Here is a 42,298-nt window from a genome sequence, read left to right as displayed (position 1 = left end):
GGCTTGACCCGAGGATCCATCCACGCCCGCTGAGTTTGCCGCTTGGATCCTCGGGTCAAGCCCGAGGATGACGAAGGAGAGCGAGGTGGAGGGAGCCAGTAGGAGAGCGCTGAGGAGCTCTACGCGTCCAAGCCACCCAAAACAAAAAGGGCGCGCCATCGGCACGCCCTTTCTTTTTGCGCCTTGCAGCTGCTTACGTGCGCGGCTTGAGGTTTTCGGGGTCGTAAAGCGGCTTGTAGCCGATGCTGACCACCTCGACCGGGTAGATCTCGTCGAAATAGGAGATGTTGAGCTTGCGGCCTTCCTGGCAATAGGCGTGCGGCAGGTAGGCCAGCGCGATGTTCTTGCCGATGGTCGGGCCGAAGGCGATGGAGGTCGTGTAGGAGCGGCGGCCGAGGTCGTCGATGAGGACTTCGCCGGTTGCCGGATCCATGACCGGCAGGTTGCCGAGCGGGTAGCGCTTCACGCCGTTCCTGTCCGTATTCTCCGTCATGACCAGCGTGCAGAGCATGGCGGGCTGATGGGGCCGCGCCTTGTATTCCAGATGCTTGGCCTTGCCGCGGAAGTCGGCTTCCTTGACCTTCGGACGGGCAAGGTCGGCCTCGATGAGGTTGTACTGGGTGAGCAGGTCGGCATTCTGCAGGCGCAGGCTCTTTTCCATGCGGCGCGAGTTGGCATAGGTCTCGACGCCGACGGCCATGGCGCCGGTGGACCGCAGCGCATCCCAGACGGCCAGGCCGTCCTCGTACTTCATGTGCAGTTCCCAGCCCTGCTCGCCGACATAGGAGATGCGGAAGGCGGTCACGGACTTGCCCGCGATCTCGATCTGCTTGATCGCGGCGAAGGCGAAGTTCCCCTGGTCGAGACCGGCGGGATCCGCGACCACCTTCTTCAGGTTTTCGCGGGCGTTCGGCCCCCAGATGCCGATGGTGATGTACTTTTCCGACGTGTCGGTGATGGTGACGTCAAGGCCACGATCCTCGGCAACGCGCTTCATATAGTGGAAGTCGCGCGGGCCGGCGTCGGCGCCGTTCACGAGGCGGCAGCGGTCGGCCATGCGGAAGACCGTGAAGTCGGCGCGCACCATGCCTTCGTCGTCGAGGAAGTGGGTGTAGATGCCCTTGCCGATATTGCCGTCGCCGCCGATCTTTGCTGCGCAGAGCCATTCCAGCAGCTCGACATGATCAGGGCCTTCGATGTCGACCATGTGGAAGTGCGAGAGGTTGATGATGCCGACATCCTCGCTGAGCGCCAGGTGCTCGGCGTTGGAAACGCGCCAGAAATGGCGGCTGTCCCATTCGTTCTCGCGAACCGGAACGCGGTCGCCGTACTTTTCCAGGAGGTGCTCGTTGGCCGCGTAGCCATGCGCACGCTCCCAGCCGCCGAGTTCCATGAAGTAGCCGCCGAGTTCCTTTTCGCGCTCATGGAAGGGTGAGCGCTTGGCGCCGCGGCCCAAGGCATAGGGTTCGCGGTTGTGCACGGCCGGAAAGTAGATTTTTTGGGCGGCCTCGTACGAGCGGCCTTCGATGAATTCTTCCGTCAGCTGGTGCGGGTAGAAGCGCGCATAGTCGATCGAGTTGTGGTCGATCTCGGTGCGGCCGTCCGTCATCCAGTCGGCGATCAGCTTGCCATAGCCGGGACCGTCCTTGACCCAGATGGCGACGCAATACCACAGGCCGCGCACCTTCTGGCTCTCGCCGCAGGACGGGCCGCCGGCGGCGGAAACCTGCAAGAGGCCGTTGAAGGAATGGCCTTCGTTATAACCGAGCTCGCCGAGGATCGGCGTCAGTTCCATGGCCTTTTCGAGCGGCTCGAGGATCTGCTCCATGTCGAGGTCGCGCTGCGAGGGCGACAGGCGTGCCTCGTGCTTTTCGAGAATGTCGCGCGGGTGGCAGAGGCGCGGATTGGTCTGTTCGTAATAGCCCCACTCGATCTGGCCGCCTTCGGTGGTCTTCGGGTCGCCCGTGTCGCGCATATAGGCGGAGTTGCCCTGGTCGCGCAGAAGCGGGAATCCGATTTCCTTGCCGGTGCCTTCGAATTCGTTGTACGGGCCGAAGAAGGTCAAAGGGTGATCGACCGGCATGACCGGCAGGTCTTCGCCGACCATTTCGGCGATCAGGCGGCCCCAGATGCCGGCGCAGACGATGACGTGGTCAGCCATGATCGTGCCGCGATGGGTGACGACGCCCTTGATGCGGCCGCCTTCGACGATCAGCGACTGGGCCGGCGTGTTGCCGTAAACCTGCAGCTTGCCAGACTTCTCGGCGGCATCGACCAGCTTGCCCGCAACCGTCTGCGAGCGCGGAACGACGAGGCCGGCATCCGGATCGAACAGGCCGCCCATGACCTGATCTTCCTCGATCAGCGGGAACATCTGCTTGATTTCGGATGGCGAGACATAGTGGGCGCGAGTGCCGAACGCCTTGGCGGAGGAAAGCTTTCGCTTGATCTCTTCCATCCAGGTGTCGTCACCGGTGCGCGCGACTTCCAGGCCGCCGATACGGGCGTAGTGACCCATCTTCTCGTAGAAATCGATCGAGTACTGGGTCGTCCAGACCGAGAGGTAGTCGTGGCTCGTCGTGTAGCAGAAGTCCGAGGCATGTGCCGTCGAACCGATGTCGGTCGGAATGCCCGACTTGTCGATGCCTACGATATCGTCCCATCCGCGCTCGATGAGATGATGGGCGATCGACGCGCCGACGATACCACCCAAACCGATGATAACGACCTTCGCCTTTTGCGGAAACTCTGCCATGTGCTGGACCCCGATGAAATATTGCGGCCGATCTTAGGGCCTGTGTTTGCGCCATTAAAGCCTGTCTGCGACGGGGCTGCGACCAGTTCCGACAGTGCTCGTCCGGTCGGGCGACCCTAGCGGATCGTCCTGCCTGCGCAATGGCTTTCGTGAGATGCGTTTTGCGCGCGGCACTGCGACTTTGGAAGCCCATGCCGGGCATCGCCTGTCACATTTGCTATATATCGACGGGGTAGAGCGCAGGGCGCATCGGCGAGGGGAGGGGATTTGGTGAACGACACGGCGGTACAGGCTGATCTGCCTTCTCCTCAACCGGCCCATGGGGTCTCCTTCGGCGAGGCGCTCAAGGTCTGGGCGCGCGTCGCGGCGCTCAGTTTCGGTGGGCCGGCGGGGCAGATCGCGGTCATGCACCGCATCGTCGTCGATGAGAAACGCTGGATCGGCGAGGGCCGCTTCCTCCATGCGCTCAACTATTGCATGCTCTTGCCTGGCCCGGAGGCGCAGCAGCTCGCCGTCTATATCGGCTGGCTGATGCACAGGACGCTGGGCGGCCTCGTCGCCGGCCTGCTCTTCATCCTGCCCGGTTTCCTGTCGATCCTCGCGTTGAGCTATGTCTATGTCATCTTCGGCGATGCGAGTGTGGTGGAAGGCCTGTTCTTCGGGCTGAAGGCGGCGGTGCTGGCCGTCGTCGTGCAGGCGGTCTTCCGCATCGGCAGCCGCGCGCTCACCAATCCGGCCATGCTCGCCATTGCCGCCATTGCCTTCATCGCTATCTTCGCCTTCAGGGTGCCGTTCCCGCTCATCGTGCTTCTGGCCGGCGTCATCGGCTATCTCGGCTCGAAATCCGGCTCGCGCCTGTTTCGCACCGCCGGCGGCCATGCCGGGGCGAAAGGCGCGATCGTGCAGGATCGCGATTCGCTGCTCGGTGAGGCGATGCCCGCCCATGCGCGGCCCGGTCTCGGCTGGTCGCTGAAAATCTCGGGCACGCTGCTCTGTCTCTGGCTGCTGCCGGTTGGGCTCATCTGGTTCGTCGCCGGCGGCAACAGCGTCTTCGCGCAGATCGGCTTCTTCTTCAGCAAGATGGCGGTCGTCACCTTCGGCGGCGCCTATGCGGTGCTCGCCTATGTCGCGCAGGAGGCGGTGCAGCACTATGGCTGGCTGAAGCCCGGCGAAATGCTCGACGGGCTCGGCATGGCCGAGACGACGCCCGGGCCGCTGATTATGGTGCTGCAATTCGTCGGTTTCCTCGGCGCATACCGCGATCCCGGCAGCCTCGGCCCCATGACGGCGGCGACGCTGGCCGCGGTCCTCACCACCTGGGTCACCTTCGTGCCCTGTTTCCTGTGGATTTTCCTCGGCGCCCCCTTCATCGAGCGGCTGCGCGGCAATGCGGCCCTTTCGGGCGCGCTCTCGGCGATCACCGCCGCCGTCGTCGGCGTCATCCTCAATCTGGCCGTCTGGTTTGCCGTGCACACGCTGTTCAGCGAAGTGACGGTGCTGGCCGCCGGGCCATTTCGCCTCGAATTGCCGGTGCCGGCCACGATCAACCTGCCATCGGCGCTGCTTGCAGTGGCCGCCGCCGTCGCGCTCTTCCGGTTCAGGATGTCCGTGCTGCTGACACTCGGCCTCTCGGCCCTTGCCGGCATGATCTGGACATTGCTTTAAGCGATCACATTGCGCACGAAGCGCACCACGCTCTCGCCGGCATTGAGATAGGCATAGGGCTGGTCGGTGTCGTAAACGGCGAAGCTGCCCGCCGGTAAATCCTTCGCGAGGCCGGACAGTTCCAGCCGCAGCGTGCCTTCGGTGACGAAGATCATCTCATGCCAGCCGGCCGGGTCCGGCTCGGCGTCGTAGCGCTCGCCCGGACCGAGCGACCAGTGCCACATCTGCGCCTCGGTCGTCGCAGGCGCGGAGCCGAGCAGCACGGCGGCGCTGTCCTCGTTTGCGCCGCGCCACGTCACCTCGTTGATCTCGGCCGATGGCGGGCGGGCCGGATCGCGCACCAGATCGACGAAACCGACGCCGATGGCGGCGGCGAGCTTGTCCAGGCTCGACAGGCTGATATTCGCGTCACCCCCCTCGACCGCCACGATCATGCGCCGGCTGATGCCGGAGGCCTCGGCAAGGGCGGCCTGGCTGAGGCCTGCCTTCTGGCGCAGACGCCGCAAATTGCCGGATACATGGGCGAGGACGTCACTGCGTTCTTGACTGTGCAATATACTGCTCATATCGTTTGTTTGAAAAGCGGCGCAGCCGCACGACACCTTTTAACCCGAAAGGAGCCCGCCATGAAGATACGTGATTTCGGCGTCGAAATCTGGATGAACCGCTATGAGAACCATTGCGAGCTGAACCTTGCGGAAACCTGCGTGGAATCGCTGACGGTGGAAGAGCTGCTCGACATGGCCGGCAAGAAGGAGGCGATCCTTGCCGAACTGCTGCCGATGAAGCTGACCTATGGCGCCATCGAAGGCAGCGAGCGGCTGCGCACGCTGATCGCCGGCCTCTATGAAAAGCAGGCCCTGGAAAACGTCGTCGTCACCCATGGCGCAATCGGCGCCAATGCGCTGGTGCATGAAACGCTGGTGGAGCCGGGCGACCGCGTCATCTCGGTCCTGCCGACCTACCAGCAGCATTATTCCATCCCGGAAAGTTTCGGCGCCGACGTGCAGATCCTCAAGCTGACGGCCGAGCATGGCTTCCTGCCGGATCTCGAAGAGCTGCGCCGTCTCGCGACGCCGGGCACCAAGCTGATCTGCCTCAACAACCCGAACAACCCGACCGGTTCGCTGATGGACCGCGATTTCCTGCTTCAGGTCGTAGACATCGCCCGCGCCGCCGGCGCCTGGATCCTTTGCGACGAGGTCTATCGCGGCACGGACCAGGACGGCGACGGCATGACCGCCTCGATTGCCGATCTCTACGAGAAAGGCATTTCGACCGGCAGCATGTCCAAGACCTATTCGCTGGCCGGCCTGCGCCTCGGCTGGATCGTCGGCCCGAAGGACCTGCTGCACGCCGTCTCCATCCACCGCGACTACAACACGATCAGCGTCGGTATGCTGGACGATCATTTCGCGGCAATCGCACTGGAAAACCGCGACAAGATTCTTGCGCGCAGCCACGCCATCACCCGCACCAACCTCGCCATCCTCGCCGCATGGGTGGAGGGCGAGCCGCTGATCTCCTGGGTGAAGCCGAAATCCGGCACGACGGCGCTTTTGAAATTCGACCTGCCGATGACCTCGGAAGCCTTCTGCACCAAGCTGCTGGAGGCGACCGGCGTGATGCTCACACCCGGCAGTGCCATGGACATGGAGGGGCACCTGCGCATCGGCTATACCAATGGCGAGGCCGTGCTGCACGAGGGTCTCCAGCGAATCTCCGCTTTCCTCAGGCAGGAGCAGGCATCGCAGGCCGCCTGAATGCATCCTTAACGAAGGCTTACAACACCCATGCGCAAGTTGCATGGGTGTTCTGCTATCTCAGCGCTATTCCGCATTGCAACATGGGGCTATAAACGGGCCATCGAAAGACGCGGCGCCACGGACCGGTGCCGAACAGAGAGCCTCCGGAAAGGGGATCATCATGAACATGGCACGTTCCTTCAACAATTGGCGCAAGTATCGTCAGACCGTCAACGAACTCGACCGCATGACCACGCGTGAACTGCGCGATCTCGGTATCGAGCGTTCGGAAATCAAGACCGTCGCCCGCGCTGCCGTCGGTTTCTGATCGATTGCTGCAAAGCATCAGGATTTCGAAAACGCCCGCCCTCCGGCGGGCGTTTTTGCATGTGCGAACAATCTGGCGGCATTCGGGATTGGTTCAGAGGATTGAGATATTCGATCCGCGCATAGCGCATAGCTGCTTTGCAAAACGATGCCTATGAAATGATCAAGAATCGCATATAGTCATATTTATCGAAGCAACGTACCTCCTCCCACGAAGCTTCGATTGTGCAGAAGGCCCACTCCTCCTCCCAGGGCCGACTGCGGGAATGGCGGCACTCCTCCTCCCAGTCGCCATTCGGTTCTATCGGAAAGCCTGCCGCACCTCCTCCCGCGGCAGGCTTTTCCATTTCTGGACCTTGCTTTCCTCACATCACACGATCTTCCCGCATTTGCAGCCCGTATCCGGGCTGGCTGCGATCAGCTCTGTTCGGCCAAACTCTGTTTCCCTATATTTTTGAAAATATAGCGCTGGCCAAGCCGTAAATGCCGATATATTCAATGAGATATCACGCTGCCGGGAAGGCAGGAAAAGGGAGAGCCGGAATGAATCGTCGCCTGATTTTGAAACTCGTCGTCGCCGCCGTTGCGTCGCTGCCGCTTGCCCTGCCGGCCGTTGCCGCCGAAAAGGTCACCGTCTTCGCTGCCGCCAGCCTCAAGAATGCGCTGGATGCCGCCAATGCCGCCTGGTCGAAGGACAGCCGCAACGAGACGACCGTCTCCTATGCCGCAAGCTCGGCGCTCGCCAAGCAGATCGAGGCGGCGGCACCCGCCGATCTCTTCATCTCGGCCGATCTTGCCTGGATGGATTATGTCGCTGAAAAGAAGCTGATCAAGGACGACACCCGCGTCAACCTGCTCGGCAACCGCATCGTGCTCGTCGCGCCGAAGGATAAGGCCTCGACGGTCGAGATCAAGGAAGGTTTCGATCTCGCCGGTCTCGTCGGTGACGGAAAGCTCGCCATGGGCGCGGTCGACAGCGTACCGGCCGGCAAATACGGCAAGGCGGCGCTGGAAAAGCTCGGCGTCTGGTCCTCCGTCGAAGGCAAGGTCGCCGGCGCGGAAAGCGTGCGCGCCGCACTCGCGCTCGTTTCGCGCGGCGAAGCGCCCTACGGTATCGTCTACCAGACGGATGCCGCCGCCGATCCGGGTGTCGCCGTCGTCGGCACCTTCCCGGAAGACAGCCACCCGCCGATCATCTACCCGGTCGCCATCCTCTCGGAATCCAAGAGCGCTGCCGCAGCCGCCTATCTCGACTTCCTGAAGTCCGACAAGGCCGCACCGTTCTTCACCGAACAGGGTTTTACGATCCTGAAGTGAGGCGAGCCTCGCGATAGGTCAAGCCCTGACATGACGGAGGAGGGGGTAAGGTCTTGCCGACGTCTGGTCCCGGTCTTGCTGCCGGGGCTTTCCCTTTTAAAAGGAACCAGAGTGGACTGGCTAACACTCAGCAGCGAGGAATGGACTGCGATTCGGTTGAGCCTTCGGGTCTCGTCGGTGGCCGTGTTCGTCAGCCTGCCGCTCGGCATCCTCGTGGCGCTGGCGCTGGCCCGCGGCCGGTTCTGGGGCAAGGCGCTGCTGAACGGCATCGTGCACCTGCCGCTCATCCTGCCGCCCGTTGTTACCGGCTTCATCCTGCTCATCCTGTTCGGCCGGCGCGGCCCCGTGGGCGCCTTTCTCAACGACTGGTTCGGCATCGTGCTCTCCTTCCGCTGGACGGGCGCGGCCTTGGCCTGCGGGGTGATGGGCTTTCCGCTGATGGTGCGCTCCATCCGCCTCTCCATCGAGGCCGTGGACCGCAAGCTGGAGGAGGCGGCCGGCACGCTGGGTGCGAGCCCCGCCTGGGTCTTCCTCACCGTCACCCTGCCGCTCATCCTGCCCGGCGTCCTCGCCGGCATGATCCTCGCCTTCGCCAAGGCGATGGGCGAGTTCGGCGCGACCATCACCTTCGTCTCCAACATTCCCGGCGAAACGCAGACGCTGTCGGCCGCGATCTATACCTTCACCCAGGTGCCCGGCGGCGATGCCGGGGCGCTGCGCCTCACGCTCGTCGCCATCGCCATTTCCATGGTCGCGCTGCTCGCCTCGGAAATCCTGGCCCAGCGCCTCGGCCGCAAGGTGCACCTCGAATGAGCCTCGTGGTCGAAGCTCGCCACCGGCTCGGCGATTTCTCGCTGGATGCCGGCTTCACCGCGGAGGGCGGCGTGACCGCCCTGTTCGGCCGCTCCGGCTCGGGGAAAACCTCGCTCATCCGCATCATCGCCGGCCTGACGCGGCCGTCGGAAGGCCGCGTGCAGCTTGGCGACGACGTGCTGGTCGATACCAGCCGCCGCCTCTTCGTGCCGCCGCACCGCCGTCGCTTCGGCTATGTCTTTCAGGAAGCCCGCCTTTTCCCGCATCTCACGGTGCGGCAGAACCTGAATTACGGCCGCTGGTTCTCGCCGAAAGGCGCGCGCTCGGAAAATCCCGGCCGCATCATCGATCTGCTCGGCATCGGCGACCTGCTCGATCGCCAGCCGGCAAACCTCTCGGGCGGCGAGAAGCAGCGTGTCGCCATCGGCCGCGCGCTGCTGGCATCGCCGCGCCTGCTGCTGATGGACGAGCCGCTCGCCGCACTGGACGAGGAGCGCAAGGCCGAAATCCTGCCCTATCTTGAACGCCTGCGCGATGAGGCCGGCATTCCCATCGTCTATGTCAGCCATTCCGTCGCGGAGGTCGCGCGTCTCGCCGACAGGGTCGTGTTGATGGCCGGCGGCCGCGTCGAAGCCATCGGCTCGGTTTCCGATGTGCTCGGCGGTCCACGTCTGGCCTCCGCCATCGACCGCCGCGAGGCCGGCAGCGTGCTGGCGGGTCATGTCGAGACGCGCGATGCCGAGCATGGCCTCGCCACCATCCGCCTCGACGGCGGTGCCGCCATTCTCGTGCCCGCAGCCATGGTTTCTCCCGGCGATGCGGTGCGCCTGCGCATCCCCGCCCGCGATGTCATGGTCGCGACCGTGCGCCCAGAAGGCTTGAGCGCTCTCAACATCCTGGAAGGCACGGTGGAGGCCATCGAGCCTGATGGCGAGGGCATAGCGAGCCTGCGCATCGCCTGCGGCGGCGATCACGTGCGCGCCCGCATCACCGCATGGTCGGTCGAACGGCTTGGCCTCACGCCCGGCATGCCCGTTCATGCGGTGATCAAGACGGTCGCGCTGGAGTAGGTTTCAACCCGCGAGATTAGCGACGATCCAGCCGATCTCGTCGGCAAGCGCCGCCCGCGCCTTCTCTTCCATTGCCTGGTAATGCGCGATCAGCGCCTCGCCGAAGGGCGTCAGCACCGCGCCGCCGCCCTGTTTGCCGCCGCGCTGCGATTCCACCACTGGCTCGCGAAACAGCCGGTTCATCTCATCGACCAGCAGCCAGGCCCTGCGATAGGACATGTCCATTGCCCGGCCGCCGGCGGAAATCGAGCCGGTCTCCTTGATATGTGCGAGAAGCTCGATCTTGCCGCGCCCGATGCGTCCCTCCGGATCGAATTGCAGGCGGAAGATGAGTTTTGGTTCGCTTTTGCCGGATGCTGACATGAAAATGGGCCCGTACTGAATACGGGCCCAGATATAACAGCGTTTTGCGCCGTGGGAAGTTTAAGCTGCGCGCTTCAGCGCATCGCCGAGGATCGAGACGATATCCTCGAAGTGCTTCTTTTCGGCGATCAGCGGCGGCGAAAACGCGATGATGTCGCCGGTCACGCGGATGAGCAGGCCCTTCTCGAAGCAATCGACGAAGACGTCATAGGCGCGCGCGCCGACAGCGCCGTCGCGCGGGGCAAGCTCGATGCCGGCGATCAGGCCGATCGTGCGGATGTCGATGACATGCGGCAGGCCCTTCAGCGAATGCATCGCGGTATGCCAGTCGTCCTGCAGCTCGGCGGCACGGGTCAGAAGGCCCTCGTCGCGGTAGATGTCGAGCGTCGCGATGCCGGCGGCGCAGGCAGTCGGATGGCCGGAGTAGGTGTAGCCATGGAAAAGCTCGATGGCGTTTTCCGGGCCATGCATCAGCGCATCGTGCACCTTGCGGCTGGAGAACACCGCGCCCATCGGGATCGCGCCGTTGGTGAGGCCCTTGGCGGTGGTCACGAGATCGGGCGTCACGCCGAAATAATCGGTCGCAAAGGCGGCGCCCAGGCGGCCGAAGCCGGTGATGACTTCATCGAAGATCAGGAGGATGCCGTGCTTGTCGCAGATGGCGCGCAGCTTCTCGAGATAGCCCTTCGGCGGGATCAGCACGCCCGTCGAGCCGGCAACGGGTTCGACGATGCAGGCGGCGATCGTCTCGGCGCCATGCAGCGCGACCAGCCGCTCGAGATCGTCGGCAAGCTCCGCGCCGTGTTCCGGCATGCCCTTCACAAAGGCGTTCTTGGCGAGGTCATGCGTGTGGCGCAGGTGGTCGGAACCGTTCAGCTGCGGGAAGACGCGGCGGTTGTTGAGAATGCCGCCAACCGAGATGCCGCCGAAACCGACGCCGTGATAGCCGCGCTCGCGGCCGATGAGGCGGGTGCGCGTGCCTTGGCCGATGGCGCGCTGATAGGCAATCGCCATCTTCAGCGCGGTGTCGACCGATTCGGAGCCGGAGCCGGTGTAGAACACGCGGTCGAGCTTGGCGCCCTCGGGGCCGGGGGCGATTTCGGCGAGGCGTTCGGCAAAGTCGAAGGCGATCGGGTGGCCCATCTGGAAGGAGGGCGCGAAATCCAACTGCGTCAGCTGGCGCTCGACGGCGGACGCGATCTGGCGGCGGCCGTGGCCGGCATTGACGCACCACAGGCCAGCGGTGCCATCGAGCACCTTTCGGCCGTCGGCGCTGGTGTAATACATGCCTTCGGCGCTCGCGAGCAGGCGCGGGGCTGCCTTGAACTGGCGGTTGGCGGTAAAGGGCATCCAGTAGCTGTCGAGCACCGGTGCATTGGGTTTGTTGTGGGCGTTCATGGCAGATCTCCTCTGGCTGGCGCGATAGACGCCATGATTTGCCATGCCGAACAAGTCCTTTTCTGGTTGACGTCAAGCATTTGAAATTAAAGGATGTGGGGAGAGCGGTTTTCGCTATTTCGAACATCTAGAACAGGAAAAGCCATGTCGGTCGATATCGGGGGCAGGCTGCGCCACCTGCGCATGGCGCACAATCTATCCCAGCGCGAGCTCGCCAAACGGGCCGGCGTCACCAACTCGACGATCTCGCTGATCGAATCGAACGCCTCCAACCCCTCGGTCGGCGCGCTGAAGCGCATCCTCGACGGCATTCCCATCGGCCTTGCCGAGTTCTTCGCCTTCGAGCCCGATCGCCCGAAGAAGGCCTTCTACCGCGCCGATGAACTGGTGGAGATCGGCAAAGGCCCGATTTCCTTCCGCCAGATCGGCGAAAACACCTTCGGCCGCAGCCTGCAGATCCTGAAGGAATGTTATCAACCCGGCGCCGACACCGGCAAGGTGCCGCTGGTGCATGACGGCGAGGAGGGCGGCATCGTGCTGTCCGGCCGCCTGGAAGTCACCGTCGACGACGAGCGCCGCATCCTCGGTCCCGGCGACGCTTACTATTTCGAAAGCCGCCGTCCACACCGCTTCCGCTGCGTCGGCCCGGTGCCCTGCGAGGTCATCAGCGCCTGCACCCCGCCGACTTTCTGACGCCTTGCCTGAAACGCAAAAAGCCCGCCGGAGCGGGCTTTTCAAGAGGCAAGACCGATCAGGCCTGCGGCGTCGTATTGTCTTCGACGGGCGCGCCGGGGCCGTTCTTCTTGATGGAATCGATGGCATTCTGCGCGCTGGCCTTCGAGGAATAGCCTTCCGTCGAGAACATCACTTCGCTGTTGTACTTGAAGCGAACGCGGAATTCGCCAGCCTTGTCCTTATAGATCTCGAACTTGTGCGCCATGGGCCTTTGCCTCCGTGCAAGTGTGAATCACGCAGTCGCAACGTGCCAGCCACCGAGAGCGCTGACAAGAGAGCAAAGGTTTGTTTGCAACGGAGAAAGTTCTGGCGGCGGCGGATTACAGTCTTTAGATCGTAGTCTTTCTGGATCGGTTGAGCAGAGCTTTGTGCCGGATGGTGCGGCCTGGATGCTAAGGTCGTTCGAACCGGTAGAAAAAGTTTGGCTCGGAGACGATGTAAACTGCGCCTTTTGGGTCCAGGGCGACGCCTTCTGCTTGGGGAACCGTCTCATCCAGCCCGTGGCGCCCCTTGTGAAGGGCCAGCATGCCGAGGGTCTTTCCATCCAGCGTGTAGTTCACCAGCATGGACGACGCATGGCTGAGCAGAAACAGGCTGCGGGTCTGTTCGTGGAAGGACACGGAGGACAGGTCGAGCGAGAAGACTTTCGATAAATCGCCCGAAGTCCATTCTTTCACCGTCGGCATCGATGAAACGCCTTCCATCCTGTCGAGAAGTCCCTCGACGACGAGAATGCGCAGCGGAAGTGCTTCCTGAACGATGTAGAGCCGATTGTTGTCCGAATCCCAGGACACCCCCTCGATACCGAGATTCCTGTATGCGCTGAGGTTAAGGACCAGCCGTCGCTCGTCCGTCAGGGTCAACGCGGTCGTTTCGGGCTTGATGTTGACCCAATGGATCGACTGGTCGCCTTCATCCACGATGACGAACAGATCGCCGGCAATATGCGTGATCCCTTCGGGATCCTTGCCGCTGATGATGGGAATGCGCCGGATGAGATCGCCCTCGACCGAAATCTCGGCAACGGCCGGCTTCTTGTTGATCACGGTGAAGAGCGTCTGGGTCGATGACGAGAATGTCAGCCCCGACACGTTGCTTGTCAGCCCCGCGATCACCTTCTTCTGCGTTTTGGCCGCGTAGGCTGACAGATTGATCTGTGGGGCTATGCTATGTGCATGGTCGGTATTGGCGAGGATCCAGTAATATCCGAAACTCAGGATGGCGGATTTCCAGAGCGTGAATGAAACCAACGCCATTCCGGCAAGCCAGAGCAGGCGCCATTTGAAAGCAAACCGGGGTTTGAGCCGCATTTGTGCAGAGGGCATACGCAATACCAGAAAACCGACGACGCAATGAAAGCTATCCGATCCAGTGGCGGCCGGACAGTCACGCTCAGCAAAATTAGCGTGCGAGAAATCCGATAGCGCGACTCACAGAAACGACAACGCCAGAAAAGCCCTACGAGGTGCTTTGACGACCCCATGGCTTTAGGCCCATAGAGGTATGGGGCGCATAAGAATAATTTCAGTGCTTTGGAAGGGAATTGGCTGGGGAACCTGGATTCGAACCAAGATTAACGGAGTCAGAGTCCGTCGTTCTACCGTTGAACTATTCCCCAGCATGGCTGGTTCCGGTATGGCCGGGGGCCTGTGAGGCGGGCTTATAAACAAACGGCGGCGAGATGCAAATGGTTTTTTTGAGAAAATTGCATCGGTTCTGGCAAGGCCGCCTGCGTCGCGGTTTCGTCATAAAAAGAATTTGGCGAACGGGCCGGGCGCTGGTAATGTCGCGCCAACGAAAATCGAGAGAGCGCCTGCTTGCAGCCTCAGGGCTTTGCGCGGCGCCATAGGCAGTAACGTGAACGACCCCGACAGCGGCGAGAAGCCGTCCGTTTCCGGGGCGCGAGTTGCGGACGATACGGGACGACCGAAGCGGTCGCGCCGTCGCAAGGGAAAGCAGAAGGGCGCAAGCCCCGCTGCCGTTTCCCCGTCCGCAGGCCAGGCGACCGGACCATCCGCAGCCGCCGAGCGCCCCCCGTCCGCCCCGAGCGGAACACATGCGCGCAGGAACAAGCGTCGCAAGCACGGCAAGAGCGCCGGCAGCGAAAATGTGCGTCCGCTTGTGCCCGTCGGCCAGCGCGAGGGCGGTCAGCAGGGCCAGCACTCTGCAGACGGCCAGAAAGGCCGGCGCAAGCATCGCGGCCGCAAATCCGCCGCGCGTGCCACGCAGCCCGTTGCCGACGCGGCGATCGTATCGCTCGTTGCGGAAACGGTTTCCGAACAGCGGCCCGGTTCCCACGAACCGCGCCGCGAGGCCGTGCCGCAGCGTGCCATCGAGCGCGAAGGCTATGACGCGCCGCTCTATGCCGCGCTCGATCTCGGCACCAACAATTGCCGCTTGCTCATCGCCCAGCCGACGCGGCCGGGGCAGTTCCGTGTCGTCGATGCCTTTTCGCGCATCGTGCGGCTCGGCGAGGGGCTTGCGGCGAGCGGGCGACTGTCCGACGAAGCGATGGACCGCTCGGTCGAGGCCCTGAAGATCTGCGCGGCGAAGCTGAAGAGCCGCAACATCCGCCGCGCCCGCCTGATTGCCACCGAAGCCTGCCGCGCGGCGACGAACGGCGAGACCTTCCTCGAAAGGGTGAAGCAGGAGACGGGGCTCGATCTCGAAATCATCAACCGCGAGACGGAAGCGCGGCTGGCCGTGTCCGGCTGCTCGTCGCTGGTCGGGCGCGAGGCGAAATCCGTCGTGCTCTTCGATATCGGCGGCGGCTCGTCGGAAATCGCGGTCATCCGCATCGGCGACAACCGCTCCAGCCGGCTGGCCAACCACATCACGCATTGGACCTCGCTGCCGGTCGGCGTCGTCACGCTTTCGGAGCGTCATGGCGGGCGGGACGTGACGCCGGAAGGTTTCCAGGGCATGGTCTCGGAAGTCGAGGGCATGCTGGCGAATTTCGATTGCCCCGGCGAAAGCACCTATGCGCCGGAGGATTTTCACCTCATCGGCACGTCCGGCACGGTCACGACGCTTGCCGGCGTGCATCTCGATCTGCCGCGCTACGATCGTCGCCGCGTCGATGGCGTGTGGCTGTCGGACGACGAGGTCACGGCCATGCAGGCACGGCTTCTGTCCTGGGATTTTTCCGCCCGTGCGGCCAATCCATGCATCGGGCCTGATCGTGCCGATCTCGTGCTGGCCGGCTGCGCCATTCTCGAAGCGATCCGCAAACGCTGGCCCTCGCGCCGCATGCGCGTCGCCGACCGCGGCTTGCGGGAAGGCCTGCTCACCGACATGATGGCCGATGACGGCGTCTGGCGCCGTGGCCGCCACCGCCGCAACCATCGCGGCGCGCACCGCAATCCGGCAAAGCCCGAAGGACAGGCGTCATGACCAAGCCCCCCATCGGCCGCAAGCTCGGCCAGAAGGTCAAGAAGGGCAAGCTGAAGGCCTCCTCCCGCCGCTGGCTGGAGCGCCATATCAACGACCCCTATGTGCAGCGCGCCAAGCTGGAAGGCTATCGCGCCCGCGCGGCCTTCAAGCTTCTGGAAATCGACGAGAAGCACCACATTCTCGACGGCGCCTGGCGCATCATCGACCTGGGGGCCGCTCCGGGAAGCTGGTCGCAGATCGCCGCGAAGGTTACCAATTCGACCGATGCCGATCCGCGCGTCGCGGCCATCGATTTCCTGGAAATCGATCCGCTGCCGGGCGTGCGCATCCTGCAGATGGATTTTCTCGAGCCGGATGCGCCGGAAAAGCTGATCGAGGCTGTCGGCGGCACGCCGAACCTCGTCATATCGGACATGGCGGCACCGACCACCGGCCACCGTCAGACGGACCACATCCGCACGATGCATCTGTGCGAGGTCGCGGCGCATTTTGCGATCGAGGTGCTGGCGGAGGGCGGCCACTTCCTGGCGAAAACCTTCCAGGGCGGCACGGAGCGCGACCTGCTCAATCTGCTCAAGCAGAATTTCAAGCAGGTCATCCATGTGAAGCCGGGCGCCTCGCGCGCCGAATCGGTGGAGATGTTCCTGCTTGCCAAGGGCTTCAAGGGCCGCAAGGCGCGTGACGAGGCGACTGAAGCCGAAGAGGAGGCGTGATGCTTCTCTACACGACTGTCGGCACCAACGATCTCCAGCGCGCCGGCCGCTTCTATGATGCCATCCTGCCGCTCATGGGTTACCGCAGGCAGAAGCAGGCACCCGATGAAATCGGCTATGCGGCGGACGAGGATGTGCGCTGCCGCTTCTGGGTGGTCGAGCCGTTCAACCGCGAGCCCGCCACCTTCGGCAACGGCGTGACCATCGCCTTCGACGCGCCGACCCGCGCCTCCGTCGATGCCTTCCATGCCGCAGCGCTCGCGCAGGGCGGCGCGGATGAGGGGGCGCCGGGCATCCGGCCGTTCCACGCCAATTTCTACGCGGCCTTCGTGCGCGACCACGACGGCAACAAGCTCGTCGCCGTCTGCGAAAAGCCGGAATAGGCCTTTTACTTCACCGCGATCGTTTCTTCTTCTTCGGCCCGCATGCGGTGGCCGGAGACGGAGGCGCCTGCGTTTTTCGCCATGGTGAGGAAGGGCAGTGCTGCGAGCAGGGTGATGGCTGATATCACCATGAAGGCGATCTGGAAGTCGCGCAGCTCAAGCGGCGAGCCGGTCAGCGAGGTCTCGATTTCGAGGATCGCGCCGGCCACCGCCACGCCCATCGCAAGGCTGATCTGCTGAAGCACCGCGCTCATCGAGGTCGCCTTGCTGGCATCCGCATCCGGAATGTCGGCGAAGGAGAGCGCATTCACGCTGGTGAAGAAGAACGAGCGCACGAAGCCTGCGATCAACAGCACGCCCGCGATGAACCAGAAGGGCGTCGTCGGCGCGAAAAGCCCGTTCACGAAGGTGAGTGCGGCGCCGAAGATGCTGGCGGCGATCAGCGTCGTGCGGAAGCCGGCGAAGGTGAGGACGCGCTTGGCGATGACCTTGGTGGTGATGGCGCCGATGGCGCCGGTAAAGGTGACGAGACCGGACTGGAAGGGCGTGAGCCCGAAGCCGACCTGTAGCATCAGCGGCATCAGGAACGGCACCGCGCCAACCGAGATGCGAAACAGGGTGCCGCCGATGGAGGCGGCGCGGAACGCGCTGTCGCGGAAGAGCTTGAGGTCGAGCAGCGGCGTCGGGTGGCGCTTTGCATGGCGCACATAGAGCACGCCGCAGACAAGGCCGACGACGGTCGCGACGACGCCGATGACCGGGGGAAGCGCCGGAAGGCTGATGACGGAGAGGCCGAACATCGTGCCGGAGGCCGCAACTGCGCTGAGGAAGAAGCCCGTCCAGTCGAGCGGCGGCGGGGCGGCGGCGCGGATTTCCGGCAGGTAGATGCCCGAGAGGATGTAGCCGACGATGCCGACCGGCACGTTGATCAGAAAAATCCAGTGCCAGGAGAAATAGGTGGTGATGAAGCCGCCGAGCGGCGGGCCGGCCAGCGGCCCGACAAGGGCGGGGATGGTCAGCAGCGCCATGGCTGAGACGAGTTCCGAGCGCGAGGTGCTGCGCACCAGAACGAGGCGGGCGACCGGCGTCATCATCGCCCCGCCCATGCCCTGCAGGAAGCGTGAGACGACGAAAGAGACGAGGCTGTCGGCGACGGCGCAGAGGATGGAGCCGGCGACGAAGACCAGGATGGCGAAGCGGAAGATGCGCTTGGCGCCGAAGCGGTCCGCCATCCAGCCGGAGAGCGGAATGAAGGTGGCGAGCGACACCATATAGGCGGTCAATGCCAGCTTCAGCGTGATCGGACCCACGCCGAGATCGGCGGCGATGGCCGGCAGCGAGGTGGCGATGACGGTGGAATCCATCTGCTCCATGAAGAGCGCGACGGCGAGAATGAGGGGGACGATACGGTTCATCGGCAAATCGGGGTAGGAGGCCCTCGTGCAGGCCCACCCGTCTTCTGCGCCCCGCATTGCCATCTGTCAAATCCTGGAGATCACAAGCCCGTGATGCGGCGGGACGACAACGTTACAGCGCCCTAGATCGTCGCGTGTCATCCTCATGTCGATGCCGGCTCCTATAACGGCGAAACGATTTTCAGAAGGGAAGATCCATGGCAGACCATTCGACGATCTCGCGCCGGTCCTTGTTTCTCGCCGCGGGCGTGACGACATTGGCCGCACCGCTGCTGTTGAACCGCGCGGGCGCCCTTGCTCAAACCGAAAGCGATGCCACCGATATGCGCGTAAGTCCCCTCGAAGCCCGCAGCTTCAAGCTCGGCAGTTTCCGCGTGCTGGCCATTCGTGATGGCATGCGGGCCTCCGACAAGCCGAACGAGACATTCGGTATCAACCAGTCCGCCGAGGCCGTCGGCGCGCTTCTGGCGGAAAATTTCCTGCCAGCGGACAAATTCGTCAACAGCTTCACGCCGACGCTGGTCGATACCGGTTCGGAGGTCGTGCTGTTCGATACCGGAATGGGCGAGGGTGGGCGCGAGGCCGGCATGGGCCGCCTCGTCGAAGGCCTGAAATATGCCGGCTATACGGCCGACCAGATTTCCGTCGTCGTCCTCACCCACATGCATGGCGATCATATCGGCGGTCTGATGGAGGGCGGCAAGCCGGCCTTCCCGAACGCCCGCTACGTCACCGGCCGCACGGAATATGATTTCTGGGTCAACCCGGAGCGCATGGGCACGCCCGCCGAACAGGGCCATCAGGGCGTTCTCGCCAAGGTGCAGCCGCTCGCGGAGAAACTGACCTTCATCGAGAACGAAGGCCAGGTCGTACCCGGCATTACCGGCCTTGATGCCTTCGGCCACTCACCGGGCCACATGATCTTCCGTGTCGAATCGGAAGGCAAGGCGCTCATCCTGACGGCCGATACCGCCAATCACTATGTGCTCTCCCTCCAGCGCCCGGACTGGGAGGTGCGCTTCGACATGGACAAGGCGCAGGCCGCGGCGACACGTAAGAAGGTTTTCGACATGATCGCGACCGATAAGCTCGCCTTTCTCGGCTACCACATGCCCTTCCCGGCGGCGGGGTTCGTGGAGAAGGCGGGCGAGGGCTATCGTTTCGTGCCGGTCAGTTATCAGTTCGATCTCTGAGCACGCCGCCTGTGCGCAGGATGAAGCCCGGAAGGTATTCCGGGCTTTTTGCTATTTCCAAGCCGTCATGAACGTGTTACCAGCCCTCGCCAACTTCCAAGAATTTCTTGCAAGCGACCGAGGCGGACATCTCCCAATGTTCCCCTTGGTGCGTAAGCTTTACCCTGAAGGAACTTGGCCCCATGGCGCGCATCATTGAAACGGCAACCGGTCTCGAAGCCCTGACCTTCGACGACGTTCTCCTGCAACCCGGTCACTCCGAGGTCATGCCGGGCCAGACGAACATCGCGACCCGCATCGCCCACGATTTCGAACTCAACCTGCCGATCCTCTCTTCCGCCATGGACACGGTGACGGAAAGCCGTCTTGCCATCGCGATGGCGCAGGCCGGCGGCCTCGGCGTCATCCACCGCAACCTGACGCCGGCCGAGCAGGCCGAGGAAGTCCGCCAGGTCAAGAAGTTCGAAAGCGGCATGGTCGTCAATCCCGTGACGATCGGCCCGGATGCCACGCTGGCCGACGCGCTGTCGCTGATGAAGTTCCACGGCATTTCCGGCATTCCGGTCGTCGAAAACGGCGGCAGCGGCAAGGCTGGCCGTCTCGTCGGCATCCTGACGAACCGCGACGTGCGCTTCGCCTCCGACCAGAGCCAGAAGATCTACGAACTGATGACCCGTGAGAACCTCATCACGGTGAAGGAAAGCGTCGACCAGCAGGAGGCCAAGCGCCTTCTGCACACGCACCGCATCGAAAAGCTGCTGGTGGTCGATGGCGACGGCCGCTGCGTCGGCCTCATCACGGTCAAGGACATGGAGAAGTCGCAGCTGAACCCCAACGCGTCGAAGGATGCGCAGGGCCGGCTTCGCGCCGCCGCCGCGATCTCCGTCGGCGATGACGGCTTCGAGCGCGCCGAGCGCCTGATCGATGCCGGCATCGACCTGATCGTCGTCGATACCGCGCACGGCCATTCGCAGCGCGTTCTCGATGCCGTCGCCCGCGTCAAGAAGCTCTCCAACTCCGTGCGCATCATGGCCGGCAACGTCGCTACATCAGATGGCACGAAGGCGCTGATCGATGTCGGTGCTGACGCCGTCAAGGTCGGTATCGGTCCGGGCTCGATCTGCACCACGCGCATCGTCGCCGGCGTCGGCGTGCCGCAGCTTGCGGCCATCATGGCGTCGGTCGAGGCCGCGCAGGCCCAGGGCATTCCCGTTATCGCCGATGGCGGCATCAAGTTCTCCGGCGACCTGGCCAAGGCGATCGCCGCCGGCGCTTCCGCCGTCATGGTCGGCTCGCTGCTTGCCGGTACGGATGAAAGCCCGGGTGAAGTGTTCCTCTACCAGGGCCGCTCCTTCAAGGCCTATCGCGGCATGGGCTCCGTCGGCGCCATGGCGCGCGGCTCGGCAGACCGTTACTTCCAGGCGGAAGTGCGCGACACGCTGAAGCTGGTGCCCGAGGGCATCGAAGGCCAGGTGCCGTACAAGGGCCCGGTCTCGGGCGTGCTGCACCAGCTCGCCGGCGGCCTGAAGGCCTCCATGGGCTATGTCGGCGGCAAGGATCTTAGGGAGTACCAGGAGCGCGCCACCTTCGTGCGCATCTCCGGCGCCGGCCTGCGCGAAAGCCATGCGCACGACGTGACGATCACCCGCGAGAGCCCGAACTATCCGGGCGCCGTCTGATCGCCTCGTCAAAAATGGATGTCTTGAATGCCCGGCTTGCCGGGCATTTTTGTTTTGAAAGGCGCTCCCGCCTGTTCCGTTTTTTCAGGCATGCGCTAGGATCGGCCATCGGCAATTTCGCCGGTTATCTGGGGGATATCATGAAGACGTTTTTGGCTGGTGCCGTTCTGGCCCTGGGGCTGGTTTCGTCCGCGCATGCGCAGACGGTCAACGCCGGCACGTATAATGTCGAGGGCACCAATCTCGACGGTTCGGCTTACACGGGCACCGCGACGATCGAGTTGACCAGCGAGACGACCTGCTCCATCGAGTGGCAGACCGGCGGAACCACCTCGAACGGCATCTGCATGCTCTATGGCGATGCTTTCGCGGCCGGCTACGTGCTGGGCGATGCCGTCGGCCTCGTCGTCTATCACGTCAAGGGCGATGGCGTTCTGGAAGGCGCCTGGACGATCAGCGGCAAGGACGGTTCGGGCACCGAGAACCTGACCCTGCAGCAGTAAGCCTCTCTCCCTCGGCTTGTCGCAAACGGCCGTTTCCGGTTGAGCCTTCGGCCGGAAACCCCTATCAAGGGGCCCGAAACGACAAGCCGAAGGATAACCATGTCTCCCACAGAAGCCACGATCTGGCCTGTCATCGCGCATGTCGCGCTGGTCTTCGCCCTTTATTTCCTGTTGTCGTCACGCCGCATGGGCGCGGTGAAATCCGGGCGTGCAAAGCCTGAGCAGTTCCGCGAGAACCGCGACGAGCCGGCGGAAAGCGTGACCGTCAAAAACGCCATCGCCAACCAGTTCGAGCTGCCCGTTCTGTTTTATGCCGTCAGCATCCTGCTCTATCTCGTCGATGCCGATAATCCCGTGACCGTTGCCGGCGGCTGGCTGTTCGTGGCGCTGCGCTATGCGCACGCCTATGTGCATGTCACCAGCAACCGCCTGCGCTATCGCCGGCCGCTGTTCATCGCCGGCCTTGCGGTCGTCGGCCTCCTGTGGATCTGGCTCGGCGTCTGGCTCGCCTTCACCTGAAACGTCATGGGCGTTGAATAAAGCAAAGCACTGATCCGTTTGAGAAAACGGGGCCGGGTTCTGACGGATCCGGCTCCGTTCTTTTAGGGGCAACAGCACCATCGCAATCCGAAGGCCAAGCAAAATATTGCAGCATCCGGCATGCGGTTTCATCACTCATAACGGGATCATTTTCGTGAAATCTCTCGCGACCAAAACGTTCGCCGCCCTTGCCGCGGCGGCTACGCTCATTTCTGTTCCTGCCGCTTACGCCGCCGGTCAGAAATTCGATATCAAGAACGACTCCGAATATATCATCGACGGTTTCTATACCGGCGAAGGTAACGAATGGAGCGCCAACTGGATGAACTTCAAGCTCAATGGCGGCGAAAGCGCCAACATGGAGTTCAACTACGACGGCCCGTGCGACATCGAATTCTATGTCACCTGGGAAGGCGAGGACGGCTCCAGCATCAAGGGCGACGAGACGACGATCAATATCTGCGAAGCCAACACGATCTATTTCGACGGCAAGCAGGCGACCTACGACTGATCGTATCCGTCGCAGGATAGGATAGAGCGGACCCCGGCATGGCAGCATGCCGGGGTTTTCTATGGCGCGCTGATGTCGAGCCGCATGGCGCAGCGCGTGTCGCGCCGCAGCCCATGGGCTTCCTCAAGGTCGAGCACGTCCCGCATACGCGGCGAAAGCGCATCCTCGTCCAGCACGCGAAACCCGAGCCGCTCATAGAACGGGCAGTTCCAGGGAATGGTGCGGAAGGTCGTGAGCGTGACGGCTTGGAGGCCGCGGGTCGTCGCGATGTCGATGGCGTGCGCAATCAGCTTGCGTCCGATGCCGAACCCCTGATGCAGATGGTCGACGGAGATTTCGCAGATATGCAGGTCCCGGCCGGATATTTCCGCGCTGAGGAAACCGAGCGGATGGTCGCCCTCATCGACGGCCACCCAGTTCGTCCCGGCCTTGATGAGTGCGTGATGCACCTCCGCGCTCTGCACCTCGCCGACCGACAGCCAGGAAAAAGCCTCGATCAGCCGGAAGGCCTGCGCTGCCGAGCGTTCGATCTGGCGCAGCGTTTCCACTTCGTCGTCGCGCACGGGGCGGATCGTCACGCCGGAAGGACCGGTCTTGACGAGGGGAACGCCGTCGAGCGGCAGTTGCGTTACCATCCCGGCAGGATGTTCCCGGTCCGCATGCGCGCCACGCGCGGGAAGACCTTCACGTCCGCTTCCGGCAGGTCATCGGCCGCCGTCAGCGGCGTGATGTTGTCGAGGCAGGCGGTGATGTGGCTGGTGATGGCGTTGGAGAGCGAAGGCGAAAGGCCGGGCCGGCGCATGATGCCGATCTGCACGGGGGCGAGCGGCGGGAAGCCGTCGGCCTGCGTCAGCACCTTCATGCCGGGCCTCAGCGCCGATTCCGGCAGCACCGAGACGGCCATGCCGGCCATGACGGCGGCGGCCACGACGGTGGAGGACCAGCTGGTGAACAGCACCTGATAGTCGCGCCCGACGGAATCGAGCGCCGCACAGGCGATCTGCCGCCACTGGCAATCCCGCCGTCCCACGGCAAGCGGCACCGGCGCGTTTTCCGGCAGCGGATGGTTGGCGGACATGACCCAGCAGAGTGGTTCCGTGCGCACCACGTCCGACTGGCGCTGGCGCGGATTGTGCGTCACGAGCGCGATATCGAGTTCGCCCTTGGCCATCTTCTCCGCAAGGTCCACCGAGGGCTCGCAGACGATGTAGAGCTCGACATTCGGATGGGTCTTGGCAAACCGCATGATGATCTCGGGCATGTAGCGGTCGGCATAATCGTCCGGCGTGCCGATGCGCAGCATGCCTTCGAGGCGGTTGTCGTCGAAGGCGGCGATGGCCTCGTTGTTGAGGCGCAGCATGCGGCGGGCATAGTTGAGCAGGCGCTCGCCCTCGGCCGTCAGCCGGTTGCCGCGGCCGTCCTTCATGAAGAGCTGCTTGCCGATGCGCTCTTCGAGACGGCGCATCTGCATGGAAACGGCCGACTGGGTCTTGAATACCCGCTCGGCCGCGCGCGTGAAACTTCCGGTATCGGCAATCGCGACGAAGGTCTGCAGCTGGTCGATGTCTAAGGGAGCGGACATAGAGACACCCATAAGATTGTTTGATTGATACTATTAGAAACATTCGTTGGACTGATCAATGGGATTCTGCGAAAAAGCAATTGTTGAACGATAGATCGCAAGTTGATCCATCGCTCGACGGGATTTGCCGTTCTGCTCCGACCTCCGCGGGCGGCTCTTCTTCAAACCTGACTTTTGAACCGCCGCTCGATCCCTGTGAGCAGCGAACGATCACGGGCGTCGTGCGAAACCCCATCGAAGGACGATGGATCGCCGAGCCGGAAAGGAGAAATGCCATGCGCATGATCGACCGTAAGATGGAAATCGATATTCTCGCAACGCGCCGTCCGGCCCCGAACCTCTTTGCCCGCGTCAGCAATGCCGCCGCCAAATTTGTCCGTGCATGGCAGAATCGTCGCGTGATCAATCGCCTGAACGAACTCGACGACCACCAGCTCTATGACATGGGGCTGTGCCGGAACGACGTTCAGGACGTCCGCGCCGCATCCTTCTTCACGGATGCCGGCCTGCACCTGACGATCGCCTCGCGCGAACGCGCCCGTCGTCATCTGCGCAGCGGCCGTCTGGATTGATTTTCGATGGTGCCGGCCTGTCTCCCGGTTCGGCACCACAGCATTGACGCAATTCCGGACGCAAAACCGCCGCACGCTTTTGCTGGAATTGCCTGCCTTCCCCGCAGGGTGAGAGCCAATAACCCTGCCGCTTGCCCGACGTGCGACTCCCAAGGTCCGCGTCGGGCTTTTTCATAGGGGGAACGTCGTCAGCCCTTATCGCCGCCGCGCATCGTCTCGAAGATCGATTCGATGTTGCGCTGATAATCCTTCTGCATGTCGAGACCGGTGTCGAACATCGTGTTGACGAGGCTCTTCAGCGAATCCGCCGGTGTGGCTTCCGGCGCGCTTGGCTTTTCGCTCGCCGCCGGCTGGCCGGCCATGCTGCCCATCATGTCCTGAAAGGCCTTGGCGAAAGGATTGTCCGTAAAGGGATTTGCGGGCGCCGCTTCCTTCTTCGTGCCGAAGAATTCCTGCGCAGCCTGCGTGAATGGGTTGTCGGTGAAAGGGTTGGCTGGTTCCTGCTTCTTGGCAAAACCCGTCGCTTCCGCCCATTGCTGCATCATGTCGGCGAAGGGATTGGCCTGCGTCGATGAAGTGCCGGGGAAGAACGGGGCAAGCGACTGCTTGAAGATGCCGCCCATCAGCGCGCTCGCCATCACAGGCAGCATCTGCTTGTAGATTTCCTGGCCGATGCCGGTCATCTGTGCGGCCTGCGCGGCAATCGCCCGCGAGACGTCCTTGTTGCCGAAGAGGTGGCCGAGAATGCCGTTGCCCTCGGCAAGCCCCTGCGGCGTGAAAGTCTTGGAAATGTCCTCGAAATATTGCGCGTGCCCGCCCGTCGTCAGCGCCTTCATGAAGGCGGCCATGTCATAGGGATTGGCGGCGTTGCGCTTGAAACCTTCGGAAAAGGCCGGCATCAGCGCTGCGACGGCCTTTGCGGCCTGTTCCTGCGCAAGGCCGAACTGGCGCGCCATGGTCTCCACGGCATTGCCGTTCTGCGCCTGCATCATCATGTCGTAAAGCGAAAGCATCTTGGCGTCCTTCCCCCGGTACAGGCACAGCATGTGCCTGCACTATAACGGGAATTTCGGCCGCGCAAACCGCTTTTTGGCGTGATGCTCAGTACTGGTAGTCGGTAAAGACCGGCTCGACGGAACCATTCCAGCGGCCGTTATAGAGCGCCAGCATGTCCTCGGCGAGCGTCGCCTTCTTGGCCAGCACCTCGTCGAGCGGGGCGAGGAAGATCGTCTCGTCGACGCCGTCGCCGTTGAGGCGGGCGCGGGCCGCAAGGCCCTGCCGCGAGATCGACACCACTTCGCGGGCGACGTCGAGCAGCGGCTTGCCGCGGAAATCGGCCTTGAGGCCTTGCACCGGTACGGCATTGCGCAGTGCGGAGACCTCCTCGACCGTCCAGTCGCGCGTCAGGCTTTCGGCGGCATCGAGCGCGCCGTCGTCATAGAGCAGGCCGACCCAGAAGGCAGGCAGCGCACAGATGCGGCGCCACGGGCCGCCGTCGGCGCCGCGCATTTCGAGGAAGCGCTTCAGTCGCACATCCGGGAAGAGCGTCGAAAGGTGGTTCGTCCAGTCGCCGATATTGGGCTCGTAGTCGGCGATCTCACCCTTCAGCGCGCCGGCCATGAACTGGCGGAAGGTGACATGGGTGCAGTCATGGTACTTGCCGTCGCGCACGATGAAATACATCGGCACGTCGAGCGCCCATTCGACATAATCCTCGAAGCCGAAATCCGGCTTGAAAGCGAAGGGGATGAGGCCGGCGCGGTTGTTGTCGGTGTCGCGCCAGATATCGCCGCGCCAGGACAAGAGGCCATTCGGCTTGCCGTCGGTGAAGGGCGAGGATGCAAAGAGCGCGGTCGCCATGGATTGCAGCTTCAGCGACACCTGCATCTTGCGGCGCATGTCGACTTCCGAGGAGAAGTCGAGGTTCACCTGGATCGTGCAGGTGCGATACATCATGTCCAGGCCCTGGCTGCCGACCTTCGGCATGTAGCGGGTCATGATGTCGTAGCGGCTTTTCGGCATGCGCGGGGTTTCGGCCAGCGTCCATTTCGGGCTGCCGCCCATGCCGAGGAAACGGATGCCGAGTGGCTCTGCGATCTCGCGCAGCGTGGCGAGGTGCTGGTTGGATTCCTTGCAGGTCTGGTGCAGCGTTTCGAGCGGCGCGCCCGAAAGCTCGAACTGGCCGCCGGGCTCCAGCGAGATCGCGCCCATGCCGGACGGTTCGGCCAGGCCGATAATGTTGCCGGCGTCGACGATCGGCTCCCAGCCGGTCTTTTTCTGCATGCCGTTCAACAGGGCGGAAATGCTGGCATCGCCGAAATAGGGAACGGGACTGTTATCGGCCGTAAAGAAGACGAATTTCTCATGCTCGGTGCCGATGCGGAACCTTTCCTTCGGCTTGTTGCCGTCGGCAAGGTATTCCGCCATGTCCGCGACGGTGCGGATCGGCGTCTGGTCGGTGGTATCACGGGCCATGGGCGTCTTCTTCTGAACGGATGGCGCCCGGCGGAACGTCGGGCATGGGAGGGTGCTTGGACCGGAAATAGATGCGGTGCAAGCGAATTCCTTTCAAGGCAGATTCAAAAAATCCCATTCGACTTTTCAGGAAAAATCTTGCCTGCACGCAGCTGCGCGCGCAAAAGCCTGCCACTCTTGCCTAATGCCAATCGCCGATCGCCGTCTGGATGACCGCCATGGCCGCGACAGCCGCCGTATCGGCGCGCATGATGCGTGGGCCAAGCGGGATGGGCGTCACGAAATCGAGATTGCGGAGCAGCGTGCGCTCCTCGTCGGAAAACCCGCCCTCCGGCCCGACGAGCAGCGCCAGCTTGCGCTCCTTGATGCCTTGCAGCACCGGCAGCGGGTTCTGGCTGCCATGGCCCTCGTCGCAGAAGATGATGCGACGCTCGCGCGGCCAGTCGGCAAGCAGGTCCTCCAGCTTACGCGGCCCTGCAACGGTCGGGATGGCGAGGATGCCGCATTGTTCGGCCGCCTCGGTGGCGTTTGCCTCCAGCCGCTCGATGCTGGTGATCTTGCCCTGGACATGCTGGGTCATGACGGGTTGCAGCACGCCGGCCCCCATCTCGACGGCCTTCTGCACGAGATAATCGAGCCGGCCGACCTTCAGGGGGGCAAAGAGATAGTGCAGGTCCGAGGGGGCCGGCTGCGGCCGGGTCTGCTCGATCGGCGTCAGCAGCAGGCGCTTGCGGGTCGGCAGCGACAGCGTGGCATGCCATTCGCCGTCCCGCCCGTTGAACAGCAGCACCGCATCGCCGTCGCCCATGCGCAGCACATTGGTGAGGTAGTGGAAATGGTCCTTCGAGGCTTCGAAGGCCTGGCCCTCGGCAAGGGCGTCGCCGACGAACAGGCGCTGCATCCGGTAATTGGCGCGCATGATGTTGATCTCAGGTGAAGAGCGCGTTGAGCGCGAGGAAGACGAGAGCCGAGAGCATGGCGGAGACGGGCAGCGTCACGATCCAGGCCGAGATGATCGTCATGAAATGCGAGCGGCGCACGAGGTAGCGCCGGCGCGTCTCGTCGAGATTGGCCGGCGGCTCCTCCGGCGCGATGCCGTTGCCGCGGCTGCGGATATAGTCGATGCGGCGGATCGAGTTGCGCGTGTACCATTCGCGGAACAGCCCGACGCCGAAGACCGCGCCGACGGCGATATGCGTCGAGGAGACGGGGATGGCGAGGGCCGAGGCCGTCAGCACGGCGACGGCGGAGGAGAGCGCCACGCAGAAGGCGCGCATCGGGTTGAGCTTGGTGATCTCGTTGCCGACGATGCGGATGAGGCGCGGACCGAAGAGCAGCAGGCCGAGCGAAATGCCGAAAGCGCCGATGATCATCACCCAAAGCGGGATTGTCGTCCCGCCACCGACGTCACCCGAGCGCAGCGCCGAGACGATGCCGTAGAGCGGGCCGACGGCGTTGGACACGTCGTTTGCGCCATGAGCGAAGGAGAGCAGCGCCGCCGAACAGATCAGCGGAAGGCGGAAGAGCACGCGCAGCGACTGGTTGCGGTTGTCGAGGCCATTGGCCGCGCGGCGCACGATAGGCCGGGTGACGATATAGGTGACGACGCCGAAGCTGAGGCCGACGGCGAGCGCCTTGCCGAGCGGCAGGTCGTAGAAGCCGTTGGTGCCGCCATTGGCGAGAAAGGCCGCGAAAGCGCCGGCCATCACGGCGACGAGCACGGGAACCCAGGTCTTGGCCGCTTCGATCTTGTCGTCGCGGTAGATGATGAATTCCTTGATGAAAAAGAGGAAGCCCGCCGCGATCACGCCGCCGAGAATCGGTGAGACGGTCCAACTGACGACGATAAGGGCAATCGAATCCCACTGCACGCTCTGGAAGCCGCTGGCGGCCGCCCCCGCGCCAATAACGCCGCCGATGATCGAGTGAGTGGTGGAGATCGGCGCATTGGCGATCGTGGCGATGTTGATCCAGAGGGCTGCCGAGATGAGTGCCGCCATCATCGCCCAGGCGAAAACCGCGGGGCTCGGGAAGATGGCGCGGTCGACGATGCCGGACGCGACCGTCTCCGCCACGCCCTGGCCGGCGAGCAGCGCCCCGGCAATCTCGAAGATCGCGGCGATGATGAGCGCCACGCCCATGCTCATGGCGCGCGCGCCGACGGCTGCACCCACGTTGTTCGTCACGTCGTTGGCGCCGATATTCATCGCCATATAGGCGGCGAGGGCAGCGGCGACGGCAACGACGAGCACGCCCGGCGTGCCGGTGGCGAAGGTGCTGGCGACGGCCATGGCGATCAAGAGGAAGATCAGGGCGATGCCGACACCCGTCCAGGACCGCAGCACGAAATGCGTGGCCTGTTCGGTGAAGGTCAGTTTTTCCAGATCCTTGTCCAGCGTCGGCTTGCGTAGCTGGACCTGAGAATTCGCCATTCATGCTGCTCCGTTATTGCCAGAAGGCAGTATCGCCTCACAGCATCGGCGGCAATATGACGATAGCGCTATCAGGCGCCGGTCGTGCCGTTTTTGGCCGGGGGAGTGAGATCGGAGAGGATCTTCTGCTCGAAATTCACCAGCAGCGTCTTGAGGCCCGGCTCCTGCACGCGGGCGGCGGCCTCCGTGCAATCGACCCATTCGGCGCGGCGTTCGCCCTTTTCCGGGAAATTCTTGGCGATATCGTCCACTTCAAGTGCGAAGACGCGCACGCGGCAATCGAGCTTCAGCCCCTCCGGCATGCCCTTCATGTAGCGGTAGCTGCCGATCGATTCTGCGATGACCTTGCCCTTGACGCCGGCCTCTTCCCAGGCCTCGCGCGCCGCGGCAGCGCTGGCGCTCTTGCCATCCATCGGCCAGCCCTTGGGAATGACCCAGCGGCCGGTGTCACGGCTTGTGATGAGCAGGACCTCGACCTCCGAACGCTTCTTCTTCAGCCGGTAGCACAGCGCGCCATATTGCTCCTTGCAGGGTCTGCGGAACATGAGCTGGACGTCGTTGGCGAGGCGGTTGAGAATGTTCAAGGTCTTTTTGTTCCTCTTGCGGCATTGAACTGCCGAGTCATGTATCGACCATCATGCTTGCGCGAGATTTACGGCGCAAGTCAGGCTTGTGGGGGAATACCGCGTTTTTGCATGCGCAGCTGTGCAATTCTTTGCCACTCCCCGCTGCGCTCGGCATCGCGGATTGCGACGGCGATGTAGTCCATATGCGCCTGTGCGGCCTGTCGCGCGCCATTTCCGTCGCCGGCCATGATCGCCGCGTAGATCGCTTCATGCTGGGCGAGAAGGTGGCCGCGCGCCATCGCGGACGCGAAAACGAGGTGACGGTGAAAGAAAATGCCTTGCGCCAGCAGCCGGTAGCACGCGCGCAGCGTGTGCAGGAGGACGATATTGTGCGCGGCCTCGCCGATCGCGTTGTGCAACTCCACGTCGGCATCAAGCTCGGCATCGAAGGAGCCGCCCTCATGGGCTGCGCGCATCGCCTGCATGATGCGGGTCAGCATCTGCCGGTCGTAATCCGTGGCGCGGCGGGCGGCGAGTTCGGCGGTGATGCCCTCGAGCTCCCGGCGATATTCGATATAGTCCTGCGTCGCGCGCTGGTGGCGGGCGATGAGATCGACGACGGGGCGGGAAAACACCTGGCCGATGATATCGGCGACATAGGTGCCGTCGCCATGCTGGCTGAAGAGCAGGCCCCGGCTTTCCAGTTGCTTCAGCGCGTCGCGCAGGATGGGGCGGGACACGTCGAGGCGTTTGGCAAGCTCCCGCTCGCCGGGCAGCCGTTCGCCGTCGCGCAGCACGCCCTCGAGCAGCAAAAGCTCGATCTGCCGCACGACCTCATCGGCGGTGCGGCTGGGGCTGATGCGGGAGAAGAGGTCGAACGGCGTATCTGTCACGGCGCAAGTCTATCAACCCACGCGGAAACTGGTCAATAATCTTGTCCACTGTCTTGAAAGGGCCTGCGTCAATGCGCCCTATCTCTCGGCGCCTGACATTTGTTAAGACTATGCTGTTGCACGAAGGGGGACGGTGCAGAATGGGTAACGGAAGCTTCGCTTTTCCGCAGGCGACTGCGCGTGCGCAGGCATTGGGGGAAATTCACGCAAGGCCATATGCGCTGGTGCCGTCGCCACGCGTCATCTTCCAGCTCGCCTTCCTCACCGAGGGCGGTTCGGCGGTCGATCATGCGGTGATGGGGGAGCTGTCGCGCTCGCGCGGCATCTCGCCGCCGGGACGCGATTCCAGCCACCATGCGCTGAGCTGGGGGCAGGGCACGCTGCGCTGGGAGCGCCACACGGAATTCTCGACCTATTTCTGGGATGGTCCGATACCGGAGAAGTTCGGCGGTGAGGTGGCGGTGCATCCGTTTGGCGACAGCTTTTCGCCGCCCGGCACGCTGATCTCGGGCATCCGCCTCGAAATCCGCCCGGATTCGCCGGAAACCCGCGAAGCGATCGCCAGCTTCGATCCGACCAGCCTCTGTTACAGCGAGATCAAGAACGGCCAGGGCGTCGTGCTCACCGACTTCCGGCAGAATGGCGACGGGCTGACGCAGATCCTCGTCATCGACCGTGGCATGACGGAAGCGGGGCGCGGTGCGCTCGTCCAGCGCCTCCTCGATATCGAGACCTATCGCACGCTCGCCATGATGGGCCTGCCGCTCGCCCAGTCGCTGTCGCCGGATATCCGCCGCATCGAGGACGGCCTGACCGGCATCACCAATGCCATGAAGCAGCATGCCCGCGACAAGGCCGACGAACTCTTGACCGAGATCACCCGCCTGGCCGCCGAGCTGGAGGCCAATGCAGCGCTCAGCCTCTACCGCTTCGGCGCCAGCCGCGCCTATTACGGCATCGTGCAGGAGCGTATCCGCACGCTCGCGGAGAGTGCGGTGCCCGGCTACGAAACGCTCGGCTTCTTCCTAGAGCGCCGCCTGGCGCCCGCCATGCGCACCTGCCAGTCGATCGAGGAGCGGCAGGCCAACCTGTCGCGCAAGCTCGCCCGTGCGACGGCGCTGCTGCGCAGCTGGATCGACGTGGAGCTGGAACAGCTCAACACGACGCTGCTCAACTCGATGGACCGCCGCGCCAAGCTGCAGCTGCGCCTGCAGCAGACCGTCGAAGGCCTGTCGGTCGCCGCGATCTCCTATTACGTCATCGGCCTGTTCGGCTATGTGGCGAAGGCGGCGCACGGCCTCGGGCTGGAGGTAAAACCGGAAACGCTGACCGGCATCGCGGTCCCCTTCGTCATCGTCGGCATGTGGCTGCTCGTCCGCGCGATCAAGCACAAGCACGCGGAAGAGGACAAGCATTAAGCCTGTCTGCCGGCAGAAGTCGGATTCGCCCTGCCGCGCATGGCTTCCCCCGTCAGCGTTCCCAATAGGGCAGGGGGCCGTAGAGGTCGGCGAGATAGTCGATGAACAGCCGCACCTTGACCGGCAGGAACTGCCGGCTCGGATAGACGGCCGACAGGACCACATTGCGCGAGCCCTCGTAGTCCGGCAGCACCTGCACGAGATCGCCGCTCTTCAGCGCCGGGCCGACATCCCAGGTGGAGCGCAGCGCAATGCCCATGCCGGAAAACACCGCCTCGCGCACCACTTCGCTCGAATTGGTGTAGAGCGACCCATGCGGGCGGTAGGTGACGCTGCCTTCCGGACCTTCGAGGCGCCAGACATCCTGCGTGTGCGGCGGCAGGCAGGCATGCTCGGCAAGCGCCTCCAGCGAGGCCGGCGTGCCACGGCTGGCGATGTAGTCCGGCGAGGCGCACAGCACGCGCCGCACCGAGGCGAGCCGGCGGGCGACAAGCGAGGAATCCGACAGTTCGCCGATGCGGATGGCGATATCAAAGCCGCCGCCGACGATATCGGAGAAATCGTCGGTGAGAACGAGGTTCACGACGAGTTCGGGATAGGCATCCATGAAGCCCTTGAGATTGGGGGCGATATGCATGCGGCCGAAGGAGGTGGGTGCCGAAATGCGCAGCGTGCCGCGCACCGCGCCCGACCGGCCGGACGCGAAGGCTTCCGCCTCCTCGATGCCCGAGAGGATGCCGACGATGCGGTCGTAAAAGCCTTGTCCCGCCTCGGTCAGCGAGATCTGCCGCGTCGTGCGCTGGAAGAGCCGCGTGCCGAGCCGCTCCTCCAGCCGCTTGACGCGTTTGGAGATGACGGCTGGGGACAGACCGAGCGCCCGCCCCGCTGCCGACATACTTCCCATGGAAATGACGCGGGAGAAGATTTCGAGGTCACCAAGATTTGTCACGCGTCATGTCCTTGCAGGAATTCGGGCAAGCTTATGGGTCAGTTGGTCGAGTCGACGATCACTTCCTCGCCGAATTTACCGTTCTTCGGCTCCGGTTTGTAAGTCGAGTTCTGCGCGCGCATGACGCGGATCGGGCGGATGCCCGCGGCGATCGCCGCCTTCATGTCGCTGTCGGCATCGCCATAGTAGATCTTCAGCTTGTGCTCCCTCAGGAATTCCACCTTGTTTTCCGAAGAGGCTGTGAAGACCACGTCGTTCATCTTCTCGATGCCGAAGGCCTTCTTGATAGCGCCGGTCAGGGTTTCGCCGCCGGTGCCGCGCGTGCGGCCGGTGATGAAGAAGATTTCGTCGCCGCGCGCCTCATGCATGTCGATCAGCTTGCGGGCAACCTCTTTCGGGACCGAATACTGGTCGCAATTGTTGGTGTGGATGTCCGTCCAGAAGGCGTCCATCTTCAGGTAGTCTTCCGAGGTCGGCGAGTATTTCATCTTGCCGTAGTAGAAGCAGGGGCTGGAAAACAGCACCGTATCATCCACGTCGAAGCCCACCGCCATGGCAGGCTGGCCTTCCAGCGTCGCCGCGATCTGATCGACAGAGACCCAATGCACCGGCGCGGTCGCCAGAAGCTCGGAGGTCGTCACGCCGGGATTGAGATTGGGCAGGTCCTCGGCGAAAGCGGGACCGGCGAGAAGCAGAAGAGCCGAAATGGCGGCGAGCGATCTGCGCATGATATGTCCTCCCTTGCATGCGGTCGGAAGGTTTCCCGTGATCGTTCCGCCTTCCGATCGCCGGACTGTCGCATTCGCGCTGGGGGGCGGTCAATCGCATGATCTTGCTACCGCCGCGTTTGTCCCCGCAAGTCGGAACGCTCTTGGCGCTAGGACGACCATGCTTAGGATTTGCACCGCTCAGGCCTGAGTGGTAAAGAAAAAAGACCACTTGAGAACGGAGATGACGGAATGGATCAGATCGGCTTTCTCGAACCGCGGCCATCGGTGCTGTCGCGCCGTCGCGAAATCGTTGCCGATCTCATCGATCTCCTGCCGGAAGGCTGCCTCGTGCACGAGCCGCGCGAACTGGTGCCCTTCGAGACGGATGCCTTCGTCTCCTATCGCCGCCTGCCGCTCGCCGTCGCGCTGCCGGAGACGACGCAGCAGGTGGCGGCCGTGCTCAAATATTGCCACCGCTACGGCGTGCCCGTGGTGCCGCGCGGGGCCGGCACCTCGCTGTCGGGCGGGGCGATCCCGCAGGAGGATGCCGTCGTCGTCGGCCTTTCCAAGATGTCGCGCATCCTGGATGTGGATTTCGCCAACCGCACCGCGACGGTGCAGGCCGGCGTCACCAATCTCGCGATATCGGAGGCCGTCTCCGCCGACGGCTATTTCTATGCGCCGGATCCGAGCTCGCAACTTGCCTGCACGATCGGCGGCAATATCGGCATGAATTCCGGCGGCGCGCACTGTCTGAAATATGGTGTGACGACCAACAACCTGCTCGGCGTCAAGCTGGTCATGATCGACGGCACGATCGTCGAGCTTGGCGGCAAGGCGCTCGATGCCGGCGGGCTCGATCTTCTCGGCGTCATCTGCGGTGGCGAGGGTCAGCTCGGCATCGTCACGGAGGCGACGGTGCGGCTGATTGCCAGGCCGGAGGGTGCGCGCCCCGTTCTGTTCGGCTTCGACAGCTCGGAGGAGGCTGGCGCGTGCGTGGCCGATGTCATCGCGGCCGGCATCATCCCCGTCGCCATCGAGTTCATGGACAAGCCAGCCATCGAGATCTGCGAGGCCTTCGCCCACGCCGGTTATCCGATGGATGTCGAGGCGCTGCTGATCGTCGAGGTCGAGGGCTCGGAAGCCGAGATGGAGGCGATGCTGTCAAGCATCATCGAGATCGCCGGCCGCCATGGTGTCAAGGTCGTCAAGGAAAGCCAGTCGGCGACGGAGGCGGCCCTCATCTGGAAGGGCCGCAAATCCGCCTTCGGCGCCACCGGCCGCATCGCCGACTATATCTGCATGGACGGCACCGTGCCGCTCGGCCAGCTGCCCGCCGTATTGCGCGGCACCGCCGAGATCGTCGCAAAACACGGCCTTCGCGTCGCCAATGTCTTCCATGCCGGCGACGGCAACATGCACCCGCTGATCCTGTTCAATGCCAACGACCCCGAGGATGCCGCCAAGGCGGAAGCCGCCGGCAACGAGATCCTGAAACTCTGCGTCGATGTCGGCGGGTGCCTGACCGGCGAACATGGTGTGGGCATCGAGAAGCGCGACCTGATGCGCCATCAATACAGCGATGCCGATCTCGCCCAGCAGATGGCCGTGCGCGCCGCGTTCGATCCGCAATGGCTGCTCAACCCGTCCAAAGTTTTCCCGCTCGAAGGGCGCCCCGCCTGATGACACCGATCCACGAACCGCTTTCCGAAGACGCCGCAAGCCGCCTCGTCCAGGTCGCCAGCCTTTCGAAATCCCCTTTCGTCATCCGCGGCGGCGGCACGCGCAGCCTGCACAGCACGCCCGAGGGGGCCGATGTGCTGTCGGCGCGCGGCCTCAACGGCATCGTCGCCTATAACCCCGCCGAAATGACCATGACCGCCCGCGCCGGTACGCCGCTGGAAGTGGTGGAAGCAGCGCTTGCCGAAAAGCGCCAGATGCTGTCCTTCGAGCCGAACGACCTGCGCGGCGTGCTCGGCTCCTCCGGCATTCCGACGATCGGCGGCGTCTTCGCCACCAATGCCTCCGGTCCGCGCCGCCTGACAGCAGGGGCGGCGCGCGACAGCCTGCTCGGCGTGCGCTTCGTCAACGGCAAGGGCGAGATCGTCAAGGCCGGCGGACGGGTAATGAAGAACGTCACCGGCCTCGACCTCGTCAAGCTGCTCGCCGGCTCGCACGGTTCGCTGGCGCTCCTGACGGAAGTCACCTTCCGCTTGCTGCCCGTTCCGGAAACATCCGCCACCATCGTCGTCTCCGATCTGAACGACGCCGAGGCCGCTGCCGCGATGGCGACCGCCATGTCGCTCTCCGTGGAAGTCTCGGGGGCGGCGCATCTCCCCGAAAGCGTGCGGGGCCGTTTCATCGGCGGCGCGCTGCCGCCGGGCGCCGCCACCGTCCTTCGTCTCGAAGGCCTCTCGGCCTCCGTCACGGTGCGCAGCGAAAAGCTCGTGTCCGCCATGGCCCGTTTCGGTGCCGTGTCCCGTCTGGAAGCTGAGGGTACGAAACGCCTCTGGCGTGAAATCCGCGATGCCGCGCCCTATGCCGACGGCACGCCGCGCCCGCTCTGGCGTGTCTCGGTCGCGCCTATCGCCGGCCAGCAGCTCGTCGCGGCGCTTCGTCTGGAAACCGGCGTCGATGCCTTCTACGACTGGCAGGGCGGCCTCGTCTGGCTGCGCATGGAATCCGATCCCGAGGCAGCACTGCTGCGCCGCTACGTCAAGGCCGTCGGCGGCGGGCACGCGACGCTTCTGAGGGCAAGTCCCGAAGTGCTGGCGGCGACGCAAGCCTTCCAGCCGCAGACCGAGGCGATCGTCGCCCTGCAAGCCCGCGTGAAGGCAAGCTTCGATCCGTCGGGCTTGTACGTTTCCCCTCTGCTTGGTCATCACAAGGGGGAATAGACATGGGACGCCTTGCCGGAGATTCGATTGCCAGTCAGCGCCACAAGTCCTGGAAGGAACAGGTGGCAGAGGCGCGTGAGGAAAAGGCCATAAGCGGCGACCAGCCGCCCGAACCGCTCACCGCGCCCTGCGCCGCCCGGCGGCGAATGGCGTTGCTCTGGTGGCTTGGTGCCTATAGCGGCGAAGCGACATTGGTGGGTGCTCGGGGCGCGGTGCCGCTCACACCCGACATGCGGTTTCTGCTCGCCAGGGGGTATCTCACGCTTTCCCGGCGAAGCAGCGGCGTGCTCGCAAGCCCGTTGCGCCGGGAAAACGAGCTTCAGATCACTGTTGCTGGAAAGCTGGCTCTGACCGCCGCCCGTGTCACCGAAGCTGAAAAGGCTTACATCATCGCAGCCCGCAGAAACCGAATGCTGCGCTAGAGTTTTGTTTTTGCCGCATGATCCGACGCCGGAGCGATGCCGCTTTGGCCGGAAATGCCTGGTGCGGCATCTGAGGAGTTGAGACGTGCAGACGAATTTCACCGCCGAGCAGCTTGCCGATCCGCATGTCGCGACATCCGAAAAGATCCTGCGCAAATGCGTGCATTGCGGCTTTTGCACCGCCACCTGTCCGACCTATGTGACGCTCGGCAACGAGCTCGACAGCCCGCGCGGCCGTATCTACCTCATCAAGGACATGCTGGAAAACGGCCGGGCGGCGGATGCCGAGGTCGTCACCCATATCGATCGCTGCCTGTCCTGTCTTTCCTGCACGACGACCTGTCCGTCGGGTGTCGATTACATGCATCTCGTCGATCACGCGCGCATGCATATCGAAGAGACCTACAAGCGCCCGTTCTGGGATCGGCTCACCCGCGCCGTGCTGGCCGCGACGCTGCCCTATCCGAACCGTTTCCGTCTGGCGCTGAAGGCGGCGAACCTCGGCCGTCCTTTTGCCAAGCTCCTCAAGCGCTTCAAGCCGCTCGAACCCTTCGGCGTGATGCTGGACCTTGTGCCGCGCGTGCTGCCGAAAGCGTCCGATAGCGCAAAGCCCGGCACGCATCCGGCCACGGCACCGCGCCGCGGGCGGGTCGCGATCCTCTCCGGCTGCGCCCAGCCGGTGCTGAAGCCAGAGATCAACGCGGCGACGATCCGGCTTTTGACGCGGCTCGGTGTCGAGGTCGTGGCCCCGGCGGGCGAGGTCTGCTGCGGCTCGCTCGTGCACCATATGGGCCGCGAGGCGCAGGCTCTGGAGGCGGCGCGGCGCAATGTCGATGTCTGGTCCGGCGAGATCGAGACGGGCGGGCTCGATGCGATCGTCATCACGGCCTCCGGCTGCGGCACGACGATCAAGGACTACGGCTTCATGCTGCGTCTCGACCCTGATTATGCCGACAAGGCCGCCCGCGTCTCGGCGCTTGCCAAGGACGTGACGGAGTATCTTGCGACCCTCGATCTGCCGCAGCAGGAGGCCAAGGGCCTGACGGTTGCCTATCACTCGGCCTGTTCCATGCAGCATGGCCAGAAGATCACCATGGCGCCGAAGGTGCTGCTCAAGGCGGCGGGCTTTGTCGTGCGCGATCCGGCCGAGGGCCACCTCTGCTGCGGCTCGGCCGGCACCTACAACATCCTGCAGCCGGAGATCTCCGGCAAGCTGAAGGCGCGCAAGGTCAAGAATATCGAGGCGACCAAGCCGGACCTGATTGCGACCGGCAATATCGGCTGCATCACGCAGATCGCGACGGGCACGCAAATCCCCATCCTGCACACCGTCGAGCTGCTCGACTGGGCCTATGGCGGGGAAAAGCCGGCTGTGCTTTCCTGATCCTGTCACGTGCGGAACTGCCAGCCGTCTAACGCTTTGCTAGAGGATCGGCATTCCAATCCATCCGGAGATCCCGATGCGCCGCCTTCTGCTTTCGCTCGCCGCCCTTGCCGCCTTGTCCTCGTCCGCCTTTGCGACCGGCGGCTTCAGCTGCGCGATCGAGGATGCCAATCTCGCCTTCGATGCCGAGGGCGGTTTCAGCTACGGTCTCGGCGGTGGTTTCCTGAATTTCCGCGGCGAGATCGTCCTGCCGAAGGACATGGCACCGAAGGGGCTGGAGCGCGTGACGCTGACGCCGGCGCATCTCGGCCATGACTGGCTCTATGACGGCGAGCTACGCCTGCTGCTGCATGCGGAAACCGAAGGCGACCTGCCGTTCGGCTCGATCGACCTCATCGTCAAGACCACGATGGGCGAGGACGAGATCAGCTATGACGGCGATTACCGGATGATCGTGCACAAGGCGGAAGGCGAGGGGATCGAGCGCACCGGCAAAGTCTCCTGCTCGGTCGGCTGAAACGACGATGCCGGCGCGAGGCCGGCATCTGGAATGTTTGGATGACGGCGGATCAGCCGCCGAAGCCGAACAGGTTGCCGAAGAAATCGACGCCCTTGTCGTTGTAGCTCACCGCGCCCTGGCGGTTGCCGGGGCCGACCACGATGACCTTGGTGCCGATGTCGGCGCGGGCATAGAGATGCTCGACGTCCTTGTTCATCATGCGGATACAGCCCGAGGACATGTTGAGGCCGATCGTCCAGGGCTGGTTCGTGCCATGGATGCGGAAGATCGTGTCGCGGCCGCCCTTGTAGAGATACATGGCGCGCGCACCGAGCGGATTGTCCTCGCCGCCTTCCTGCACGACGGGCAGGATGCGGCCCTTCTTGGCCTCGCGACGGCGCATCTCGGCCGGCGGCGTCCAGCTCGGCCATTCCGCCTTGCGGCCGACCTTCACCACGCCCGACCAGCCGAAGCCTTCGCGGCCGACGCCGATGCCGTAGCGCGTTGCCTTGTTGTTGCCTTCGACATAGTAGAGGAACTTGTTGTTGGTATCGACGATCACGGTACCGGCCGGCTGGTCGGTGACGAACCGCACCTTGGTACGCTTGAACTTCTGCGCGACCTGCTTCTTGCTCTGCGGCTGGGCGACGAGCGTGACATCGGAGGTCGTCTGGCTGCCTTGAACCGTGGCACCGGGGAAGGCGTTCGCCGACGTCACCGGAAGGGTCGCCGTGGCGGCGATGGTCGCTGCCAGCAAGATCGAAGCGTATTTCCGCATGTGTAGTCCTCTCAATCCCTGAATTGCGCGAGGCTAACCGAGTCTTGACCGATTTCAAGTCGGCTTGCTGCCTGCAAGACGCATATGGCGGCTGTTTTCTTCGTTCTGTTGCCCAAGAGAGGGCCAAAACGCAAACAACTCCGGCTGCGCGGCAGCCGGAGTTGTTTAGATGACCGTATCGCCGGTCGTTAGATGACGATGACCTTGGTTCCGACATTCACGCGGTCGTAGAGATCGACGACGTCTTCGTTGCGCATGCGAATGCAGCCCGACGAGACCGCATAGCCGATCGTCCAGGGGGCGTTCGTGCCATGGATACGGTAGAGCGTCGAGCCGAGATACATGGCGCGCGAGCCGAGCGGGTTTTCCGGGCCGCCCTCCATGGAGGCCGGCAGGTAGTGGCCCTTGGCAGCCTCGCGGCTGATCATTTCCTGCGGCGGCGTCCAGGTCGGCCATTCGGCCTTGCGGGTGATCGTGTGAGCGCCCGCCCATTCGAAGCCCGGTTTGCCGACGCCCACGCCATAGCGCCGTGCCTGACCGTTCCCGAGCACCAGATAGAGGAAGCGGTTGTTGGTGTCGATCACGATCGTGCCGGCCTTGTGCTCCGTCTCGTAGGACACGGTCTGCGGCAGGTACATCGGGTCGAATTTCGACTTGATGACATTGCGCGCCTGGCCGGTCGCCGAGACCTGCTCGACGCGGGCGACGTTCTCGCGGCGGATCACGCGGCGCTGCTGCACCTGCTGGCGCTGGATGATGCGGCGCGTGGCGACGGCAGGTTGCACGCCTTCGCCGGTCAGTTGCATCACCCAGGGGGCGGTGAGGTCGGGGCTGATGATGATGGGCGGCTGGCTGATATACCGGTCGTTGGCATGGGCTGCCGTCGTGGTGGCCAGAAGGGTGGCGGCCAAAAAGGTCTTGGCAAAATGGGTGCGTATCAACATCGGACGTACTCGCTACTGATCGTCGCCGGTCTGCGCCGTGAGAAAAGATGCGGCGCCGGTTCGCAGGAATGCTTGCACTCTCGAATGAAGCGAATGGTAAACGGCCGTTCATGAAGCGTGCACGATGACGATAAAGCTTTGAGTAGGGTTATTGCCTGCTTTCCAAATGTGGTTGACGAGTGGTAAATCGGAACAAAAGGAAAACGGAGGCGGCGATGACGACACGGGGACTGCTGGACGGCGACGACGGGCGCACGCGTTGCGCATGGCATGGCAATCTGGAGGACTATCGCCGTTATCACGACGAGGAATGGGGCCACCCCGTCACCAGCGATATCAGGCTCTTCGAGAAGATCTGCCTGGAGGGGTTCCAGTCGGGCCTGTCTTGGCTGACGATCTTGCGCAAGCGCGAAGCCTTCCGTGCGGCCTTCGCCGGCTTCGATTTCGACAAGGTCGCGGCCTTCGACGATGCCGACATCGCCCGCTGCCTTGCCGATACCGGCATCGTGCGCCATCGCGGCAAGATCGTCTCGACGATCAACAATGCGAAGCGGGCGCAGGCGCTGCGCGACGAGTTCGGCACGCTCGCGCGCTACTTCTGGAGCTTCGAGCCGACGCCGCAGGAGCGGCCGGAACGGGTGGAATGGGATATCATCGTCGCCAATCCCACGACGCCCACCTCCGTGCGCCTGTCGAAGGACCTGAAGAAGCGCGGCTGGACCTTCGTCGGCCCGACGACCGTCTATGCCTTCATGCAGGCGATGGGCCTCGTCAACGATCACGTCGAGGGTTGTTTCTGCCGTCCGCAAGTCGAAACGAAGAGAAACGGGCTGGCGCGTCCCTAATTCTAGGGATGCCGTCACAAATATATCTTTGATTCTACAACGAATCATGTAGCTTGATCTCAAGCGGCATTATCATACATCGGAAAGTCTGGGGACGACCTGCGCGTGCGTAGTCGTGATGGGCCGCTTTGTGCTGAATGATTTGGCATGGGGGACACATGGCGCCAAAAGCATCCGCATCAGACGATTCTCGTCTTGAACACTGGGCCTGCGACAAGGCTCAGGAAATCATGCTCCGGGAAGGCTTCCGCCTCATCCGGACCGCCCGCAGCGGCAACAACACCGAACTTCGCGAAACGAGTCTCCTTATGGCCCGCGTCATTGCGGCCTCGCTTGTCGAGGCTTCGGCGGCCCAGAGGGCGCTTCCGGCTGGCGAATAGGGTGCCGCGCAACGTCTGAGCGATCAAACGGAAA

General features: G+C 63.7%; 43 protein-coding genes and 1 tRNA gene. 23 read left to right on the top strand and 21 right to left on the bottom strand.

What is annotated here, in order from left to right; translation table 11 throughout:
- Positions 1-193: 193 nt before the first annotated feature.
- Entirely contained in the window at positions 194-2,755 is a 2,562-nt protein-coding gene (locus tag ACOZK4_RS10825) for a GcvT family protein (protein ID WP_421591896.1), read from the bottom strand.
- Between the two features lie 270 nt (positions 2,756-3,025).
- Between ACOZK4_RS10825 and chrA the strand changes: the two genes are divergently transcribed.
- Positions 3,026-4,420: a chromate efflux transporter gene (gene chrA / locus ACOZK4_RS10820; RefSeq protein WP_421591895.1), complete on the top strand. Its 1,395-nt coding sequence runs from the start codon at positions 3,026-3,028 to the stop codon at positions 4,418-4,420.
- On the opposite strand, the gene ACOZK4_RS10815 is transcribed toward chrA, so the two are convergent.
- Positions 4,417-4,974, bottom strand: a complete 558-nt coding sequence (locus tag ACOZK4_RS10815; RefSeq protein ID WP_421591894.1) for a helix-turn-helix domain-containing protein — start codon at positions 4,972-4,974, stop codon at positions 4,417-4,419. The genes chrA and ACOZK4_RS10815 overlap by 4 nt on opposite strands.
- Before the next feature lie 72 nt (positions 4,975-5,046).
- Here ACOZK4_RS10815 and ACOZK4_RS10810 point away from each other — a divergent pair, with 72 nt between their 5' ends.
- The 5 genes from ACOZK4_RS10810 to modC all read left to right on the top strand — a co-directional run bounded on the left by ACOZK4_RS10810 (position 5,047) and on the right by modC (position 9,692).
- Positions 5,047-6,183, top strand: coding sequence for an aminotransferase (locus ACOZK4_RS10810; protein ID WP_421591893.1), 1,137 nt, complete (start codon positions 5,047-5,049; stop codon positions 6,181-6,183).
- A gap of 163 nt (positions 6,184-6,346) precedes the next feature.
- Entirely contained in the window at positions 6,347-6,493 is a 147-nt protein-coding gene (locus tag ACOZK4_RS10805) for a DUF1127 domain-containing protein (RefSeq protein ID WP_117371435.1), read from the top strand.
- 542 nt (positions 6,494-7,035) lie between these two features.
- Positions 7,036-7,809, top strand: a complete 774-nt coding sequence (gene modA / locus ACOZK4_RS10800) for a molybdate ABC transporter substrate-binding protein (RefSeq protein WP_421591892.1) — start codon at positions 7,036-7,038, stop codon at positions 7,807-7,809.
- Positions 7,810-7,920: 111 nt separating this feature from the next.
- Entirely contained in the window at positions 7,921-8,622 is a 702-nt protein-coding gene (gene modB / locus ACOZK4_RS10795; protein ID WP_421591891.1) for a molybdate ABC transporter permease subunit, read from the top strand.
- Positions 8,619-9,692 carry a molybdenum ABC transporter ATP-binding protein gene (modC, locus tag ACOZK4_RS10790; RefSeq protein ID WP_421591890.1) on the top strand — a complete coding sequence of 358 codons (1,074 nt, stop codon included), beginning with the start codon at positions 8,619-8,621 and terminating at the stop codon, positions 9,690-9,692. Before modB ends, modC begins: the two co-directional genes overlap by 4 nt.
- Before the next feature lie 3 nt (positions 9,693-9,695).
- Here modC and ACOZK4_RS10785 read toward each other — a convergent pair whose 3' ends face one another.
- Positions 9,696-10,055 (bottom strand): winged helix-turn-helix domain-containing protein, encoded by a 360-nt coding sequence (locus ACOZK4_RS10785; RefSeq protein WP_421591889.1) that lies wholly within the window; start codon positions 10,053-10,055, stop codon positions 9,696-9,698.
- A gap of 60 nt (positions 10,056-10,115) precedes the next feature.
- Positions 10,116-11,453, bottom strand: coding sequence for an aspartate aminotransferase family protein (locus ACOZK4_RS10780; RefSeq protein ID WP_421591888.1), 1,338 nt, complete (start codon positions 11,451-11,453; stop codon positions 10,116-10,118).
- Between the two features lie 144 nt (positions 11,454-11,597).
- On the opposite strand from ACOZK4_RS10780, the gene ACOZK4_RS10775 reads away from it, so the two are divergent.
- Positions 11,598-12,146 carry a cupin domain-containing protein gene (locus tag ACOZK4_RS10775; protein ID WP_257948028.1) on the top strand — a complete coding sequence of 183 codons (549 nt, stop codon included), beginning with the start codon at positions 11,598-11,600 and terminating at the stop codon, positions 12,144-12,146.
- Positions 12,147-12,204: 58 nt separating this feature from the next.
- Here the strand turns inward: ACOZK4_RS10775 and ACOZK4_RS10770 are convergent, their stop codons facing one another.
- The 3 genes from ACOZK4_RS10770 to ACOZK4_RS10760 form a co-directional block, all read right to left on the bottom strand.
- Positions 12,205-12,393 (bottom strand): YegP family protein, encoded by a 189-nt coding sequence (locus ACOZK4_RS10770; RefSeq protein ID WP_024270606.1) that lies wholly within the window; start codon positions 12,391-12,393, stop codon positions 12,205-12,207.
- Positions 12,394-12,580: 187 nt separating this feature from the next.
- Complete coding sequence (locus ACOZK4_RS10765; RefSeq protein WP_421591887.1) at positions 12,581-13,513, bottom strand: SdiA-regulated domain-containing protein; 933 nt, start codon at positions 13,511-13,513, stop codon at positions 12,581-12,583.
- A 219-nt stretch (positions 13,514-13,732) separates the two neighbouring features.
- A tRNA-Gln gene (locus ACOZK4_RS10760) sits at positions 13,733-13,806 on the bottom strand.
- 239 nt (positions 13,807-14,045) lie between these two features.
- On the opposite strand from ACOZK4_RS10760, the gene ACOZK4_RS10755 reads away from it, so the two are divergent.
- Genes ACOZK4_RS10755 through ACOZK4_RS10745 form a run of 3 tightly spaced genes read left to right on the top strand, consistent with a single transcriptional unit; the run spans position 14,046 to position 16,677 of the window.
- Complete coding sequence (locus ACOZK4_RS10755; RefSeq protein ID WP_421591886.1) at positions 14,046-15,581, top strand: Ppx/GppA phosphatase family protein; 1,536 nt, start codon at positions 14,046-14,048, stop codon at positions 15,579-15,581.
- Positions 15,578-16,294 (top strand): RlmE family RNA methyltransferase, encoded by a 717-nt coding sequence (locus tag ACOZK4_RS10750; RefSeq protein ID WP_421591885.1) that lies wholly within the window; start codon positions 15,578-15,580, stop codon positions 16,292-16,294. The genes ACOZK4_RS10755 and ACOZK4_RS10750 overlap by 4 nt, the downstream gene beginning before the upstream one ends.
- Positions 16,294-16,677: a VOC family protein gene (locus ACOZK4_RS10745; protein ID WP_421591884.1), complete on the top strand. Its 384-nt coding sequence runs from the start codon at positions 16,294-16,296 to the stop codon at positions 16,675-16,677. The genes ACOZK4_RS10750 and ACOZK4_RS10745 overlap by 1 nt, the downstream gene beginning before the upstream one ends.
- A 5-nt stretch (positions 16,678-16,682) precedes the next feature.
- Here ACOZK4_RS10745 and ACOZK4_RS10740 read toward each other — a convergent pair whose 3' ends face one another.
- Positions 16,683-18,092, bottom strand: a complete 1,410-nt coding sequence (locus ACOZK4_RS10740; protein ID WP_421591883.1) for a DHA2 family efflux MFS transporter permease subunit — start codon at positions 18,090-18,092, stop codon at positions 16,683-16,685.
- Positions 18,093-18,289: 197 nt separating this feature from the next.
- Between ACOZK4_RS10740 and ACOZK4_RS10735 the strand changes: the two genes are divergently transcribed.
- The 5 genes from ACOZK4_RS10735 (at position 18,290) to ACOZK4_RS10715 (ending at position 22,518) form a co-directional block, all read left to right on the top strand.
- The gene (locus ACOZK4_RS10735; protein WP_421591882.1) at positions 18,290-19,285 is read left to right on the top strand and encodes an MBL fold metallo-hydrolase; all 996 of its coding nucleotides are present in this window, start codon (positions 18,290-18,292) and stop codon (positions 19,283-19,285) included.
- Positions 19,286-19,467: 182 nt separating this feature from the next.
- Entirely contained in the window at positions 19,468-20,964 is a 1,497-nt protein-coding gene (gene guaB / locus ACOZK4_RS10730; protein ID WP_421591881.1) for an IMP dehydrogenase, read from the top strand.
- Positions 20,965-21,104: 140 nt separating this feature from the next.
- Positions 21,105-21,467, top strand: a complete 363-nt coding sequence (locus ACOZK4_RS10725) for a hypothetical protein (protein ID WP_421591880.1) — start codon at positions 21,105-21,107, stop codon at positions 21,465-21,467.
- Positions 21,468-21,566: 99 nt separating this feature from the next.
- On the top strand, positions 21,567-21,986 hold the full coding sequence (locus tag ACOZK4_RS10720) for an MAPEG family protein (protein ID WP_421591879.1): 420 nt from the start codon (positions 21,567-21,569) through the stop codon (positions 21,984-21,986).
- A gap of 175 nt (positions 21,987-22,161) precedes the next feature.
- Positions 22,162-22,518: a hypothetical protein gene (locus ACOZK4_RS10715; protein ID WP_421591878.1), complete on the top strand. Its 357-nt coding sequence runs from the start codon at positions 22,162-22,164 to the stop codon at positions 22,516-22,518.
- 59 nt (positions 22,519-22,577) lie between these two features.
- On the opposite strand, the gene ACOZK4_RS10710 is transcribed toward ACOZK4_RS10715, so the two are convergent.
- Together ACOZK4_RS10710 and ACOZK4_RS10705 are read right to left on the bottom strand one after the other, a co-directional pair.
- A complete protein-coding gene (locus tag ACOZK4_RS10710; RefSeq protein ID WP_421591877.1) occupies positions 22,578-23,153 on the bottom strand; it encodes a GNAT family N-acetyltransferase in 576 nt (191 codons plus the stop codon).
- Positions 23,147-24,100 (bottom strand): LysR substrate-binding domain-containing protein, encoded by a 954-nt coding sequence (locus ACOZK4_RS10705; protein ID WP_313527742.1) that lies wholly within the window; start codon positions 24,098-24,100, stop codon positions 23,147-23,149. Before ACOZK4_RS10705 ends, ACOZK4_RS10710 begins: the two co-directional genes overlap by 7 nt.
- A 275-nt stretch (positions 24,101-24,375) precedes the next feature.
- Between ACOZK4_RS10705 and ACOZK4_RS10700 the strand changes: the two genes are divergently transcribed.
- Positions 24,376-24,672 carry a DUF1127 domain-containing protein gene (locus ACOZK4_RS10700; RefSeq protein ID WP_313527744.1) on the top strand — a complete coding sequence of 99 codons (297 nt, stop codon included), beginning with the start codon at positions 24,376-24,378 and terminating at the stop codon, positions 24,670-24,672.
- Between the two features lie 188 nt (positions 24,673-24,860).
- Here the strand turns inward: ACOZK4_RS10700 and ACOZK4_RS10695 are convergent, their stop codons facing one another.
- From ACOZK4_RS10695 to ACOZK4_RS10670, 6 genes are all read right to left on the bottom strand, one after another.
- Entirely contained in the window at positions 24,861-25,685 is an 825-nt protein-coding gene (locus ACOZK4_RS10695; RefSeq protein WP_421591876.1) for a DUF937 domain-containing protein, read from the bottom strand.
- Between the two features lie 88 nt (positions 25,686-25,773).
- A complete protein-coding gene (locus ACOZK4_RS10690; protein ID WP_421591875.1) occupies positions 25,774-27,147 on the bottom strand; it encodes a glutamate--cysteine ligase in 1,374 nt (457 codons plus the stop codon).
- 181 nt (positions 27,148-27,328) lie between these two features.
- On the bottom strand, positions 27,329-28,066 hold the full coding sequence (locus ACOZK4_RS10685; RefSeq protein WP_421591874.1) for a 16S rRNA (uracil(1498)-N(3))-methyltransferase: 738 nt from the start codon (positions 28,064-28,066) through the stop codon (positions 27,329-27,331).
- A gap of 10 nt (positions 28,067-28,076) precedes the next feature.
- Entirely contained in the window at positions 28,077-29,579 is a 1,503-nt protein-coding gene (locus tag ACOZK4_RS10680; RefSeq protein WP_421591873.1) for an inorganic phosphate transporter, read from the bottom strand.
- A gap of 71 nt (positions 29,580-29,650) precedes the next feature.
- Positions 29,651-30,163 carry an NUDIX hydrolase gene (locus tag ACOZK4_RS10675; RefSeq protein ID WP_313527751.1) on the bottom strand — a complete coding sequence of 171 codons (513 nt, stop codon included), beginning with the start codon at positions 30,161-30,163 and terminating at the stop codon, positions 29,651-29,653.
- 80 nt (positions 30,164-30,243) lie between these two features.
- A complete protein-coding gene (locus ACOZK4_RS10670) occupies positions 30,244-31,038 on the bottom strand; it encodes a FadR/GntR family transcriptional regulator (protein WP_421591872.1) in 795 nt (264 codons plus the stop codon).
- A 140-nt stretch (positions 31,039-31,178) separates the two neighbouring features.
- Here ACOZK4_RS10670 and ACOZK4_RS10665 point away from each other — a divergent pair, with 140 nt between their 5' ends.
- Positions 31,179-32,456, top strand: coding sequence for a DUF3422 family protein (locus tag ACOZK4_RS10665; RefSeq protein ID WP_421591871.1), 1,278 nt, complete (start codon positions 31,179-31,181; stop codon positions 32,454-32,456).
- A 52-nt stretch (positions 32,457-32,508) separates the two neighbouring features.
- On the opposite strand, the gene ACOZK4_RS10660 is transcribed toward ACOZK4_RS10665, so the two are convergent.
- Both ACOZK4_RS10660 and aphA read right to left on the bottom strand, forming a co-directional pair.
- A complete protein-coding gene (locus ACOZK4_RS10660) occupies positions 32,509-33,405 on the bottom strand; it encodes a LysR family transcriptional regulator (protein WP_421591870.1) in 897 nt (298 codons plus the stop codon).
- Between the two features lie 38 nt (positions 33,406-33,443).
- Positions 33,444-34,133 carry an acid phosphatase AphA gene (gene aphA, locus ACOZK4_RS10655; protein WP_421591869.1) on the bottom strand — a complete coding sequence of 230 codons (690 nt, stop codon included), beginning with the start codon at positions 34,131-34,133 and terminating at the stop codon, positions 33,444-33,446.
- Positions 34,134-34,364: 231 nt separating this feature from the next.
- On the opposite strand from aphA, the gene ACOZK4_RS10650 reads away from it, so the two are divergent.
- The 5 genes from ACOZK4_RS10650 (at position 34,365) to ACOZK4_RS10630 (ending at position 39,335) form a co-directional block, all read left to right on the top strand.
- Entirely contained in the window at positions 34,365-35,798 is a 1,434-nt protein-coding gene (locus ACOZK4_RS10650) for an FAD-linked oxidase C-terminal domain-containing protein (protein ID WP_421591868.1), read from the top strand.
- Positions 35,798-37,012, top strand: coding sequence for an FAD-binding protein (locus tag ACOZK4_RS10645; RefSeq protein ID WP_421591867.1), 1,215 nt, complete (start codon positions 35,798-35,800; stop codon positions 37,010-37,012). Before ACOZK4_RS10650 ends, ACOZK4_RS10645 begins: the two co-directional genes overlap by 1 nt.
- 2 nt (positions 37,013-37,014) lie before the next feature.
- A complete protein-coding gene (locus tag ACOZK4_RS10640; protein ID WP_421591866.1) occupies positions 37,015-37,434 on the top strand; it encodes a hypothetical protein in 420 nt (139 codons plus the stop codon).
- 85 nt (positions 37,435-37,519) lie between these two features.
- Complete coding sequence (gene glcF, locus ACOZK4_RS10635) at positions 37,520-38,818, top strand: glycolate oxidase subunit GlcF (RefSeq protein WP_421591865.1); 1,299 nt, start codon at positions 37,520-37,522, stop codon at positions 38,816-38,818.
- A 76-nt stretch (positions 38,819-38,894) separates the two neighbouring features.
- Positions 38,895-39,335, top strand: a complete 441-nt coding sequence (locus tag ACOZK4_RS10630) for a hypothetical protein (RefSeq protein WP_421591864.1) — start codon at positions 38,895-38,897, stop codon at positions 39,333-39,335.
- Between the two features lie 52 nt (positions 39,336-39,387).
- Here the strand turns inward: ACOZK4_RS10630 and ACOZK4_RS10625 are convergent, their stop codons facing one another.
- Both ACOZK4_RS10625 and ACOZK4_RS10620 read right to left on the bottom strand, forming a co-directional pair.
- A complete protein-coding gene (locus ACOZK4_RS10625) occupies positions 39,388-40,095 on the bottom strand; it encodes a L,D-transpeptidase (protein WP_421591863.1) in 708 nt (235 codons plus the stop codon).
- Between the two features lie 188 nt (positions 40,096-40,283).
- The gene (locus ACOZK4_RS10620; protein WP_421591862.1) at positions 40,284-41,039 is read right to left on the bottom strand and encodes a L,D-transpeptidase; all 756 of its coding nucleotides are present in this window, start codon (positions 41,037-41,039) and stop codon (positions 40,284-40,286) included.
- A 215-nt stretch (positions 41,040-41,254) separates the two neighbouring features.
- On the opposite strand from ACOZK4_RS10620, the gene ACOZK4_RS10615 reads away from it, so the two are divergent.
- On the top strand, positions 41,255-41,884 hold the full coding sequence (locus tag ACOZK4_RS10615; RefSeq protein WP_421591861.1) for a DNA-3-methyladenine glycosylase I: 630 nt from the start codon (positions 41,255-41,257) through the stop codon (positions 41,882-41,884).
- A 179-nt stretch (positions 41,885-42,063) separates the two neighbouring features.
- On the opposite strand, the gene ACOZK4_RS10610 is transcribed toward ACOZK4_RS10615, so the two are convergent.
- A partial coding sequence (locus ACOZK4_RS10610; RefSeq protein ID WP_421591860.1) for a hypothetical protein occupies positions 42,064-42,298 on the bottom strand: 235 nt, incomplete at its 5' end.

This window comes from Shinella sp. M27, from assembly GCF_049199905.1.
Taxonomy (GTDB): Bacteria; Pseudomonadota; Alphaproteobacteria; order Rhizobiales; family Rhizobiaceae; genus Shinella.
This window is presented reverse-complemented; position numbering and strand designations above follow the sequence as displayed.

Excerpts from the sequence above, each read along its gene's own strand:
- ACOZK4_RS10825 (WP_421591896.1), bottom strand. The coding sequence starts at position 2,755 with ATGGCAGAGTTTCCGCAAAAGGCGAAGGTCGTTATCATCGGTTTGGGT.
- ACOZK4_RS10810 (WP_421591893.1), top strand. The coding sequence starts at position 5,047 with ATGAAGATACGTGATTTCGGCGTCGAAATCTGGATGAACCGCTATGAG.
- ACOZK4_RS10805 (WP_117371435.1), top strand. The coding sequence starts at position 6,347 with ATGAACATGGCACGTTCCTTCAACAATTGGCGCAAGTATCGTCAGACC.
- modA (WP_421591892.1), top strand. The coding sequence starts at position 7,036 with ATGAATCGTCGCCTGATTTTGAAACTCGTCGTCGCCGCCGTTGCGTCG.
- modC (WP_421591890.1), top strand. The coding sequence starts at position 8,619 with ATGAGCCTCGTGGTCGAAGCTCGCCACCGGCTCGGCGATTTCTCGCTG.
- ACOZK4_RS10785 (WP_421591889.1), bottom strand. The coding sequence starts at position 10,055 with ATGTCAGCATCCGGCAAAAGCGAACCAAAACTCATCTTCCGCCTGCAA.
- ACOZK4_RS10780 (WP_421591888.1), bottom strand. The coding sequence starts at position 11,453 with ATGAACGCCCACAACAAACCCAATGCACCGGTGCTCGACAGCTACTGG.
- ACOZK4_RS10775 (WP_257948028.1), top strand. The coding sequence starts at position 11,598 with ATGTCGGTCGATATCGGGGGCAGGCTGCGCCACCTGCGCATGGCGCAC.
- ACOZK4_RS10770 (WP_024270606.1), bottom strand. The coding sequence starts at position 12,393 with ATGGCGCACAAGTTCGAGATCTATAAGGACAAGGCTGGCGAATTCCGC.
- ACOZK4_RS10765 (WP_421591887.1), bottom strand. The coding sequence starts at position 13,513 with ATGCCCTCTGCACAAATGCGGCTCAAACCCCGGTTTGCTTTCAAATGG.
- ACOZK4_RS10750 (WP_421591885.1), top strand. The coding sequence starts at position 15,578 with ATGACCAAGCCCCCCATCGGCCGCAAGCTCGGCCAGAAGGTCAAGAAG.
- ACOZK4_RS10745 (WP_421591884.1), top strand. The coding sequence starts at position 16,294 with ATGCTTCTCTACACGACTGTCGGCACCAACGATCTCCAGCGCGCCGGC.
- ACOZK4_RS10740 (WP_421591883.1), bottom strand. The coding sequence starts at position 18,092 with ATGAACCGTATCGTCCCCCTCATTCTCGCCGTCGCGCTCTTCATGGAG.
- ACOZK4_RS10735 (WP_421591882.1), top strand. The coding sequence starts at position 18,290 with ATGGCAGACCATTCGACGATCTCGCGCCGGTCCTTGTTTCTCGCCGCG.
- guaB (WP_421591881.1), top strand. The coding sequence starts at position 19,468 with ATGGCGCGCATCATTGAAACGGCAACCGGTCTCGAAGCCCTGACCTTC.
- ACOZK4_RS10725 (WP_421591880.1), top strand. The coding sequence starts at position 21,105 with ATGAAGACGTTTTTGGCTGGTGCCGTTCTGGCCCTGGGGCTGGTTTCG.
- ACOZK4_RS10720 (WP_421591879.1), top strand. The coding sequence starts at position 21,567 with ATGTCTCCCACAGAAGCCACGATCTGGCCTGTCATCGCGCATGTCGCG.
- ACOZK4_RS10710 (WP_421591877.1), bottom strand. The coding sequence starts at position 23,153 with ATGGTAACGCAACTGCCGCTCGACGGCGTTCCCCTCGTCAAGACCGGT.
- ACOZK4_RS10705 (WP_313527742.1), bottom strand. The coding sequence starts at position 24,100 with ATGTCCGCTCCCTTAGACATCGACCAGCTGCAGACCTTCGTCGCGATT.
- ACOZK4_RS10700 (WP_313527744.1), top strand. The coding sequence starts at position 24,376 with ATGCGCATGATCGACCGTAAGATGGAAATCGATATTCTCGCAACGCGC.
- ACOZK4_RS10695 (WP_421591876.1), bottom strand. The coding sequence starts at position 25,685 with ATGCTTTCGCTTTACGACATGATGATGCAGGCGCAGAACGGCAATGCC.
- ACOZK4_RS10690 (WP_421591875.1), bottom strand. The coding sequence starts at position 27,147 with ATGGCCCGTGATACCACCGACCAGACGCCGATCCGCACCGTCGCGGAC.
- ACOZK4_RS10685 (WP_421591874.1), bottom strand. The coding sequence starts at position 28,066 with ATGCGCGCCAATTACCGGATGCAGCGCCTGTTCGTCGGCGACGCCCTT.
- ACOZK4_RS10680 (WP_421591873.1), bottom strand. The coding sequence starts at position 29,579 with ATGGCGAATTCTCAGGTCCAGCTACGCAAGCCGACGCTGGACAAGGAT.
- ACOZK4_RS10665 (WP_421591871.1), top strand. The coding sequence starts at position 31,179 with ATGGGTAACGGAAGCTTCGCTTTTCCGCAGGCGACTGCGCGTGCGCAG.
- aphA (WP_421591869.1), bottom strand. The coding sequence starts at position 34,133 with ATGCGCAGATCGCTCGCCGCCATTTCGGCTCTTCTGCTTCTCGCCGGT.
- ACOZK4_RS10650 (WP_421591868.1), top strand. The coding sequence starts at position 34,365 with ATGGATCAGATCGGCTTTCTCGAACCGCGGCCATCGGTGCTGTCGCGC.
- ACOZK4_RS10645 (WP_421591867.1), top strand. The coding sequence starts at position 35,798 with ATGACACCGATCCACGAACCGCTTTCCGAAGACGCCGCAAGCCGCCTC.
- ACOZK4_RS10640 (WP_421591866.1), top strand. The coding sequence starts at position 37,015 with ATGGGACGCCTTGCCGGAGATTCGATTGCCAGTCAGCGCCACAAGTCC.
- ACOZK4_RS10630 (WP_421591864.1), top strand. The coding sequence starts at position 38,895 with ATGCGCCGCCTTCTGCTTTCGCTCGCCGCCCTTGCCGCCTTGTCCTCG.
- ACOZK4_RS10625 (WP_421591863.1), bottom strand. The coding sequence starts at position 40,095 with ATGCGGAAATACGCTTCGATCTTGCTGGCAGCGACCATCGCCGCCACG.
- ACOZK4_RS10620 (WP_421591862.1), bottom strand. The coding sequence starts at position 41,039 with ATGTTGATACGCACCCATTTTGCCAAGACCTTTTTGGCCGCCACCCTT.
- ACOZK4_RS10615 (WP_421591861.1), top strand. The coding sequence starts at position 41,255 with ATGACGACACGGGGACTGCTGGACGGCGACGACGGGCGCACGCGTTGC.